Annotated in this window: 53 protein-coding genes and 1 pseudogene (1 of these 54 running past the window's edge); 25 read left to right on the top strand and 29 right to left on the bottom strand. The window is 69.1% G+C overall.

The features are described 5' to 3' along the window. Window positions 1–346, top strand: a 346-nt coding sequence (locus tag BUE48_RS06960) for a tetratricopeptide repeat protein (RefSeq protein ID WP_353745279.1), incomplete at its 5' end; no start/stop codon positions are given. A gap of 267 nt (window positions 347–613) precedes the next feature. On the opposite strand, the gene BUE48_RS06965 is transcribed toward BUE48_RS06960, so the two are convergent. Further along, window positions 614–2713 (bottom strand): N-6 DNA methylase, encoded by a 2100-nt coding sequence (locus BUE48_RS06965; RefSeq protein ID WP_286989384.1) that lies wholly within the window; start codon window positions 2711–2713, stop codon window positions 614–616. A gap of 259 nt (window positions 2714–2972) precedes the next feature. Here BUE48_RS06965 and BUE48_RS06970 point away from each other — a divergent pair, with 259 nt between their 5' ends. The 3 genes from BUE48_RS06970 (at window position 2973) to BUE48_RS06980 (ending at window position 5358) form a co-directional block, all read left to right on the top strand. Further along, window positions 2973–3509: a hypothetical protein gene (locus BUE48_RS06970; RefSeq protein WP_012851774.1), complete on the top strand. Its 537-nt coding sequence runs from the start codon at window positions 2973–2975 to the stop codon at window positions 3507–3509. 158 nt (window positions 3510–3667) lie between these two features. Beyond that, window positions 3668–4147: a PASTA domain-containing protein gene (locus BUE48_RS06975; protein ID WP_041439375.1), complete on the top strand. Its 480-nt coding sequence runs from the start codon at window positions 3668–3670 to the stop codon at window positions 4145–4147. Between the two features lie 623 nt (window positions 4148–4770). After that, window positions 4771–5358 carry a DUF4352 domain-containing protein gene (locus tag BUE48_RS06980; protein WP_012851776.1) on the top strand — a complete coding sequence of 196 codons (588 nt, stop codon included), beginning with the start codon at window positions 4771–4773 and terminating at the stop codon, window positions 5356–5358. Window positions 5359–5875: 517 nt separating this feature from the next. On the opposite strand, the gene BUE48_RS24485 is transcribed toward BUE48_RS06980, so the two are convergent. The 3 genes from BUE48_RS24485 to BUE48_RS06990 all read right to left on the bottom strand — a co-directional run bounded on the left by BUE48_RS24485 (window position 5876) and on the right by BUE48_RS06990 (window position 7261). Continuing rightward, window positions 5876–6004, bottom strand: coding sequence for a DUF397 domain-containing protein (locus tag BUE48_RS24485; RefSeq protein WP_083789794.1), 129 nt, complete (start codon window positions 6002–6004; stop codon window positions 5876–5878). 277 nt (window positions 6005–6281) lie between these two features. Next, window positions 6282–6482 carry a DUF397 domain-containing protein gene (locus BUE48_RS06985; RefSeq protein WP_286989387.1) on the bottom strand — a complete coding sequence of 67 codons (201 nt, stop codon included), beginning with the start codon at window positions 6480–6482 and terminating at the stop codon, window positions 6282–6284. Beyond that, a complete protein-coding gene (locus BUE48_RS06990; RefSeq protein ID WP_286989388.1) occupies window positions 6470–7261 on the bottom strand; it encodes a helix-turn-helix domain-containing protein in 792 nt (263 codons plus the stop codon). Before BUE48_RS06990 ends, BUE48_RS06985 begins: the two co-directional genes overlap by 13 nt. A 340-nt stretch (window positions 7262–7601) precedes the next feature. On the opposite strand from BUE48_RS06990, the gene BUE48_RS06995 reads away from it, so the two are divergent. From BUE48_RS06995 to BUE48_RS24490, 9 genes are all read left to right on the top strand, one after another. Continuing rightward, window positions 7602–7880, top strand: a complete 279-nt coding sequence (locus tag BUE48_RS06995) for a hypothetical protein (RefSeq protein WP_012851779.1) — start codon at window positions 7602–7604, stop codon at window positions 7878–7880. Between the two features lie 61 nt (window positions 7881–7941). After that, a complete protein-coding gene (locus BUE48_RS07000) occupies window positions 7942–8397 on the top strand; it encodes an ATP-binding protein (protein ID WP_012851780.1) in 456 nt (151 codons plus the stop codon). A 117-nt stretch (window positions 8398–8514) separates the two neighbouring features. Continuing rightward, window positions 8515–8712, top strand: coding sequence for a hypothetical protein (locus BUE48_RS07005; RefSeq protein ID WP_041439377.1), 198 nt, complete (start codon window positions 8515–8517; stop codon window positions 8710–8712). Between the two features lie 390 nt (window positions 8713–9102). Beyond that, window positions 9103–9252, top strand: coding sequence for a hypothetical protein (locus tag BUE48_RS07010; RefSeq protein ID WP_169313004.1), 150 nt, complete (start codon window positions 9103–9105; stop codon window positions 9250–9252). A gap of 247 nt (window positions 9253–9499) precedes the next feature. After that, entirely contained in the window at window positions 9500–10174 is a 675-nt protein-coding gene (locus BUE48_RS07015; RefSeq protein WP_169313005.1) for a YbaB/EbfC family nucleoid-associated protein, read from the top strand. 4 nt (window positions 10175–10178) lie between these two features. Beyond that, window positions 10179–10505 carry a hypothetical protein gene (locus tag BUE48_RS07020; RefSeq protein WP_012851784.1) on the top strand — a complete coding sequence of 109 codons (327 nt, stop codon included), beginning with the start codon at window positions 10179–10181 and terminating at the stop codon, window positions 10503–10505. A 14-nt stretch (window positions 10506–10519) separates the two neighbouring features. Then, window positions 10520–11014 (top strand): WXG100-like domain-containing protein, encoded by a 495-nt coding sequence (locus BUE48_RS07025; RefSeq protein WP_012851785.1) that lies wholly within the window; start codon window positions 10520–10522, stop codon window positions 11012–11014. Then, a complete protein-coding gene (locus BUE48_RS07030; protein ID WP_012851786.1) occupies window positions 11004–14597 on the top strand; it encodes a DUF6531 domain-containing protein in 3594 nt (1197 codons plus the stop codon). The genes BUE48_RS07025 and BUE48_RS07030 overlap by 11 nt, the downstream gene beginning before the upstream one ends. After that, a complete protein-coding gene (locus tag BUE48_RS24490) occupies window positions 14594–14806 on the top strand; it encodes a hypothetical protein (protein ID WP_353745281.1) in 213 nt (70 codons plus the stop codon). Before BUE48_RS07030 ends, BUE48_RS24490 begins: the two co-directional genes overlap by 4 nt. 215 nt (window positions 14807–15021) lie before the next feature. Here the strand turns inward: BUE48_RS24490 and BUE48_RS07035 are convergent, their stop codons facing one another. From BUE48_RS07035 to BUE48_RS07045, 3 genes are all read right to left on the bottom strand, one after another. Further along, window positions 15022–16056, bottom strand: coding sequence for a WD40 repeat domain-containing protein (locus tag BUE48_RS07035; protein ID WP_012851787.1), 1035 nt, complete (start codon window positions 16054–16056; stop codon window positions 15022–15024). Between the two features lie 345 nt (window positions 16057–16401). Beyond that, the gene (locus BUE48_RS07040; protein WP_012851788.1) at window positions 16402–17436 is read right to left on the bottom strand and encodes a WD40 repeat domain-containing protein; all 1035 of its coding nucleotides are present in this window, start codon (window positions 17434–17436) and stop codon (window positions 16402–16404) included. 345 nt (window positions 17437–17781) lie between these two features. Further along, on the bottom strand, window positions 17782–17940 hold the full coding sequence (locus BUE48_RS07045) for a WD40 repeat domain-containing protein (RefSeq protein WP_286989389.1): 159 nt from the start codon (window positions 17938–17940) through the stop codon (window positions 17782–17784). Window positions 17941–17972: 32 nt separating this feature from the next. Here BUE48_RS07045 and BUE48_RS07050 point away from each other — a divergent pair, with 32 nt between their 5' ends. The 4 genes from BUE48_RS07050 (at window position 17973) to BUE48_RS07065 (ending at window position 22079) form a co-directional block, all read left to right on the top strand. Next, window positions 17973–18428 carry a transposase gene (locus BUE48_RS07050; RefSeq protein WP_286989390.1) on the top strand — a complete coding sequence of 152 codons (456 nt, stop codon included), beginning with the start codon at window positions 17973–17975 and terminating at the stop codon, window positions 18426–18428. Between the two features lie 371 nt (window positions 18429–18799). Next, window positions 18800–19057, top strand: a complete 258-nt coding sequence (locus tag BUE48_RS07055) for a hypothetical protein (RefSeq protein ID WP_012851790.1) — start codon at window positions 18800–18802, stop codon at window positions 19055–19057. Between the two features lie 827 nt (window positions 19058–19884). Next, the gene (locus tag BUE48_RS07060) at window positions 19885–20373 is read left to right on the top strand and encodes a hypothetical protein (RefSeq protein WP_012851791.1); all 489 of its coding nucleotides are present in this window, start codon (window positions 19885–19887) and stop codon (window positions 20371–20373) included. Between the two features lie 479 nt (window positions 20374–20852). Further along, window positions 20853–22079 carry a HEAT repeat domain-containing protein gene (locus BUE48_RS07065; protein WP_148232949.1) on the top strand — a complete coding sequence of 409 codons (1227 nt, stop codon included), beginning with the start codon at window positions 20853–20855 and terminating at the stop codon, window positions 22077–22079. A gap of 12 nt (window positions 22080–22091) precedes the next feature. On the opposite strand, the gene BUE48_RS07070 is transcribed toward BUE48_RS07065, so the two are convergent. Further along, the gene (locus BUE48_RS07070) at window positions 22092–22700 is read right to left on the bottom strand and encodes a LysE family translocator (protein WP_286989391.1); all 609 of its coding nucleotides are present in this window, start codon (window positions 22698–22700) and stop codon (window positions 22092–22094) included. Window positions 22701–23319: 619 nt separating this feature from the next. On the opposite strand from BUE48_RS07070, the gene BUE48_RS07075 reads away from it, so the two are divergent. Continuing rightward, window positions 23320–23946, top strand: coding sequence for a restriction endonuclease (locus BUE48_RS07075; protein ID WP_012851794.1), 627 nt, complete (start codon window positions 23320–23322; stop codon window positions 23944–23946). A gap of 162 nt (window positions 23947–24108) precedes the next feature. Here BUE48_RS07075 and BUE48_RS07080 read toward each other — a convergent pair whose 3' ends face one another. The 8 genes from BUE48_RS07080 to BUE48_RS07115 form a co-directional block, all read right to left on the bottom strand. After that, on the bottom strand, window positions 24109–25335 hold the full coding sequence (locus tag BUE48_RS07080; RefSeq protein ID WP_286989392.1) for a cytochrome P450 family protein: 1227 nt from the start codon (window positions 25333–25335) through the stop codon (window positions 24109–24111). Continuing rightward, window positions 25332–26606, bottom strand: a complete 1275-nt coding sequence (locus BUE48_RS07085; RefSeq protein WP_286989393.1) for a cytochrome P450 — start codon at window positions 26604–26606, stop codon at window positions 25332–25334. The genes BUE48_RS07080 and BUE48_RS07085 overlap by 4 nt, the downstream gene beginning before the upstream one ends. Further along, window positions 26603–27244: a GTP-binding protein gene (locus tag BUE48_RS07090; protein ID WP_012851797.1), complete on the bottom strand. Its 642-nt coding sequence runs from the start codon at window positions 27242–27244 to the stop codon at window positions 26603–26605. Before BUE48_RS07090 ends, BUE48_RS07085 begins: the two co-directional genes overlap by 4 nt. Further along, a complete protein-coding gene (locus tag BUE48_RS07095; RefSeq protein ID WP_012851798.1) occupies window positions 27225–27611 on the bottom strand; it encodes a DUF742 domain-containing protein in 387 nt (128 codons plus the stop codon). Before BUE48_RS07095 ends, BUE48_RS07090 begins: the two co-directional genes overlap by 20 nt. Further along, on the bottom strand, window positions 27608–28063 hold the full coding sequence (locus BUE48_RS07100; protein ID WP_012851799.1) for a roadblock/LC7 domain-containing protein: 456 nt from the start codon (window positions 28061–28063) through the stop codon (window positions 27608–27610). Before BUE48_RS07100 ends, BUE48_RS07095 begins: the two co-directional genes overlap by 4 nt. Beyond that, window positions 28060–29517 (bottom strand): ATP-binding protein, encoded by a 1458-nt coding sequence (locus BUE48_RS07105; RefSeq protein ID WP_012851800.1) that lies wholly within the window; start codon window positions 29515–29517, stop codon window positions 28060–28062. The genes BUE48_RS07100 and BUE48_RS07105 overlap by 4 nt, the downstream gene beginning before the upstream one ends. Window positions 29518–31940: 2423 nt before the next feature. Beyond that, a complete protein-coding gene (locus BUE48_RS07110) occupies window positions 31941–32774 on the bottom strand; it encodes a response regulator transcription factor (RefSeq protein WP_012851801.1) in 834 nt (277 codons plus the stop codon). 113 nt (window positions 32775–32887) lie between these two features. Then, on the bottom strand, window positions 32888–34267 hold the full coding sequence (locus BUE48_RS07115) for an ATP-binding protein (RefSeq protein ID WP_012851802.1): 1380 nt from the start codon (window positions 34265–34267) through the stop codon (window positions 32888–32890). A gap of 271 nt (window positions 34268–34538) precedes the next feature. Between BUE48_RS07115 and BUE48_RS07120 the strand changes: the two genes are divergently transcribed. Together BUE48_RS07120 and BUE48_RS07125 are read left to right on the top strand one after the other, a co-directional pair. After that, entirely contained in the window at window positions 34539–35885 is a 1347-nt protein-coding gene (locus BUE48_RS07120; protein WP_148232950.1) for a S1 domain-containing protein, read from the top strand. Beyond that, window positions 35882–36451 (top strand): RipA family octameric membrane protein, encoded by a 570-nt coding sequence (locus tag BUE48_RS07125; RefSeq protein WP_012851804.1) that lies wholly within the window; start codon window positions 35882–35884, stop codon window positions 36449–36451. The genes BUE48_RS07120 and BUE48_RS07125 overlap by 4 nt, the downstream gene beginning before the upstream one ends. An 80-nt stretch (window positions 36452–36531) precedes the next feature. Here BUE48_RS07125 and BUE48_RS07130 read toward each other — a convergent pair whose 3' ends face one another. The 5 genes from BUE48_RS07130 to BUE48_RS07150 all read right to left on the bottom strand — a co-directional run bounded on the left by BUE48_RS07130 (window position 36532) and on the right by BUE48_RS07150 (window position 40129). Then, entirely contained in the window at window positions 36532–36789 is a 258-nt protein-coding gene (locus tag BUE48_RS07130; RefSeq protein ID WP_041439383.1) for a hypothetical protein, read from the bottom strand. A 621-nt stretch (window positions 36790–37410) separates the two neighbouring features. Continuing rightward, entirely contained in the window at window positions 37411–37983 is a 573-nt protein-coding gene (locus BUE48_RS07135) for an SMI1/KNR4 family protein (protein ID WP_012851806.1), read from the bottom strand. A 693-nt stretch (window positions 37984–38676) separates the two neighbouring features. Further along, window positions 38677–38895, bottom strand: coding sequence for a DUF397 domain-containing protein (locus BUE48_RS07140; RefSeq protein ID WP_012851807.1), 219 nt, complete (start codon window positions 38893–38895; stop codon window positions 38677–38679). A 191-nt stretch (window positions 38896–39086) separates the two neighbouring features. Next, window positions 39087–39281, bottom strand: a complete 195-nt coding sequence (locus BUE48_RS07145) for a DUF397 domain-containing protein (protein ID WP_012851808.1) — start codon at window positions 39279–39281, stop codon at window positions 39087–39089. Then, window positions 39278–40129: a helix-turn-helix domain-containing protein gene (locus BUE48_RS07150; protein ID WP_041439385.1), complete on the bottom strand. Its 852-nt coding sequence runs from the start codon at window positions 40127–40129 to the stop codon at window positions 39278–39280. Before BUE48_RS07150 ends, BUE48_RS07145 begins: the two co-directional genes overlap by 4 nt. Before the next feature lie 517 nt (window positions 40130–40646). Here BUE48_RS07150 and BUE48_RS07155 point away from each other — a divergent pair. Together BUE48_RS07155 and BUE48_RS07160 are read left to right on the top strand one after the other, a co-directional pair. Continuing rightward, a complete protein-coding gene (locus BUE48_RS07155; protein ID WP_012851810.1) occupies window positions 40647–40883 on the top strand; it encodes a hypothetical protein in 237 nt (78 codons plus the stop codon). A gap of 311 nt (window positions 40884–41194) precedes the next feature. Continuing rightward, a pseudogene (locus BUE48_RS07160) lies at window positions 41195–41530 on the top strand (ATP-binding protein); the annotation flags it as partial. Window positions 41531–42103: 573 nt separating this feature from the next. On the opposite strand, the gene BUE48_RS07165 reads toward BUE48_RS07160, so the two are convergent. The 6 genes from BUE48_RS07165 to BUE48_RS07190 all read right to left on the bottom strand — a co-directional run bounded on the left by BUE48_RS07165 (window position 42104) and on the right by BUE48_RS07190 (window position 50030). Then, a complete protein-coding gene (locus tag BUE48_RS07165) occupies window positions 42104–43306 on the bottom strand; it encodes a S8 family peptidase (RefSeq protein WP_041441174.1) in 1203 nt (400 codons plus the stop codon). Window positions 43307–43946: 640 nt separating this feature from the next. Next, on the bottom strand, window positions 43947–45104 hold the full coding sequence (gene metX / locus BUE48_RS07170; RefSeq protein ID WP_286989572.1) for a homoserine O-acetyltransferase MetX: 1158 nt from the start codon (window positions 45102–45104) through the stop codon (window positions 43947–43949). Further along, the gene (locus tag BUE48_RS07175; protein WP_012851821.1) at window positions 45101–46432 is read right to left on the bottom strand and encodes a bifunctional o-acetylhomoserine/o-acetylserine sulfhydrylase; all 1332 of its coding nucleotides are present in this window, start codon (window positions 46430–46432) and stop codon (window positions 45101–45103) included. The genes metX and BUE48_RS07175 overlap by 4 nt, the downstream gene beginning before the upstream one ends. 396 nt (window positions 46433–46828) lie before the next feature. After that, window positions 46829–48262 carry a B12-binding domain-containing radical SAM protein gene (locus BUE48_RS07180; RefSeq protein ID WP_012851822.1) on the bottom strand — a complete coding sequence of 478 codons (1434 nt, stop codon included), beginning with the start codon at window positions 48260–48262 and terminating at the stop codon, window positions 46829–46831. A 107-nt stretch (window positions 48263–48369) separates the two neighbouring features. Next, window positions 48370–49356: a HAMP domain-containing sensor histidine kinase gene (locus BUE48_RS07185; protein ID WP_012851823.1), complete on the bottom strand. Its 987-nt coding sequence runs from the start codon at window positions 49354–49356 to the stop codon at window positions 48370–48372. After that, window positions 49353–50030 carry a response regulator transcription factor gene (locus BUE48_RS07190; RefSeq protein WP_286989396.1) on the bottom strand — a complete coding sequence of 226 codons (678 nt, stop codon included), beginning with the start codon at window positions 50028–50030 and terminating at the stop codon, window positions 49353–49355. Before BUE48_RS07190 ends, BUE48_RS07185 begins: the two co-directional genes overlap by 4 nt. Before the next feature lie 178 nt (window positions 50031–50208). On the opposite strand from BUE48_RS07190, the gene BUE48_RS07195 reads away from it, so the two are divergent. Further along, the gene (locus BUE48_RS07195; protein ID WP_012851825.1) at window positions 50209–51027 is read left to right on the top strand and encodes an SAM-dependent methyltransferase; all 819 of its coding nucleotides are present in this window, start codon (window positions 50209–50211) and stop codon (window positions 51025–51027) included. Between the two features lie 119 nt (window positions 51028–51146). After that, window positions 51147–52400, top strand: coding sequence for a serpin family protein (locus BUE48_RS07200; RefSeq protein ID WP_286989397.1), 1254 nt, complete (start codon window positions 51147–51149; stop codon window positions 52398–52400). A 91-nt stretch (window positions 52401–52491) separates the two neighbouring features. On the opposite strand, the gene BUE48_RS07205 is transcribed toward BUE48_RS07200, so the two are convergent. Continuing rightward, window positions 52492–53058 carry a hypothetical protein gene (locus BUE48_RS07205; protein WP_286989398.1) on the bottom strand — a complete coding sequence of 189 codons (567 nt, stop codon included), beginning with the start codon at window positions 53056–53058 and terminating at the stop codon, window positions 52492–52494. Beyond that, on the bottom strand, window positions 53055–53651 hold the full coding sequence (locus BUE48_RS07210; protein ID WP_286989399.1) for a hypothetical protein: 597 nt from the start codon (window positions 53649–53651) through the stop codon (window positions 53055–53057). Before BUE48_RS07210 ends, BUE48_RS07205 begins: the two co-directional genes overlap by 4 nt. Before the next feature lie 463 nt (window positions 53652–54114). Here BUE48_RS07210 and BUE48_RS07215 point away from each other — a divergent pair, with 463 nt between their 5' ends. Then, window positions 54115–56675, top strand: the 5' portion of a protein-coding gene (locus BUE48_RS07215) for an Eco57I restriction-modification methylase domain-containing protein (RefSeq protein ID WP_286989401.1). It continues 913 nt past the right edge of the window; only the first 2561 of its 3474 coding nucleotides appear in the window; its start codon is at window positions 54115–54117; its stop codon lies off the right edge, out of view.

Raw genomic sequence — 56675 nt, forward strand, 5'->3', positions numbered from 1 at the left:
GGACGACCTGGCCGCCTACCACGGCCGGGAGTCCGAGCCGGTACTGCGCTGCCGACTGCAAGAGGCCACCTGCCACGCCGTGCTCGGCGAGACCGGGGTGGCGCTGCGGGAGATGGAGTCACTCCTGGCCGACCAGCGCCGCATCCTCGGCGAGGACCACGAACGCACCCTGGACCTGCGCCGCCAGATCGGCATGCTGCACATGGGCGCCGGTGACACCACCCGAGCCCACCGCATCCTCTCGGACCTGCTGGCCGACATCGAGCGCCTGCACGGCCCCAGCCACCCCTTGGCCGAGAGCGTCCGCAACCTCCTCGGCGACCTGCCCGACGACTCCAAGTGGTGACTGGAATGAGTTCGTGCATGCCCCCTGGAGGCAGGTGCTTCGCCTGAAAGGTAGGAATCCATTGCCGCGGGGGAAGGGACACGGCCCGGCCGCCGCAGCCCCATGAACGGCACGATTGCCTTGCGCAGCAGGACTGCTTTGCAGTCGCTGCGCACCGGGCGTGGTCGCCTAACTCTGCGTGCTTGCTGGTGTTCGGGCCCCTCGGCTGGGAGCTGCGGCGGGCAGGGCGGTGGCCGTCAGCCTGGTGGAGGCGCTAGGCGAAAGTGGTTATGCGGGATCGTCACCCGGCGGGAGCAGCGCTCCGGAGGTGAGTCCCTCCGCCAGCAGCTCCGCGGCCTTCTCGGCCGCCTCCTCGGCCCGCCGGGCCGCACTTCGCAGCTCGTGCAGTCGCCGGAAGGCCCGGCCGTAGCGGCGCTGCTCGTCCAGCGGCAGCAGCGGTACCCGCAAGCGGCGGGGGTCCAGTTGCAGGGACGAGCCGCCGGGGGCGACGCGGCCGATGTTGCCGGGGGCGGTGAGGAAACCGGCCAGGAACCACGGGTCCAGCCGGGTGGGGTCCGGGCGGAGCAGGCGGACGGTCAGGCCCAGCAGGCAGCCGGCGTCCTCCTCGTCGGCCACCCGGGCGACCGGTGGGCGGCCCGGTCCGAGCACCCCGGGTAGCAGTACGTCGCCGGCTTCGATCACCGTCGGGTCCAAGGAGTGCAGTTCGGTGGGGTCGCCGCCGGCTCGGCGTCCGGCGAGCAGGTCCGCTCCGGTGAGGACGGCGCGTCCGGCGTGCTCGGCCGGGACGCGGGCGTTCGGGGAGGTGTGGACGGTGCGGTGCAGGGTGAGGGCGCCGCCGCGCCTCAAGTCGGCGATCGTGGCGGTGCGCCAGGTGCGCGCCTGCTCGCCCGCGACCGGCCAATGGCCCAGGGCGCCCGCCTCGGTCAGCGTCCTGGTCGCCTTGGTCAGCTCTGCCAGTGCGCCGGCGGCTCGGCGGGCGGTGGCGGCCGGGTCTGTCTGTGGGACGGTGCGGACGTGGCGGGCGGGGGTGAGGTCCACGAACTCGTCCAGCAGCGCGATGAGGGGCACGGCGCGCGCCCGGCCCGGCTCGGGGGTGAACCCCGCCGGGTCGGCGCAAAACGCCCGCCAAGCCGACAGCACGGCGCCGCTCAGCGCGTCCCAGTCGATGGAGCCGCGCCGTTCCCGGCCGCTTTCCGCCTCGGTCGCCGTGTCGATGAACAGCACCGTCTCCGGTGGTTTGGCCTGCGGGTCGGGGCGCTGCAGCACCCACACGTGCAGGCCGATGTGCAGCGGGACGGCCGCACCGGGCGGCAGCGCGATCACCGCTCGCACTGCGCCGCCGCGCAGCAGCGCCCCCCGCACCCGGCGTCCGGAGGAGCGGGCGGCCACCGCCGGCGGCAGTAGCAGTACCGCCAGGCCGCCGGGCTCCAGGTGCGCCAGGGCGTGCTGCGCCCAGGCCAGTTCGGATTCGGCGCGCGGGGGCAGCCCGTAGGCCCAGCGCGGGTCGTAGGCCAGCTCGTCGTGCCCCCAGTCGCGGTCCCCGTACGGCGGGTTGCACAGCACCCCGTCCACGGTGAGGCCGGGGAAGGCGTCGGCGCGCAGGCTGTCCCCCTCGCGTACCGTGACCTCCGCCTCGGGCGCGGTCAGCAGCAGCCGTACGGTGCTGCGCCGCGCCTGCACCGGCAGGCTGTCTTGACCGGCCAGGAACGCGGCGCCGTGCCGGGCCGCGGCGGCCAGCAGCGTTCCGCCGCCGCAGGCCGGGTCCAGCACGCGCGCCGGGTAGGGGCCGCCGCTCGGCTTGAGAAGGCGGGCCATCAGGTCGGCCAGCTTGGGGGGAGTGCCGTAGGTGCCGCCGGAGGTGCTGTCCTCCAGCTCCCGTTCGGCCAGCACGTCCAAGGCTGTCTGCGCGCCTTCGTCCCGCACGCACTGCAGCAGCGCGCGCAGGACGTCTGCCTCTTCGGTGCGGTAGCCGATCTCCTCCGCACCGGACAGCGCTCCCGCCAGCCGGTGCACCGCGTCCGTCACCTGGGAGGCCATGTCCGCATCGGGCAGCCCGCCCAGCTCTGTGAGGTCGCCGTCCGCAAGCCGGGCGGCGGCGAGCACCAGCGGCAGCAGCCGTGCCGTGTCACCGCCGTGCGCGCGCAGCGTGGTGCGCAGCTCCTCGATGGGACTGGCCGCGGACGCATGGCCGCGCGCCTTCAACCAGGCCCGCACGGCGTCCAGGTCGTACAGCGGGCTGGCCTCGGTACCGCCGACCGGGGCCGGGAAGTCGGCATGCCGGCGACGCCAGTTGCTGACCGTGGCGCGCGTGACCCCGGCGATCCGGGAGATCTCGGCGGCGGTCACCTGGGCGGGTGGCTTCGACATGACCTTCCTGACCTCGGGAGTGGGGCTGCCTGGAGGGCACTATACACCGCTGTCAACGACAGTGAGCATCATGAATTGATTTGACAGTGCTTTCATGAGAATGTCAGCCTGATGGGGCTTCCAGCATCGGGGGCTTGCCGGGGCGGGACGACACCCGGAGCCGGTCCCTCGGACGTGAAAGGCGATTGACGGGCCGAGACCCGCCCTCGACAAGGCAGAAGCCATCACCGAACGGCGAGCATGAGTGGGAGAGCCGACCATGAACTCCGACATCGCCGAGCGGCGCGCCCGTCCCGGCGGAAAGCCGGCCCGCAAGCCGTGGTGGCGCTACCGGCGGGTCCTGGTGTCAGGGGGCCTGGGTCTGATCCTGTTCGGCGTCCTGGTGGTTGACGAGGTGCGCAACTCCACCCCGCAGCCGATCCCCCTCACCGGCACGCTCACTCTGAAGGGAGGAAGCAAAGCCTTCTCGGGGGCGCGGGACTCCTTCTCTTCCTCCTGCGAGGGCATCGGGGGATATGCCGACATCACGAGGGGCGCCCAGGTCGTCGTGCGCGATCCCGAGGGGAGGACCATCGCCGTCGGCGCTCTCGGCCCCGGTAAGACACAGGACGTCACTGAGTACAAGCAGTACAACGGCGGCACGGTCCGGTACGCCTGGAGCTGCGTCTTCCCCTTCGAGATTCCCGAGGTTCCCTGGCACGACTTCTACAGCGTCGAGGTCACCCACCGCGGCCAGGTCACGTTCACCCAGGCCCAGGTGCTGCTCGGCGAAGTGCATCTGAGCCTCGGCAACTAGGACCGGCGCATCTCGGGCGGCATCCCATCGCCGGTCGCGACGTCCTCGCAGGTCCGTTCACTGATCCAGCAGAACTTCGGAGTGTCGTCATGCACGCGCAGCCTCCTTCGTCCACTCCCCGACCGCCGCTGGGACAGCCCGGATACCCGCAGCTCGGGGTGCCGCCCAAGCGCTCGGCGACGATCACGGTGCGGCGCGGCGTCGCCGTCTTCGCTCTCGGCCTGACCGCCTTCGTCTCCTGCGGGATCGGCGGTGCCGTCACTGCCGGTGACACCCAGCAGGCAGGTTCGGCGTCCGGGGCGAGCGCCGAGCCGAAGCCCCGCGTCACCGTCACGGTCACGAAGACCGTCACCGCCGCGCCCCAGAAGGACGGCGCAGGCTCCGCCCGGCCCGCCGCCGGCGATGAGGATGACAGGGTCGAGCTGCCCGATGTCGTCGGCAAGAACGGCGCCATCGCCCGCGACATCCTCGAGCGGGCCGGGTTCAAGAACATCGACTATTCCTCGGCCGACCCGAACGGCGCCAGCGTGGTGCTTCTGCCGGTGAACTGGCGGGTCGTCAAGCAGGAGCCCGCCGCGGGCAAGAAGGTGGACCCCACGGCCCTGGTCGTGCTGACCGTGGTCAAGGCGTCGAGCTGACGGCGACCAGCGCCGAGGGCCTTCCTGCCTGCCGGACGAGGGGAGATGCCGGCGAAGGCGGCTCGTCCGGCGACCGCTTCAAGGAAGACGGGCAAGGCGTGAGTGACGAGCTGCCCGCTTGCCACCGGGAGGGGAGAGACGCCGCCCGGCGGAGCGGCGGACATGACCTGTCCGGCGGCCGTCTCAGGGAGGTCGCGAGTGACAAGCCATCTCCCTTGTCAATAGAAGAAAAGGCTATGAAGTGATTTGACAGTGCTTTCATTGCTATGTCACTCTTGTTGTGCTTCCAGTGCTGGAAGCCTGTCGGGCGGGACGATTCCCGGCGCCGGTCCCTCGGGTGGGAGGTGAGGGCAGGGCCGTGGTCCCGCCCTTCGCGACGCGGCGGAAGCCGTCACCGGGTGGTGAGAACAGACAGGAGATGACCATGAGCGCCGCCCCGCCCCAGCGGGGAGCCGGCCCGCGGGCACGGTGACGGGTTCTGGTCTTCCGAGGGCCTGGACCTGAGTTCGGCCGGTGTCTTGCCAGGCGGCACCGGCCACCTGTGCGGCCTCGTCCGCCTCCGCGTCGAGAACGTCCGCGATCTGGTCGCCGAGTCCGGTTGATGTAGTGGGGGGATTCAGTTCATGCCTGAAGTGAGTGAACGCCTGCTCCGCCGTGCGGTGAAGTGCGTCGTCGCCGGGGCGGCCGTGGTGCTGGTCGCCGCCTGCGGGTCACAGGAGGAGGCGAGGCGGGCGGCCCCCGCTCCGGCCAGACCGATCCAGGAGATCGGCGGAGTCTACGACGCCTCCCCGACCCCCGCCCCCTTCCCGAACCCCACGCTCCCGCAAGTACAGGTCGGGGAGACGGGACGAGCAGGGGACCTGGAACTCTCAGTAGAGGAGGCCAAGGCCGCGACCACGGCGCGGAAGCTGTTCAGCGGCGTGCACCGCGCCCAGGGCAGGTTCGTGATCGTCCCGGTGACGATGAAGAACCTCGGCAAGGAGCCCTTCTCCATGCTGGAGTTCATGGAGGCGACGCTGACGGACGTCTCCGGGGCGACCTACAACCAGGCCCGGGAGGTGGCGAGCGACCAGAGCATCCGCGGCACCTCCAACTTCAACTGGGAGATCAACCCCTCCAGTAAGGGCAAGGTCGTGCTCGTCTTCGACCTGCCGAAGGAGGTTCAGCCGAGCTTCATCACCGTCGAGGGCATCGCCACCATTCGTTTCTGAGGACCCGGCCGCCGAAGCAGCGGCGTCGCTTCCGGAGGAGTCGGCCCTTGGGAAAGAGGCGGCGCCCACCGCCGAACGCCTGCCGTCGAGGCGGCAGGTTCGGAAGGCGCGGGGAGGAGCCTCCGGTCTGGTGAAACCCTCGCGCTCTCATCCTGGCCGTCCGCTGCGGCAGGGGAACTTTCGGGTCAGGCCCGAAGGCAACGCCAGGTCGTTTCGGCGGTCCGGCCGAGGTGGGGTGTCCTGCCGAAGACGGTGAGCGCGATGTGCTTGCGGGCCTGCTCGCCGATGGGTCGGCGCTGGGAATGTTCGTCTCTTCTGAGGCCTCTGTGACCGCCATCGGGACGAGGCGGCCGGGAGCGCCTGAGGGGCGCGGCCTTGGCCGGCTCCGGGTGAGGGCGCTCGGGACGCGAACGCCCCCCGGCAGGGGTGCCGGGGGGCGTTCCGTCACAGCGATCAGCACTCTGTTTGCCGGACGTGATGCCGGCCGACAGAGTGCTGAACGCCTCGAGCGAGATCTTCAGGATTCCGCCGTCCGGGTTCTGGAGTCTCGCACGGCCACCTTGTGTGCGGTGCGTGCCGGCTCAAGGCACACTCCGCCGTTAGTAGCGCTGTGAGCAGACTTACGCCACTTCAGCCCATGGGCCATCGCCCTCCCGTTCTCTAGGCGGACGTTATCGGCGTTCGCTCGGCGCAGTGGCTGTACTTGCTGGACTTGGGTATCCGTCAACAGCGCGCAGGGGCGTCGTAGGTAAGCCGCAGTGCTTCTCTGCTCCCGGGGGCGAAGTCTCGAAGAGCTGCTTTGGGTAGGGCGTATGCCGGTTCAACACGGGTTTCTCCGCTGTGGCTGTGCTTCCGCTGAACCGGTTAAACGCTTAGTGCTCTTCGGAGCCCTTCGAGGGTACCGCCGGCGGTTGTTCTCTTAGTCAGTGGCGGTGGTCGTACTTGCCGGACTTGATGTCCGACAGGAAAGCGCCGAACGCCTCCGGGGAGAACTTGAGGATCGCGCCGTGAGGGTTCTTGGAGTCCCGGGCGGCCACTTCGCGGGGGGTGCGGGCCAGCTCGACACAGGTTGCTCCGCCGTTGCCACTGTGGCTGGACTTACGCCAGTGCATCACGTTGCCCATCTCTCAACCGCCTTTGCCAGTAGCGCAACCGATTGCTTCACTGGGAGGGCTTCCGCGCGGAGTGTTTCCCAGATGCGCTTTATGGTAGCCACGTCCTCTGGGTGTTCCAGTACGTCGCCGCTGAATGCGTCGTCCACGTAGGCGTACTCGTTGCCGTTCATCGCGGCGATGGCGAAGCCTCCGGCCAGGCCGGGGTACGCTCCGACCTCTTGTGAGACGATCTGGATCCTCACATTGGGCTGCTCGCTGCGCTCCAGCACCTTGACGAGCTGATCGTGCATCGTCTTGGCGCCGCCTATCGGGCGGTACAGAAGCGTCTCGTCGAGGATGGCGACGAACATGAGGGAGTGCTCAGGGGTGAGGACCTTCTGCCGATCCAGACGCACCTGCACCTGCTCTTCCACGTCGCCGGTCTGCCTGCCGGAGTTGGTGAAGACGGCGCGGGCGTACTCCTCGGTCTGGAGCAGGCCGGGGATGAGGAGCGGCTCGTACCACAGCATTGACGTCGCTCCTTCTTCGATCTCCCGCCAGCGCCCCATGTACTCCGGGAGCGGCTCGTTCTGAACGAGATCTTCCCGCATCCGGGTGAAGAGACCGCCGGTCCCCAGGATGCCCTCGACCCTCGTCAGGTGGTCGGGGTGCGGAATGCGCCGTCCCGACTCCCAGGCGCGCACCAGCGATTCAGAAACGAATACAGATTGTGCAAGTTCGACCCTGCTTATCCCTTTTGCCTCGCGTGCCCGTCTTATCTCTCGGGCGAGGAACAGCCGGGGCGTCATGCGGCTCGTTGCCATTGAACGCACTCCCTCGTACACATCGATCGGGGGGCTCATCGTTGCGGGGTGCAGGTGTTTCGCGCCCCCAAGAATAGGTCGCATCGCCACTCTTGACGAGCAGGATTTCAAAGCTCGTGACGAGAAGTCAGAGGAAATGATCATTTCTGGCGATGCGACGCGCTCTCACTGCACTCGCCGGTGCCCGAACCGGACCATTCCGGCCGCCTATCCCGCGCACCTCGCCCACCCATTCGGCCCTGCTGTCCGGCCTGCACCCCACCGGCCGCAGCCCCTGACAGCGCCTCTCGCCCCTTCACCGGAAAACCCGCCTTGCCCAGACGCTTTGCCTGCTCTCCGCCCGGCCCCCGCTCCGTCTCGCCCGCCGTTCCTCCCGGCTCACCCGACCCCGGCCCCACCCGACACCGGCGACCACGCCGCCGAACGCGCCGTCTTCGTCCGCTATTTGAAAGCCGTCATCAACGTCTACGCCCCCTGGACCACCTCTCCGGTGGTCAACGACCGGGAACGCCGCTTCGCCCACGCCCGCATCACCAAGGCCCAAGACCTCCTGAACCGTCTCCCCGACCGGCACCCATCCGACGGCCCCCGGCCTCCCCGCTGATCACAAGCCCGTGCCGCCGCGGCCTCCCACGGCCTGATCCGCCCATCCGGAAAGGAGTCCCATGCCACTGCCCGCCGTCCTCCCCGTCCCCGTCGAGCCCATCCCGTCCATGTACTGGCGGCGCTCCTTCCCCGGCCGGGCCGGTCAGGTCCGCGCCGCCAGAGCCTTCGCCGCCTGCCTGCTGGCCGACTTCCCACCCCTGGACGACGTCCTGCTGGTGCTGGACGAACTGGCCGTCAACGCGTTGCGCCACACCCGCTCCGGCCTGCCCGGCGGCCGCTTCATCGTGGAAGTCCGCCGCGACTGCACCGGCGTGACCGTCTCCGTCACCGACCAAGGCGGCCCCACCGACCCGCGCGTCCGCCGCGTCACCGACGCCTCCGACCCGTCCTCCCTGGCCGAGTCCGGCCGCGGCCTCCTCACCGTCGAGGCCTTGGCCACCGCTTGGTCCTGGACCGGCACCCGCGCCTCCCGCACCGTCCACGCCGCCTTCGCCGCCCCGGACGCCCGCTGCTGAGAACATGCGGCGGCGCCGCGGGACCTGGGACGATCCCTGCCCGCTGCCGGCACGGTCCCTGCGGCACCGAATTCCGCCCCGCCCCGCCGGATCCTCGCCACTGCCAGCGAAGAGGGAATGGTGTGGCTGTGGGACATCGAGGCCCGTCAGGCCGTCGCCGCTCTCACCCACCGAGGCGGACTGGGGAGATGGATCAGAAAACGCTTCCACGACTTCTTCCTCCCGAGCACCTCGGTGGTGTTCAGCCCGGACGGCCGGCTGCTGGCCACCGCGAGCCAGAACCGCATTGTGCGGATATGGCAGATCGAAGTCTGAAGGCCGGCGAACCGGGGCGGGGAAGCCTTGGATGGTCGTCTGATGTGGGACTCGCGGCCTGGGGCCTGAACCGGCGTGAGATCCGCGGAGGGGGACGAGCCTGCCGCCGGCAGGTGGCGCTGGTGCTGCAGGCGGGGTGCCGACGGGGTTGAGGGCGACCGCGGTCACGACGCCCGTCCCGTGCGGGGCGAGCTCAGGCAACGAGGTGGGCGAAGCGCCTCCGGGAGAACCCCGCTTCGGTCTTTTCGTCCTGAGCCGCTTTCGGAGGGGGGCGGTCTGGGCGGCGAGGCGTTCGGAGGGGAGGGGGAGGGTTTGCGGGCCAAGGGAGTGAGTCTGCTGCGGGAGGCCGCGCAGCGGGCATGGGCGGCCGGTGACGCGAAGGAAAGGAACTTGGTACTCGAGGACGTCGCCAAGGTCATGGCGCTTTATGACGCCGCCGAGGCCGCCCACCACCACCTGGCCGCGGCCGAACGGATGGCCCGCAGCATCACCGAGCGCCCAGATCAGGCCACGCACTCGTCCCGGGCCGTCCTTTTCTGACTATGACCTGATCTGAAAAGTGCCGATGCGCAACGAATAAGGGGCGGATGTGCGGACGGTGCACTCCACCGAGATATGGACGTCCGAAATTCATTTCCGCCGTCATAACCCTGTCTGAGCCACCCACTAAGGTTTTTAGGCGGATATGCCAGGAAAGGGGGATTGGGTTGTGGTCGCGGATGCGTCGTCCGCTGGAGAAGCCCCCCGGCAGGGGCACGGCGCTGATCCTGAGGGCAGGGTGCGCGCGGTGGCGGAGCAGGCCCGGGTGAAGACGCTGCGGATTCAGCCGCGGGCGATGGCGCTGCCTCCCGATGAGCTGGCCGAATGCGCCCGGACGGCGGTGAACGAGGCGTTGGCGGACCTGCGCTCTGCGATGCCTTCGGATGCCGGCCCGGGGGTGGATCCGGCCGCGGCGCTCGAGTACCTGAACCAGGTCCAAGTGGAGGGCCTGCGGACCCTGGAGCTGGTGACCGGGGCGTTGGAGCAGGCCATGGCCCAGATCCGGCAGACCGCCGCGGCACACGGCACCCCTGCACCCCACGGCCTGCACAGGATCGTGGAGGAGGTCCAGCAGACGCTGGCGGCGGTGTCCCGTCCTCCCCAAGAAGCCCCCGACGACCTGGAGGGGACGGCAGAGGCCGCGCAAGGCCGGGTGCGAGCGGTGGCCGAACCCGGCGGCCGAATCCGGTCACTGACCGTGCAGGCGCGGGCAATGCGCTCGCCGTCCCAGGAATTGGCCGAACACATCGTCACCGCGGTCAATAACGCACTGGACGACCTGCAGGCCAAAACCCGACGCGAAACCGAAATCGTGGAAATCGACCAGCGGCGGCTGGATGAACTGCGCGAGTCGGCCATGCGTCAGAGCGCCGAGTTCATGCGTTCGGTCAGCGACATGATCAACTCGATTCAGCCGAGGTGAGACCGTGGGGCGGGAACTGCAGACGCGCACCGGCACGCTGCGAAGCGCCGGCGAGCAGCTCCGCCAGGCCGGGCAACAACTCGACGCCGACTACAAGGCGCTGCTCGCCCAAGTGCAAGGGCTGGGCGGGGTGTTCGGCGAAGACATGATCAGCGCCCTGATCAAAGCCTCCTATGAGTCGGCCGTGGACGTGGCCACCGACTGCTTCACCTCAGCCGCCGAAGGCTATGCCGACTTCGGCGCCGGACTGCTGAAGATGGCCGGCCACCTGGACGACACCGAGGCCGAAAACGTCTCCGGCATCAATCGGCTCGGCAACCAGGCGCTCTGAGAGGACGACGGCAAGTGGGGCTGGTACTTCCCGCACAGCTCGCCGGGCTGCTGGAGGAGCTCGGCTACATGTGGCCCAACACCGATGAGGTCAAGCTGTTCCAGATGGGCCAGGCCTGGATGGAGCACGGCGGCAAGGTCTCCACCGTCGTCCAGCAGGCCGACCAGGCCGTGCAGACCGCGCTGTCGGCCAACCGGGGCCAGGGCGTGGAGGCGTTCCAGGCCAAATGGAACGCCGAAGACTCCGCCCACCAGGTCGCCCAGGACGGCGTCACCGGCGCCCGCGTGATCGGCGCGGCGCTGTTGGCCTGCGCAGCGATCGTCATCGCCTTGAAGATCACAGTGATCATCCAGCTGACGATCCTGCTGATCCAGATCATCCAGGCCATCGCCGCCTCGGTGGCCACCTTCGGCGCCTCCCTGGCCTGGATCCCGGTGGCCAAGAAGCTGGCCGACATGGCCATCAACTTCGCCATCAGCCGGGCGATGGAGGCCATCCTTGGCTCCTAAGGGCGGCGGGGCGGCGGCCCGGGCGGTCACCGGCATCGTCGGCAAGGCCGCCGCCCGGGTCATGTCCCGCATCGCCGGCAAAGCCACCCGCGCCGGTGTCCGCCGGAGCGGCCGGCAGAGCGCCCGCCAGGCGAGCCGACTCGGAAACCGCCTCCGCAACCTGCGCAACCGCCTCACCGGGCGCCGCAACGCTGCGGGTGGCGACACCACCAAACCCCTCGACGGCCGCCACGCGACCAAGGACCCGATCGACGTCGCCAGCGGTGAGGTCTTCCTCAACCAGATCGATCTCGAACTGCCGGGTGTGCTGCCGCTGGTGCTGGAGCGCACCCATGTCTCCTCGTTCCGGACGGGCCGGTGGTTCGGGCCGGGCTGGTCCTCCACGCTCGATCAGCGGCTGGAGGTGGACAATCTCGGGGTCTGCCTGGTCACCACCGAGGGCCGGATCCTGACCTATCCGATCGGGGTGTACGGGCAGCCGGTCTGGCCGCTGAAAGGCGAGCGCTGGCCGCTGATCATCGACGGCGACTCCTACACCGTCCACCAGCCGCAGACCGGCACCACGTTGCACTTCGCCCCCCAGCCGAACGCCGGCATCCCGGGCGAGGCGGTCGCCGTGCTGCCGATCAAGGCGATCAGCGACCGCAACGGCAACCGCATCGACTTCGACTACGACGGCCAGGGCGCCTTGGTGCGCATCCGCCACTCCGGCGGTTATGTCATCGACGTCGATACCGACGACGGTCTCATCACCGCTTTGCGGATGGGGGAGACCGCCCTCAAGACGTTCGACTACGACGAGGCGGCCAACCTCACCGAGGTGGCCGGTCCCACGGGAGCGCCGACCCGGTTCGACTACGACGAGGCCGGCCGCCTGACCCGCTGGACCGACACCAACGGCAACTGGTACGCCTACACCTACGACGAGCGGGGCCGTGCCATACGGGGCACCGGCTCGGGCGGCTACCTCAACGTCGCCCTCGAATACCACGACGACCGCACGGTTTTGACCGACTCCCTCGGTCACCGCACCGTCTACCACTTCAACGAACGGCGCCAGCTCGTCGCCGAGACCAACCCCCTTGGGGCGGTCACCCGCTATGAATGGGACGACAACGATCGGCTGCTGACGGTCACCGACCCGCTGGGACGCACCGTCCGCTACACCTACGACGAATTCAGCAACATCACCTCCATCACCCGTCCTGACGGTGCCGTCACCACCATCACCTACAACGATCAGTGCCGCCCGACACAGATCGTCGAATTCGACGGCGCCATCTGGAACTCCACCTACGACGAGCGAGGAAATCTCCTCACCCAAACCGATCCCACTGGCGCCGTCATTCGCTGCACCTACGATGAGCGGGGCGCGCTGACCTCTGTCACCGATCCCGCCGGTGGCACCACCCGTATCGAGTGCAATCCGGCTGGCCTGCCCATCGCCGTCACCAACTCACGCGGTGGCGTAACCCGCTACCGGTACAACCCACTCGGCCGGATCACTGAGCTGGTCGATCCCATCGGCGGTGTTTCCACCTTCACGTGGACACCCGACGGCAGGCTCACTTCCCGCACTACCCCTGATGGGGCGAGCGAACACTGGTCTTATGACCATGAGGGAAACCTGGTCGAGTACACCCGGCCCACCGGGCAGACCACCCGGTGGGAAATCGGCCCCTTTGATCAGCCGATCGCCTGGATCGGACCGGACGGGGGCCGTCTGGAATTTGCGTACGACACCGAGCTCCGGCTGACCTCCGTCACCAATCCCCAGGGGTTGGTGTGGCGCTACGCCTACGACGTCGCCGGCAACCTCATCTCCGAGACCGACTTCAACGGCCGCGTCGTACATTACGCCTACGACGCAGCCGGCCAGCTCACCACCTATACCAACGGTGCGGGGCAAGTCACCGCCTTCACCCGTGATGTCCTGGGCGCCATCGTCCGCAAGGACGCCGGCGGCGAGATCACTACCTTCACCTATGACCGTGCCGGACGGCTGGTACGGGCCGTTAACACCCACGCCGACCTGCGCCTGGAACGCGATCTGCTGGGCCGGGTCACCGCCGAGATCTGCAACGGCCGCGTTCTGAGGTGGACTTATGACGAGGTGGGGAACCGGGTTCGCCGCCGCACTCCCTCCGGAGCCGAGAGCGTCTGGACCTACGACCCGGCGGGCCTGCCGCTCAGCCTGACCACCGCCGGCCAGGTCATCACCTTCGAACATGACGCGGCAGGCCGCGAAGTCCGCCGCCGGATCGGCACCGGGGTCATCCTCGACCAACAGTGGGACGCCGTCCACCGCCTGACCTCCCAAGCCCTCTGGGGCGCCCCCGCCTCCCCAACGGCTCAGCCCAGGCTGCTGCAGCACCGCACCTACTCCTACCGGCCCGACGATTACCCGATCGCCATCACCGATCGACTGTCGGGACATCGCGCTTTTGAACTGGACGCTGTCGGACGCATCACCGCCGTTCAGGGGCAGGGAGGGAACGAGCGGTACACCTACGACAGCGCGGGCAACATCATCCACGCCCTCTGGCCCACCGACGGCGACCCTTCTGCTCTTTCAGCCGATGCCGCCGGTGAACGCAGCTATACAGGGGTCCGCATTCGCCGTGCCGGTCGCATTCACTATGAATACGACGCCCAGGGCAGAGTGGTGCTGCGCCGCCACGCCCGCCTGTCTTCAAAGCCGCTGATCTGGCGCTTTTACTGGAACGCCGAGGACCGGCTCACCTCTGTCCAGACACCCGACGGGCACTGGTGGCGCTATCTTTACGACCCTCTCGGCCGGCGTATCGCCAAACAGCATCTCGCTCCCGACGGGAAGACCCTCCTGGAACAGATCGACTTCATCTGGGAGGGGCCCTCGATCGCCGAACAGATCCATTACGCATGGTCGGCGGGGCAACTCTCTGCAGACCATGTCACCACCTGGGACTATGAGCCCGGGACTTTCCAGCCTCTTACTCAAAGTGAGCACATCACCTCCGGTGCTTCCCAGCACGGAAGGGCGGTTCGCCGTTTCCATGCGATCATTGCAGATCTCGTCGGAACTCCCGTCGAACTGGTCGCTCCCGACGGGAGCATTTCCTGGCGATCCCACGCCGCCGTATGGGGGGCTCCTTACGTTTCCCGGGCGGATCAGATCAGCTGTCCTCTTGGTTTCCCAGGGCAGTACTATGATTCTGAGACCGGCCTTTACTTCAACTATTTCCGTTACTATTCTCCCTTTGATGGCCGGTATCTCAGCCCGGATCCCTTGGGGCTGAGCCCTCAGCCCAACCCTTATATCTATGTCATTAATCCGTTTGTCTGGGCGGATCCTTTCGGGCTCTATCCTCACCGGCAAGGAAAGGAGCCTCGTTATGGCTCACACGAGCTGAGTCGAAAAGTTATAGATTACCGTGTTGAAAACCCAAATGTATTGCCGAAGCAAAATGTTGCTCTCTATCGGGTTGAGGTGCCAGGTGAGAGGCCGGGTGAGACGATTGTGCGGGATCTTTTTTTGCGAATGAGCGGCGGGGGAAGCATTCCGAGAAAATTGCTGATGAATATCTTACTGCGCATGGTATAGACCCTAGTTGGGTAAAGGCGATCTACTCGGAGAGAAATTTTTGTACTACCCCAGGCCATGAATGTGCAGGACTTGTGAGGAAGTATGCTAATGCCGAACTTTACTGGACTTTCGACCGTTATGAGGAAGGGTATGCGCCAAGTATTATCCGCAAGGCGGTAACTGATGCTTTTATGAGTAGGAAGCGGGTATCGTCTAACTTCAGCTAAGGATTTCTCTGTCAGTCGATTTCACCGAGATGGTTAATGGCCTGAGAGAGGAAAAAATCCTAGTAGGAACGTGGGTGGGATAGCAGTAGGACGACATACAGGACTGATGCCGTCTTTACCTGGTGTGAGGGTATCAGTTGTGGCCTGCTGGGTGCACTGCCCCTTAGTAAGAAGTGGGGCGATGTGGAAGTGTGCTCCTTAGCAGCGAGAGAATCTTAGTCTCCTACCTGCCATATCTTCGCGGTGCTGTCGTCGCTTGCGGTGGCGAGGGTGGTGCCGTCCGGGCTGAATGCCACAGATCCGACTGTGTGCTCATGTTCGGTGAGTGTGGTGATGAGGTGGCCGGTCTTGGCATCCCACAGCTTCACGGTCGCGTCGAAGCTTGTGGTGGCAAGGACGGTGCCGTCCGGGCTGAATGCCACGGATCCGATTATGTGTCTGTGTCCGGTGAGTGTGGTGATGAGGTGGCCGGTTTTGACATCCCACAGCTTCACAGTCTTATCCTCGCTTGCGGTGGCGAGGGTGGTGCCGTCTGGGCTGAAGGCCAAGGCGCCAAAGCTAAAATCTTCGTCCCCGGTGAGTGTGGTGATGAGGCGGCCGCTCTCGACCTGCCACAGCTTGACGGTCTCGTCGTGACTTGATGTGGCGAGAAGGGAGCCGTCCGGGCTGAAGGCCACCTCTACGACGAGGTCCTCGTGCCCGTCGAGTGTGGTGATGAGCTGGCCGGTCTTGGCTTCCCACAGCTCTACGACGCCGTCGGCGGTCGCCGTGGCGAGGATGGTGCCGTCCGGGCTGAAGACCACCCAGAAGACCGCCCAGTCATGTTCGCGGAGTGTGGTGATGAGGTGGCCGGTTTTGGCCTGCCACAGCTTCGCAGTGCCGTCGCCCCCGGCAGAGGCGAGAACGGCACCATCCGGGCTGAAGGCCACCGAGCGAACCCACCCCTGGTGCTCGGTGAGTGTGGTGATGAGGTGGCCGGTTTTGACATCCCATAGCTTCACAGTCTCGTCGCGGCTTGCGGTGGCGAGGGTGGTGCCATCTGGGCTGAAGGCCACCGAGAAGACACAGCCCCTGTGTCCGGTGAGTGTGGTGATGAGCTGGCCGGTCTCGACCTGCCACAACTTCACAGTCTCGTCCTCGCCCGCGGTGGCGAGAATGGTGCCGTCTGGGCTGAAGGCTATCGGGCCGACCCAGCCTCTGTGCCCGGTGAGGGTGGCGTGGAGACGGAGCTTGCCGTAGTCGATACCCATCCGATTCCCCAATGCATCGGATCAGACGATGGTAGTGAGTTGCCCCGGCGAAAGGGGAACGCATTTCTATCATGGCGCCTTCGGGCGGCAGGGTGACACCGCCGAGCCGAACCAGGAAGCGTCTTCCCTAGCCTATGAGGCCTTCGGTGACTGTTGCGCTCACCGCCGGCCTTGGGGCCCGCCCCATGCATTGACCGGGATTCACTTCCTGGCATGAAGGTAGAGACAGGACCAGCACCCTCCTTACCAGGCGTAAGGATATCGGCCAGGATTCGCCGGGGTCGTCTCCTCCTTTGATGAGAAGCAGGGTGGCCTGAAGGAGAGCTGCTTTCCACTGGGAGAACCTCAGTCTCCTACCCGCCATATCTTCGCGGTGCCGTCGTCGCTTGCGGTGGCGAGGGTGGTGCCGTCCGGGCTGAAGGCCACGGATCCGACTGTGTGCTTGTGTTCGGTGAGTGTGGTGATGAGCCGGCCGGTCTCGACCTGCCACAGCTTCACGGTCGCATCGTCGCTTGTGGTGGCGAGGGTGGTGCCGTCCGGGCTGAATGCCACGGATCCGATTATGTGTCTGTGTCCGGTGAGTGTGGTGATGAGGTGGCCGGTTTTGACATCCCACAGCTTCACGGTCTTGTCGTGATTTGCGGTGGCGAGGGTGGTGCCGTCTGGGCTGAAGGCCAAGGCGCCAAAGCTAAAATCTTCGTCCCCGGTGAGTGTGGTGATGAGGTGGCCGGTTTTGACCTGCCACAGCTTGACGGTCTTGTCGTGACTTGATGTGGCGAGAAGGGAGCCGTCCGGGCTGAAGGCCACATCCGTGACGAGGTCTTCGTGCCCGTCGAGTGTGGTGATGAGCTGGCCGGTCTTGGCCTGCCACAGCTCCAGGACGCCGTCGGCGGTCGCTGTGGCGAGGGTGGTGCCGTCCGGGCTGAAGACCACCCAGAAGACCGCCCAGCCATGTTCGCGGAGTGTGGTGATGAGCCGGCCGGTTTTGGCCTGCCACAGCTTCGCAGTGCCGCCACCCCCGGCAGAGGCGAGAACGGCACCATCCGGGCTGAAGGCCACCGAGCGAACCCACCCCTGGTGCTCGGTGAGTGTGGTGATGAGTTGGCCGGTTTTGACATCCCACAGCTTCACAGTCTCGTCGCGGCTGGCGGTGGCGAGGGTGGTGCCGTCTGGGCTGAAGGCCACCGAGAAGACGTAGTCTCTGTGTCCGGTGAGTGTGGTGATGAGCCGGCCGGTCTCAACCTGCCACAACTTCACAGTGCCGTCCTCGCCCGCGGTGGCGAGAATGGTGCCGTCCGGGCTGAAGACCACCGAGTCGATCCAGCCCCCGTGCCCGGTGAGGGTGGCGTGGAGACGGAGCTTGCCGTAGTCGATACCCATCCGATTCCCCAATGCATCGGATCAGACGATGGTAGTGAGTTGCCCCGGCGAAAGGGGAACGCGTTCCTATCATGGCGCCTTCGGGCGGCAGGGTGACACCGCCGAGCCGAACCAGGAAGCGTCTTCCCTAGCCTATGAGGCCTTCGGTGACTGTTGCGCTCACCGCCGGCCTTGGGGCCCGCCCCATGCATTGACCGGGATTCACTTCCTGGCATGAAGGTAGAGACAGGACCAGCACCCTCCTTACCAGGCGTAAGGATATCGGCCAGGATTCGCCGGGGTCGTCTCCTCCTTTGATGAGAAGCAGGGTGGCCTGAAGGAGAGCTGCTTTCCACTGGGAGAACCTCAGTCTCCTACCCGCCATATCTTCGCGGTGCTGTCGTCGCTTGCGGTGGCGAGGGTGGTGCCGTCCGGGCTGAAGGCCACAGACCCGACTGTGTGCTCATGTTCGGTGAGTGTGGTGATGAGGTGGCCGGTCTCGAACTGCCCACGACGGAGAATCACAAGACCCGTATTTATCGAAAGACATGCACGCCATGACCTACCGGGTTCCTTTCGAGACGATTCTGCAAGGGCTGCGCGAGCGCCTGGATGAGGAAGACCTCGCCGAGGTGTGCGACCTGCTCATCTGGCGGACCCCGGACAACGGAGCGGAGCTGCTCGACGTCTGCGAAAAGTGGCTGCGGCATGGGACGGCCGAGGAGGTGTCAGCCGCCCTTGCCGTCAACGGAGGGATCCACTTCCAGACAAGGGACGAGCGGGAGCGAGAAATGCGAGCAGTTGCCGAGCGTTTTCCGCAGTTCCGGGAACGTGTTGAGCGAATCCTCCGTGACTGGGACGAGAAGCAGAAGCCACGTGCGGTACGCGAGGTCCTCCAGGACGGTTCCCCGCCATCGCGCGTGGCCTACAGATACCGCATTACCGAGGAAAGGCTTCGTGCCTGGATCGACGAATATCTTCGGGAGAATCCCGCATCGGACGCACCGTCATGAGCTGCTTTCGGGTAGGTCCTGGATGATGACGTGTTCAGAAAGCAGGAAGGGGCGCTTGCGCTCGAGAGAGTTGGGCCTGCTGAAAGAGACTGAGCAGGTCGCGTGGGTTATTGGCGATGCAGAGGAGCGGGCGGGTGCGTTAGAGAGCGTCGTTAAGGGCATGGCGCTTCATGAAGTCGCCGCGGCTGAGCGCATTGCTCGGAGTGTTCCTGAGAAGGGTCGAGCAGGGGCGTTGCTGAGGGGCATCGAGGGCGCAGTTGGACATGACCTGGATGGGGCTGAACGGTTCGCCCGAGCCATGCCTGTGGGCAAACAACAGGTGCTGGCCTTATGGTGGGTCGGTCGCTCATGAGCTCGGTACCGGAGAGCCTGTGCGGGCGTTGCGTCTGTTGGAGGAGGCCCGGCACGTTGCCCGTTCTCTGCGTGATGACAGGGAACGGAAGGATGCGCTGTATGAGATCGCCAGGGTGCTGGTGCGGTATACCCCCGATGACGTCGTCGAGCTCGCCAAGAGCATCACCCGTCCCGGCAACCGGAGCTTGGCGCTGCGGGACGTCGCCGAGGCGGTGACGGAGCAGATCCGGCAGCGGCCGAACGTATCGTGCACGACCTCACCGAAGGGGCCATGAAGAGAACCGGCGACTGATGTTGCAACGGGTCGCCGAAACGATGGCTGACCTGCATGATGTGTCCGAGGGAGCGCATCTTGCGAACGCCATCGAGGATGAAGAGAAAAGGCCGCGGGGCCGGCGTAGGTCGTCAGGCTGGCCGCTTCTTGGGATCCGGACGCATCGCATGCACCATTCCCGTCCAGAAGGAACAGGCCTACGCGCTGTGGTTTGTGTTGGATGTTCCGACCAAGCGGGATGCCTCTGAGGCCGGGCCTGTCGCCAGAGCGTCCCGGATGACGATCCGGAACAAAGGCTGTGGCGGGTCGCTCTCGTCCTGGCCCGACATGACCAGGCGAAGGCCGGACGGCGGGCCCGTATGTTGTGCGATGGCATCCATCGGTCCTCGGCGTTTCGCGCCATCGCCGAGACGGTGCTCGAACGCGACCAGGCGCTGGACTGTCCGTCTGCTGGCCGAGGCCGAACGGATCGCCTGCGGCATCACCGAGCACCTTGAGGTGATGGTCTGGGCCTGGCGGACATCGCCGAAGTACTGCTCCAAGGGACGGACGCCTGACGGCCGGCCCAGCCTTTGTGCCCGGTGAGGGTGGTACGGAGACGGAGCTTGCTGTAGTCGATGCCCATCTGATCCTCCAGTGCACCGGATCAAACGATGACGGTGAGGATTCTTCAGCGAAAGGAGGGCGCGTCCCATCATGGCGCCCGCTGCCCGGAAGGCTGGTGCAGCCGGCCCGAGTCCTGGAGGGCATCTGCCCGCACCGGTGGAAGCGCCTTCGGATCCGCTTGCCGACCGGTAGGGTCTGTTGCTTGTCGAAAGTGCGTACACCATGGCCTACCAAGTTCCTTTTGAGACGGTTCTGCGGGGTCTGCGTGAGCGTCTGGATGAGGAGGACCTCGCCGAAGTGTGCGATCTGCTCATGTGGAGAACCCCGGACAACGGGGCGGAGCTGCGCGACGTCTGCAAGAACTGGCTGCGGCACGGAACGGCCGAGGAGGTGTCGGCCGCCCTCACCATCAATGGCGGGACTTACTTCCGGACGAGGGACGAGTGGGAGGCCGAGCTGCGCGCGGTCGTCGATCGTTTCCCACAGTTCCGGGAACGTGTGGAGCGGATCCTCCGTGATTGGGACGACAGGCACAAGACTCGGGCGGCGCGCGAGGCCCTTCAGGGCGGCGCCTCACTGTCGTTCGTGGCCGATGCTTATGGCATCACCGAAGAAAGACTCCCGCCTGGATCGACGAATACCTTCGCGAGAACCCCGCTCCGGACTCTCAGTCATGAGCCGCTTCCCAAGCCGCGCCTGAGCAGGACTTGAAGCTTGGCCTGCGGGGTCAGGATGGAAGGCCCGCATCGTCCCAGGGGAGCGGCGGTATTGCGGTGACCTGGTCACTTCATCGAGAATTTCGGTGGAGTTCATCTTGCGCCGGTGCCGATGGGGCAGTTCCGAAGGATCAGCATGCCCTCCACGGCTCCATGCCCTGGTTCCCGTCCCAGGCACTTGAGACCGCGCTTTGAAAGATGCTCTCGCATCGGGCCGGAAGCCACCACCCGGCGCCAGGGGCGCGGAGAGCGACAGGCTCTTCTGCGGCTTTCAATGCCCGAGACGGGGGGTACGAAGTCTCGGCTGGTGTCGGGGCCGTTGGCGTCCGGAGAACTTTCGCGCAGGTCGTGGAGCGGGCTGGAGCGTGGGCGTGGCCTCTCGGTTCCGGGACGTTCCCGCTGAGGCCGAGTGCTCGAGGCCGGTTCCTCCCTTCGGCGCGAGAAATGCCGGTGGCGGTTGCCATACTGCGCGCCATGGATGATCGTGATGCGCTGGCCGGGCTGGATGAGGTCCCTTGGGGGGAGCTGGAGCACGCCTACGGTTCCGCGGAGGATGTGCCGGGACAGTTGCGGGCGTTGCGGTCCCCGGCGTCCGGCGAGCGGGGGCAGGCCCTCAACGAGCTGTACGGCAACATCTTCCACCAGGGCAGCCGGTATGAGGCCAGCGCGTATGCCGTCCCGTTCCTGGCGCGGCTGGCCTGTGAGCCGGGCACGCCGCAGCGGGACGAGATCGTGCTGCTGCTGTGCGGGCTGGCGATCGGATACGACGACACCCTGCTGCCGGAGGGTTTGAACGTCGCCGCGTGGCGGGCCGAGGTCGAGAAGGCCTGCGCCACCAGCCCGGCTGAGGCGCTGCGGGAGCTGGACCGGTGGGTGGAGGCCGCCGAGGACCGGGGCGAGCGCGGGGTCCGGGAGTTTCAGCGGTCCATATACGACCACGAGCAGACGATCCGCTGTATGCGGGCAGAACTGGCCGCCTATGACGCGGTGCGGGCCGAGCTGCCCCGGCTGCGCCCCCTGCTGACCGCGGACGATCCCCGCCTGCGGGCCGCCACCGCGTACTTGCTGGGCTGGTTCCCGGAGGAGGCCGCCGCGTCGCTGGCGGCGCTGGAGGAGATGGCGGCCTCCGAGACCGTGCCCGCCGTCTTGGCCAACGCGTTCGTCTCGGCGGGGCTGCTGTCGGGCACGTCCTTGATCCCGCGGCTGCGGGAGGGCTTGGACCACCCTGATCCGCTGTCGCGCTGGGGCGCCGCGGTGGCCCTGGCCCGCCTGGGGCAGGACGACCCGCGAGTGGTCGCCGTGCTCACCGCCGCGCTCGTGGACCTGCCGCCCAACGCGCCTAAGGAGGTGCATTTCCTGGACGGCGACACCCGTTCTCATGCCGCTTTGACCTTGGCCCGGCTGTCCGGCCGGCTGTCCCCGCAGGCCGTGGACGCCGTGCTGGACTCCATGGAGCGGTCCTCCCTGCCGCTGACCAACGAGATGATTCAAGCGACGTGCCGCCTGGTCTTCCCCGATGGCCCGCTCCGCCCGCTGCCTCCATTCCCGGAGCTGACCGGGCAGCAGCAGCGCCTAGTGCGGTTCCTGGCCGATCGGGACCCGGAGAGCTGGCGCTGGTACTCGTTCGTCCAGATCCTGCGCGCCTGGAACCTGCCCGACGGTCGCACCGGATGCCGCGCCTACGCGGGCCTGCCGTCGTGATTTCCGCCGGGCTCACCGGCCGGGCCAGGGGAGGAACTCGGCCAGCAGGCCCGCGGCGGCGCCCAGGAGCAACACCCCTGAAAACCCCAGTAGGCGCCGGTACCACCGGCGGTTCAGCCGTTGCCGTACCGAGCCCAGTAGCAGCGCCAGCACGACCTTGCTGCCCACCAGCATGAGGTAGAAGCCGACCAGGAAGACCGCTCCGGTTGCCGGCTCGCGCTGCCAGGCGGTGGTCAGGATCGGGCCGCCGATGCTCATCCAAAACAGCCATGGGTGCGGGCTGAGCAGGTTGACGATCACCCCGTGCCACAACGCTGCCGAGGGCGGCGGCTCGTCTTTTCCGGACGGTTGGGGAAGGTCGGTGCTGCGGGCCTCCTGCAAAGTGGAGGCCCCCAGTTTCAACACGAACAACCCGCCGGCCACGCCCGCCGCCGACAGTACCCACCCGGGCGCCAAGCTGAGCACCGTCACCGCCAGCACGATCACCGGCAGGTCGGTGACCAGCGGTGAGGCCGCCACCCGCACTCCACCGGCCGGGCCGCTGCGCACTGTCGTGGAGATCACCAGCGCCAGCAGCGGCCCCGGGCTCACCCCTGCGCTCAGCCCGAGCGTCAGCCCCAAGACCAATTCCCGCACTGCAATCCGTCCTTGCCCGTGTTTCGGCCTCGCCCCGTATCCGCTGTCGATGGGGCATGGGGCCTTGCCGGGCTGCTGTGATCGTATGAGACCTCGGATGTGTCCTTCGGCGAGGGAAAGCGGTGGGTCTAACGCGCCGATGAGGGGCATGGTGGACGCGCATCTTGACACGTCCGCGACGGCCATGCCCTTGCACCGGCGGAGCAGCCGGGGCGGCCTTGGAGCCACCGCCCCTCGAACGGGCATTCGCTGGACCGGCGCCGTGGGGTCGTTCGTCGTCTGGGCACCTGGCACCAGGGCGAGAAGCGGCCGTCAAACGACACTGAAGTAAGTAATTAGTGGCTCGGTGGAAAGCTCACTCGACGGGGCCGTCGTGCCGCTCGAAAAATCGGCTTTCGCGACCCGCGTGAGCGGCCATTTCAGCAGGTCCAACGGGGTGAGGAACGGATGAATCGGCAGGCGTCCACCTGTTGATCCAGCGCCTTTCCTCAGGAGGCCGGACAGGATTTCCGGGAATGGCGAGTGACCGGGGCGATGGGATCGCAGGATTGTCGGGGGTGCATGTCAGTCTTCGGGTTGTGCCCTGAGCTTCCTGGAGAATCCCATGGACATCTCATCGCTGGACGATGCCGTGTTCCGCAGGCTGCGTCCGGCTGTGGTCGCCGTTCTCTCGTTGGCCGCCGGGGTGGTCGTCCCGATCCTGCTCTTTTCAGTCGTCCGGCTCGTGATCGACCACTGGCGGTTGCTGCTCTCCCTCCTGGCGGTGGGAGCGCTCGCAGCCGCCGCGGCAGGCGGGGTCGTGATCCGCCGGCGCCAGATCGAACGAGAACGGCAATGGCGTCTCCGGGAGATCGCACATCTGGATCGGGTCGATGTGATGACCGGCGATGAGTTCGAAGAATTGACCGCCGAACTGCTGCGCCGGGACGGTTTCCGCGGCGTCCAGGTCGTCGGCCGGGCCGGGGACCGCGGCGTGGACGTCCTGGCCACCAGCCCGGGCGGACGCCGGATCGCCGTCCAGTGCAAACGGCAAAAAGGCAAGGTCACCGCCGACCGGGTGCGCAACCTGGTCGGCGCACTCAACGTCACCTACCCCGGCCGCCTCGGCGTGCTCGTCACCAACAACACCTTCACGGCCCAGGCCGCCGAGGAGGCCGCCGCCGGCGGGCTGCTCCTGGTCGACCGCGACCTACTGGCCCGCTGGATGGACGGTGATCCCCTCCCAGTGTGAACGGGACGCACCTGATCCTCGTCCGTCCTGCGCACTTGCCGGACAGGACCCGCACCGGTGGAACCCAGCCGCGGAACCCGCGACGCCTCCCGCCGCAGCGGAGGTGCGGCCGGTCGTCCTGCGCGCGCCGGGCACGCGCAGGACGACCGGAAGAAGGCCGCATCAGCGTTCCAGGCGCACCGGCAGCACCCGGGCGCTGTTGGTGAACAGCGACGGCACCGGCTCCACCTTCCGGTCCTCGGCCAGGTGCAGTTCGGGGTAGCGGGTGAACAGGGCCTGCAGGGCCATGGGCGCCTCGACCGTGGCCAGCGGGGCACCCAGGCAGTAGTGGGGGCCGCCGCCGAAGGACAGGTGCGGGCTGCGGTCGGCGGTGATGTCGAAGCGGTCGGCGGTGGGGCCGTACTCGGCCGGGTCGCGTCCGGCGGCGGTGTAGGAGGCCAGCAGCGCGTCCCCGGTGGGGATGGTGACGTCGCCGATGGTCAGCGGGCGGGTCGGGTAGCCGCAGGACAGGTTGGTGATGGGCGGGTCCCACCGCAGGGTCTCGTTGACCACCGCCGACCAGGTGTCCGCGTCGCCCCGCACCGCGATCTCCTTTTGGTCGGGGTGGGTGAGCAGGGCGTGGACGGCGTTGGCGAGCAGGCCCAGCGTGGTCTCGTGCCCGGCGGTGCACAGCAGCCACAGCGTGTCGGTGAGCTCCTCGTGGCTGAGGGCGTCGGGGGTGTTGCGGCGGGCCTCCAGCAGCGCCGTGGTCAGGTCCTCGGCCGGCTCCTTGGTGCGCAGCTCCAGCAGCTCGGCCAGCATCTGGTGCCGCCGCTGCTGGGTGCGGACGGCCTCCTCGGGCGTGGTGTCGGTGCGGAACAGGCTGTCGACCAGCTCCCGCAGCTCGGGCCGCCAATCCGCGGGCACCCCCAGCAACTCGCAGACCACCTGCATGGGGATCGGGTAGGCGAAATGCTGCCGCAGATCCACCACCCCGTCGGCGTCGGCGTGCTCGGGCAGCGCCGCGAGCACCTCCTCGATGATCTCCTGAATGCGCGGCCGCAGCGCCTCCACCCGGCCACGGGTGAACACCCCGCTGATCAGCCCGCGCAGCCGCCGGTGCTCGGCGCCGTCGGCGGTGAACATGTTGTCCACGGCGAACATGCCCAGCAGCGGCCAGTCCGCGGGAATCCGGCCTTGTTGGTGGGCGGCCCAGTTCCGCCAGTTCTTGCTGACCGCCGGGTTGCGGAACACGCCGTGCAGCGCCTCATAGCGGGTGATCACCCAGGCGGTCACCTCGTCGGGCAGACCGGGCAGCCCCACGGGGACGGCGGCGCCGGCCTCGCGGAGCCGCGCGGCCTCACCATGGTGGTCACTGCCGAAGGGGTCCAGGCGGAACTGAACGCTCATCGAATTCCTCCAACGGTTTTAGGAGCGGACGAGGCCGTCGGGAAGCGCACGTGCAGGCAGGCGGGCAGGCGGGTCCACGGCGAGGGCACCAGCGGGATCGGCGCGTCCGGGTCGGCCAGGGTCACGCCGGGCAGCTCGTGCAGCGCGGTCTCCACGGCGATCCGGGCGATCGTGCGGGCCGCGCTCTTGGCCGGGCAGGTGTGCGGCCCGGCGCTCCACCCCAGGTGGGCCCGGTTGTCGATCTCCTGCCACCAGTTGGCCCGGTCGGACGGGTGGATGCGCGGGTCGGAGCCGGCCGCGGCCAGGCCGAGGATCAGCGCGTCCCCCCGGGCGATCTGCCGCCCGCCGATCCGGCAGTCCATGACCGGGAACCGGGCGGGCATGTGGGTCATCGGCGGGTCCCGCCACAGCACCTCGTCCAGCGCCTCGTTCACCCCGAGGGTGCCGCCGCGGATCCGGCCGGAGAAACGCCGATCGCTGAGCATCAGCAGCAGGGCCCGGGCGATCCAGATGGTGGTGGTCTCATAGCCGGCCGAGATCATCAGCAGCATCTCCTGCATGACCTCGGTGTCGTCGCGCAGGTTCGGGTGCCGCAGGAACGCGGTGGTCATGTCGGCGGCGGGCGCTTTTTTGCGGGCGGCGATGACGTCGGTGAGGATCCGCTGGACGTCCAGGTAGCCGTCCTGGGAGTCGGCACCGGACCCGAACAGGGCCAGCAGCCCCTCATGGAGCCGGCGGCTGTGCTCCATGTCGATGCCGAACATGGTGTTGGCCACGGTGACCATCGGGATGTGCGCGGCGTACTCGGCGACCAGGTCCGCATGCCCGCGTCCGACGAAGTCGCCGGTCAGCTCGGTGCAGATGGCGCGGATCCGCCGGGCCATCGCGTGCTGGTCCAGCTCCAGCAGGCCCTGGTCGAGGGGGGCGCGCAGCCGCTGGTGGGTCTCCCCGTCGGCGAAGTAGGCGTTGGGACGGGGGAACATCATCGGCGCCAGCCCGGAGTCCGGGTCGACCCGGCCTTCGACGTAGTCGCGCCAGTGCAGCTCGGGGTTGCGGGCGAAGCGCCGCTCGTCCTGGACGACGTCCAGGATCTCCCGGTACCCCAGCAGCAGCCAGCCGTTGATCGGGTGGCGGCGGCCCTGCTCCAGCAGCACCGGGACGACATAGCCCCACTGCTCCCGCAGCCGCGCATAAGTGCCGTGCAGGTCGGGGCTGGCGGCGATCTCGGTCAGCGGGGTCAGCCCCGTCATGTCCGCCAGGCGCTCGGTCATGAGGCCCTGCCTTCCAGGCTGCGGGCCAGCGCGTGCTCCACCAGCGTGATCAGCGCGTCGCGGGCCGACTCGCGGCGGGTGGCCACGCACGAGGTGATGGGGGTCTGCGGCAGCAGGTCCAGCTTGCGGTGCACGATCTCCAGCGGGTGGTGCGGCGAGTCGGGGAAGACGTTGACCGCCACGGCGATCGGCAGGTCGGGCACCCGGGTCTCCAGCTGGTCCAGCACTTCGAAGCTGTCCTCCAGGCGGCGGGTGTCCACCAGCACCAGCGCCCCCGCGGCCCCGGAGGCCAGGCCGTGCCCCTCCCAGACGTTCCAGAAACGCTGCTGGCCCGGCGTGCCGAACAGGTACAGCACGATCGGGGCGGAGTCCTGCGGCAGCAGTGTGATGCGGCCGAAGTCCATGGCCACCGTGGTGGTGCGCTTGTCCTCCAGGCCGTCCAGGCGGTCGGTGCCGATGCTGAGGGTGGTCATCGGGGCCTCGGTGCACAGCGGCCGGATCTCGCTCACCGAGGAGATGAACGTCGTCTTGCCCACCCCGAACGCGCCGGCGATCAGCAGCTTCGCCGACTGGGTGACCGCGGCGTCGACGTAGACCGGCCGGCGGGGGGAGGGGGCGTCAGAGGCGGCGGAGACCATCGAGAAGCGCTCGCAGAAGTGTGGGGTCCGATGCTGCGGACGGCGGGTTGGAACGGATCGTCAGATGCCCGGCGTCGACCAGGTCGCTGGCCACCACCGCGGCCACGCTGATCGGCAGGCCCAGCGCCTCGGCGGCCTCGCTGAGCGACAGCAGCCCCCGGCAGACCTCCAGGAAGCGGCGCTGCTCCAAGGTGGCCGACGGCGGCAGCCGCCGGTCGGGGTCGGTGGCGATCAGCAACGTCTCGGGACGGAAGGTGTTGCGGGTGGGCTGCGACCGCCCCCGGGTGATCACATAGGGGCGCACCGGGCGGCGGCGGGCCTCCTCGGCCGGGTCGCCCGTCCCGAGCGGGCCGTGACGGTCGGTCATGACCCCGGCACGCGGGCCGCGGCGTTCATCCCACGGCCGATCTTGTCGACCTGCTTTTGCATCTGCCGGGCGACCAGGGCCGGGTCGATGCTGCGTTCGGCCAGCACCGCCAGCGCGGTGTTGCGGGCGGCGCCCCGCACGAACAGGATCCCGCCGTCGTATTTGATGATGACCTCCTGGGGCAGGCCCATCGGCGGGGCGTCGGCGGGGGAGGAGGCGTCGATGGAGTCGGCCAGCCCCTGGCCCAGCGTCGCCAGCCCCGCGCAGGCCGCCGACAGGCGCTCGGCGTCCTCCCGGGGTGTGGAGGCCGGGTGCGCCAGCGGCAGCCCGTCGCGCGAGCACACCACGGCGTGCCGGATGCCCGGCAGCGCCAGCTCCTCCAGCATCCAGCCGTTGTCCGCGGGGTCGTCGCTGACGAGGACTCCCGGCCGCCGGCTGCTGTGTTCGCTCATCGTCGCTCCTCGGTGTCGGATGTGTCGGCGGGGTCCGGCCGGTCACTGCCGTCGGCGGCTCCGAAGTAGGCCTTGGCCCATGCGGCGGCCTCCTCGGGGGTCTCCCGGGACACGCCGTCGGCTGGGTCGGGCGCGGCGGCGGGCCGGGCGGGGGCCTGGCCGCGCCGCGAGCGCCGCTGCGGCAGTTCCTCGGGCTTGGCCGGAGGGGGAACGGCGGACTGCTGTGCCGCCTGGGGCGGGGCGGCGGCCTCCGCCACCGGGACGGGGGGTTCCAGGGCGGGATCGGCGATGGGATCGACGATCACGGTCAGCTCGGCGGGCACCCACACCACCGCCTGGATCCCGCGGTACATCGACTCGCGCAGCTCCACCCCGAAGCCGTAGCGGCGGGCGTACTCGCCCACCACGGCCAGGCCCAGCTGCGGCGTCGGCCCCAGGTCGGCCAGGCCGACCGGGGTGCGCCCGGAGGCGATCTCGCGCTGCCGGGCCAGCGTCTGCGGGTCCATCCCCAGCCCGCAGTCGTCGATCTCGATCACCGCGCCGTCGCGCAGCGGCCGCACCCGCACCTCCACCGGGTCGACCGGGGTGGAGCTTTGGGTGGCGTTGGCCAGCAGCTCGGCCACCAGGTGGATCAGCGGCTCGGCGGCCACCGCGGCCACCCCGAGCGTGCCGTCGCCGGCGACCTGCACCCGGTCGAACGCCACGATGCGGCCCTGGGCGGCCCGCACCACCTCCACCAGCGGCAGGTCCGGCCACTGCTGCCCGGGGTGCTGCCCGGCCAGCACCACCAGGCTCTGGGCGCGGCGCTGCAGCTGCGCGGCGGCGTGGTCGACGCGGTTGCCGACCTCCAGCACGTCCGGGTCGGCCGAGTGCCGCTGCAGCATGGCGGCGGCCTCCTGCTGCACCCGCAGCGCCGCGGCCATGAAGTCCTGCCCGGTGGCCACCACCGCGCCGATCACCGAGTCCACCCGGTCCCGTTCCACGCGGCACCGCTCGGCGATCTTGGCGGCCGCCTGCAGCACCTGTTCCATGTGCTCGGCCATCTGCGGCTCGAGCTCGGTGCGCGGCGGCGGCGCCGGACGTCCCTGCGCGACGGCCTCCATGCGCGGCCCGGCCAGCTCCCGCAGCGCCGCGGCCACCGCCTCCATGCGCTCCACGTGGAAGGAGCGCCACCGGGCGTCCTGCTCGCTGATCGCGGCGTCCTTGGCGGCCTGCAGGGCGGCGACGGCCCGCCGGTGGCGCCGGGTCAGCCAGCGGATCCACGCCAGGGCGGCGGCGGCGGTCACCGCGACCGCCGCCGCCGTCATCACCCGGTCCGGCTCCCGGTACAGGGCCGCCGCCAGCACCAGCAGGGCCACCGCGCCGCCGGCCGCCGCGCCTATCGGCCGAGGGGCGGGTGTGTCGGCCGCGGGCTGGGCGGCGGCCGTGGAGGAAGCCGGAGAAGAAGAAGTCATCGTCGCCTTCACGGATGGCTCTGGCACGGTCCATTACGGCGGCGTCCCGTCTGCGGGCTCGCCGCGTCGGCCACTGGGGTGCGCACGGTGCCGCGTTCCCGGTGGGGCGACGGCCGGATCGCCGTGCGCCCGGAGCCGTGCGGCGGCGCGGAACGGCCGCCGCGGGCACCTGCGGGCGGCGTCACCGGCCGCCCCGGCGGGACGGTGCTTGCGTGATGTGACGGGAGGCGGTTGCGGAAGCGTCGATCCGGATGCCGGACCGACGAGGAACGGATGATCTCGTCGTGCGTGACATCAAAGCCTTCCGCAATCGTCGTGCCGTATTTTCGGTGACCTTCGAGCCCTTGACTCGCCGCATATCTTGCACCGGTCTCGCAGAAAGCGGACAAGAGCGGTCAAAAGGTCCCCGGTGTGGCGATCCTTGCCTATTCCGAATCTTTGTCGCTGCCGTGCATTGCGGCCCCAAGAACACCGCCGATGGCCACTTGCGGCCAATCCCTGCGAAAGTGCGGTGATTTGCGCTAAGGGGCGGGCTTCGCCGTGGCCGGCGGAGTCTCTCCGCGGGGCCTGCGGGTGCGCGGCCGGTGCCGCCGGCGAGCGGTAAAAGCCCTGATCAAGGCGGCTTTGTGGAGAAGGTGAGGAGGGCCGGGGTGGGTGATGGCCGTGCCGCCGGCCGTAGCGGGCGTGAGGAGGGTCGTCCGGGGCTGTGCTGCCACATGTTCCGCTCTACGGACGTTTTGGGTCGGGAAATACGGGCGTCCGAATTGCGTTCGGGGCGGGAAGCTGCTATAGGGCTGCGTTTTGTTCGGATATGCCGGTAAAGAGAAATTTAACTTTTGATTACTTTTGCGTTGCTCGACGAGGGGGCGAGTAGGCCATCGGCTTGAGCGTGAGGAGCTCTTTCCGGCTCGGCTTGCGAATCTGGCGGGATCGGCAGAGCACCCTCCAGCCGTTTGTGGGGGAAATCACATAGGGCGACGGAGGTGAGGCGGCTCGCAGTCCTGAACCGGGGCGGCGGGCCGACGTCCATCGCGGCGGAGCGACGTTCGCCTCCAGAGCGCCGCCGACCGGAGCCGATGCAGTGAACCTTGCCGGCCTGGTCTGTTCGCAGGCAGGACGAGAGCCTTGCAATCAGGGGCGAAGCGGTGACCTGGACGGCTCTCCAGCCGCCCGGTGGGCGACGGAAGCAGGCGGCCGACGTGCTGTCAACGGTCTGACGTCCTTGTCACGCACCAGATTTCCGCATGTATGCCTGGGAGCACGCGGCTCCGGACACTGCCGGGGCTCCCGCTGCGGCCCGAGACTGCGCATTGAGCCTTTCGACGAGCCGTTCCCGCAGGTCGCATGTGGGGGGACGGCGCAGTTGGAGACGATGCCGTGACCTGCAACGCCATGACCTCGGCTGGCGTCGGGGTCCCTAGTCCTCCGGGACCACACCCTGAGGAAGGCCCGCCGGCAAGGCCGGCGCTGCTCACAGGGCTCGCATCGCAGGCGTTCGGCACCGCCACCGAGACGATGACCGGACGGTCGCCGCGACGGCCGCCATGGCCGGGTGCGGTCCAAAGGCATCGGGCACAGACGACCGGCCACGGGGCGAGCCACTGGCCTCCATCGCGTCCAGGGCGACGGGAAAGCCGCCCAGCCAGGGCTCGGCGAGCCCACGTCGGCCGATTCCCGCCCGATCGGGCTGGGACCACCGCTCTCTGCAAAGGCCGCAGACGGCGCACCGTCGGCTCCTGCGACAGGGCAGGCGGGTGAGAACTTCGACGCGCTTCACCCTGCGGTCATGGTCATGCCTTGAGGCCTGCGGCGGCCTCACCCGAGGTCGGCTTGGGGACGACCGCGCGCCGTGCGTCCGGTTTGCGGTGCGCACGGCGCGCGGTGGCGTCCTGGGGTTTCGGCTCAGAACCAGCAGGTGCCGGTTCTCCACATGTTGATCCACTCCTTGGGCTTTGAAGAGATGGACCCGGCAGCTGAGGTTGCCCCACAGGAAGTAGGGGCCATACCCGTCCCAGCCGAAGGGGAGCTCGCCGGACACATCGACCGTCGCGGTGGGGGAGGGCTGTGCGGCGGTCGTGGTCTCGGCGGAGGCCATGCTCGGTGTGAACGCACCGATGGCGATGAGCGCCGCGGCGGTTCCATACGGTGCTGGGGCCTGTCCGTAGCGCCGGGCGGGGCGGCCCTCTCTTAGCGCGTCCATGGGCCGCCGCAGTCGGTGTTCTGAGGACGAGGCCGGTGCGGACGGCGGCATGGTCGCTTCCGGCGGCGCAGGATTGGCTCCTGGGAAGCAGGCGCCGCGGAGCCGTTCGCCGGGTTCCAAGGGGATACGCGCCTGCCCTGCGGTACCGCCCTTGCGCGCCATGGCCGAGAGCACCGGTACGAACGGCGGGCCTGGTCTGCGCCGCCAGACGGCCGGTGCGGAGTCAGCGGGAGACCAGCCTCTCCAGCTCCGGGTCGCTGAAGAACGCGCGGTTGGCGTAGGCGAACCGCACGGCCAGCGCCAGGTTCGCCGACCGGCCGTTCGAACCGGGTGCCTGCGCGCCCTCCGGAGGCACCAGCGGCGGCATGCAATCGAGGATGAACTCCCGCACATTGGCCACGAACTTGTCCAACGTGCTGGGGCTCACGCCGGCCTGCCGGGCGATCTGGGTGCGGCTGTCCAACCCCAGGGCCAGGGCCTGCCAGATCCGCAACTGCGTCCGCGTCCCGCAGACCGACCGCAGCCGCAGGTGCTCCGGCCGGGTCAGGTACGGGCGCAGATGCCCCATGGGCACGTCACGTCCCTCGAGGAGAGCGCAGATCATCTCGGCCTGGCCGTCCGCCGGTGAGGCCTTGCTGATCCACGTCTGCGGCTGCTGGAGCGGGAAGAGCTCGAAGGCCGCCCGGAGCATCAGCTCACGATTTCCTTCGACGTCCGCTGTGTACAGAGCGATTTTGGTATCCGGGGTGTGCTGGGACAGCAGCCGCAGCGCGGTCAGCCCGTGGCTTTGCGAGCCGCCGACCCGGCGCGCTCCGAAATCGAGGTCGACGAGCGCGAGATCGTATGTGGTTCCCGTTTCGCGGGCCCGTTCGACGGCGGCGGGGATGTCGTCGGGGTCGGTCACCTGGTCGGCCGTGATGGCCAGGCGCCCCGACTTCACATCGGCATGCCTGCTGAGCAGGCCCTCGATGGTGTACTGGACCGTGCCCAGGTCGTCGACGATCAGCAGGTACCGGGTGAGGGAGTTTTCCGTCGGTCGCTGGAGGGCTTCGGCCAAGGAACCGCCTCCAATCGGCGATGCGGTGTCAGAAGCGTCAGGATAATGAACAAAATATTCTGACAAATGTCGGATGTGTTGTCATCAGATTTGTGATGGCGTGCGGTCGGCGCTCACAGGGCGAGCCAGGTGGCCTGCACCCGGGTGCCGGCGGGCGTGCGGTCGATCGTGATCCCACCGCCGAGCCTTTTCAGCCTGTGGTTCAGTATGGCGAGGCTGGATTCCGGGCGATTCATGATCGAATCGCCGTCAAATCCGTCCCCTTCGTCCTCGACCGTCACTATCAGTCTGCGGCGTCGCTCCTCTTCGACGGCCCGGATGAAGATCCAGATCCGGAAGGAAGATCGCCTGAGACGATTGGCTTCGCGCACGCTATTGGCGCACAGGTCGCTGAGGACGATCTGCAGCAGGTTGAGATCGGTGGCGCGCAACGGCATCACGTCCACGCCCGTGCTCTCGACAGACAGGTCGATGGCCGCACTGTCGGCCGCATGAGCGTAGGCGGTGGATCTGACATCTTCGATGATCTCGCCGATGTCGGTGCCGTCGCCTTCCCGGAACGGATGGCGACGCAAGGACTCGACCTGATGCACCAGGCTGTGCCAGCTCGCCTGCACCCACGAGGGCCGGGACTCCAGTTCCAGATTCGGGCCGAGCACCCGCAGCTCATTTTTGATCTTGCTGTGCACAACGGTCGATACGGCCTCGGCGAGCTCCTCGCGCTGGTCGCGCAGGGCGTCCGGTAGCGCGCCCAGCAGGGCGTTGACCAGGCTCACGTCCACGTAGAGACGGAACATCAGGCCGGCGATCACGATCGCGCCGTCGGGTCCGGAGGCCGACGCGGGCGCACATGCCCGGTACACCGCGATCCCGGTCACGGCGAGGACGAGGGGAATGGCGAAGCGGAACCATGCGTAACCGGCTCGCCGGGCAAGGCCGGGCTGATACCAGGCCGGATCGATGACGTACTGGGAGAACGGGAAGTACAGCAGAAGGAACGTGAACGCGGCCGACCAGAGAACCGACGCTCCCTGCTGGGCGGGAGGAGCGGTCCAGGCGGTGCAGGCGGCCATGGCCAGCACGCTCGCCCCCTCTATCAGGCCGGGTATGTCCGCACTGACCCGCCTTTCCCTGGCCGTTCTCCGCAGATAGTCGGAGATGCGGTTCAGGACGCGCCTGCCGCTCATCCAATCCTGCACGCCTTCATGGTGGTGACTCCACGCCGCGACCGCGCCCACGGTGGCCAGCGCCCCGGTCGCGAGAGTCAGCGCGACAACGGAATGCACACCGGTCTGGAACCGTCCGGGAGGGCCGAGGAGCGCATCGGTGATCAACGCGCCCTCCCACAGTTGAACGGCGATGAGCCTGCACAGCGCCATGCGCCGGTAGAAACCGTGCAGGGCGCGCATGATCATGACCGCATGCTGGGGGGTGTGGAGTTCGGGGTGGTGACCGGGGGCCAAAGAGTCCTTGCCGAACAGCCGGTCGCGCATCGACGGCTCCGCTGCCTCGGTATGCATGGCCATGATTATCGCCGAGCGTTCCGGTGAGCGGCGGGAGAAAAGTTCGTACGTCCGGCTGCAAAACTTTGCAGCGCACCCGGCAATGTGTTTCTTGTTGTTCCGCCCACCTTTTTCTGAGTATGGAATTCAGACTCGCCTTCATGCTCCCCGAGCCGGAGTGGTGTCGGCCGCGACAACAAGATCACCCCAAGGGAGGAGAAGCGGAGTGGAACTCACCGAAATGTTGACCCGGAGCCCCTCGGTGGACGATGAACTCGTCTTCTTCGCCATGCCGTACGGAAAGCGCACGCTGCCCAACGGCGCGGAGGTGGACTTCGATGTGCTCTACCAGCAGTACTTCGCCGTGACGGTGCGGCTGATGGGGCTGCGCCCCGAGCGCGCGGACTGCATCCCGGGAACGATGGAGAGCCCGTTGTCGGCCGCCTGGAACGGCGTCGACCGGGCCGGCACGGTGGTCATCGACCTGTCCTTGCCCTCCACCTCGGTCGCCATGGAGCTGGGCTGGGCGATGTGCCTGCACAAGCGGGCGGTCGTCATCCACCACGAGGGCGCCGAACTGCCCACGAACATCGTGGGCCAGGTGCGGGCCATCAAGTACCGCTGTGACATGGGCGGGCTGCCCGAGCTGCAGGAGGCGCTGCGGCTGGCGATCGAGGACGCCCGCAAGCGGGGCATGCCCGAGATGGACCTGCGCCCCCGTACCGGCGTCCGCGACGTGGAGGCCATCGCCGAGGTGGTGCTGACGGCGACCGACCACATCTTCGTCCGGGACATCCAGAACGAGCTGCGCACCGGGGTCATGCGGCGTACCGACATGGACTACCTGGAGACCCTTCCGGACGACATGTCCAAGCGGTTCCGGATCGGCGCCAGGCTCAACGGCGTCTTCGTCACCGACGAGAACGGGACCCGTTTCTCGCAGCGGCACGGGAAGACCAACCCCTGGCCGGCCCTGGAGGCGAAGTACCGGCGCGGCACTCTGGTGCGGGCCGAGGTCGTCCAGATCAACCGGGGCGGCTACTTCGTGGCCCTGCAGGACGGCGGGAAGTCCAGGATCCCCACCCACATGGCCGAGGCGGCCGGCCTCGAACAGGGGTCTGAGGTGCTGGTGCGGGTGCTGCGGGTCGACCCGGTGCGGCAGCGCATCGACGTGGTGCTCGCCGATCACGCGCCGACGGCCGACCGGCGGCCCGGGCAGGCGCCTGTCTCCGGGACGCCCGGAGCACGCCCCGGTCCGGTCCTCCCGCGGCAGGGCGAGCGGTGCACGGGAACGGTCACCAGGCCGTTCAGGGAGCGGGGGTTCGTCTTGGTGACCCTGGACGGCTGGACCGAACTGGGGCAGCCCGCCATTTTGCACATCTTCCAGATGACCCCCCGGACGCGGGAACGGTTCAGCGCCGGAGAACTCGATAAGGGGGACCGGCTGCACGTCGAGGTGGTCTCGGCGGCGCCGTCCGCCCGTGACCCGGAGCGGGCCGAGATCCGGCTGCGGGAGGTTCCCGCCGAGGCGGAACCGGCCGCCGAGGAGGGCGCCGAGCCGGAGAGGGCCACGGGCGGCGAGCACATCTCCGAAGAGAGGACGGCATGACCGCCGTACATGACGACACCGTGGGACGGGACGCCCTCCCGGCGTCCCGTCCCCGCGGGGAAGACCTCGATACGGCCCTGTGGAACTCCGCCGTGACCGCCGACGCGTTCACCGACGAGGCCGTCTACCGCTACCACATGGCCGTGATGGAGCAGTACCGGGTGTACGTGGAGTCGGCGGATCGGGTGAGCGCCCGGAGGAACACCGCCAACGCCTTCTTCCTCTCCGGCAATACTGCCCTGCTCACCTTGCTCGGAGCCGCCACCACGGTGGAGACGCACCGGATCCCGGTGGCGGTCATCGTGTGCGTCCTGGCGGCGGCGCTCTGCCAGTGCCTGATATGGGGCATACAGGCGCGTTCGTACCGTGTGCTCAGCTCCGCCAAATGGGCGGTCGTCGCCGAGCTGGAACGTCGGCTGCCCGCCCTGGCGTACTCCTCGGCCGAATGGGTGACGGCGCTGCCGAGCCGCCGCTACAGACCGCTCACCCGGATCGAACGGTGGATCCCGGCTCTGTTCGCCGCCCTCCACCTCGGAATGGGGATCGCCGTTCTGCTGTCCGGCTGAGCGTCCCCGCGCCCGAGGATCCGGCGGCCGACCGGTTCCCGCACCGGTCGGCCGCCGGTTCGCGCGCTTGAAGAGACGGCTCAGAACCAGCAGGGGCCGGTGCCCCACATGTGGCGCCACTCCCAGGGCTTGAAGAGGTGGATCCGGCACTTGAGGGTGCCCCACAGGAAGTAGGGGCCGTACTTGTCCCAGCCGAAGGGGAGCTCGCCGGATACATCGACCGTCGCGGTGGGGGAGGGCTGCGCGGCGGTCGTGGTCTCAGCGGAGGCCATGCTCGGCGTTAGCGCACCGAGGGCGATGAGCGTTGCGGCGATGGCGATTCCTCTACGAACGCGCATGCCCTGATTCTGAACCGTCTCGCAGCGTGATTCTTGTCACAAAGTTCAACAAAATGCTTCTTGATGCGTGACCCCGCATAGGGCGCCGAGGCTTTGCCGGTCGTCTTTGCTGCAAAGTGGTCCGCTGCTCTTGCCGCGGGTCGGGCGGGACGCGGTTGCATGCGTGACCGTGCCCCGGGCCTGCGCTTTTCGCGTCCGATCATGATCGCCGGTCGGCCGTCGGTGGGAAGTGTGAGGGAACGGCGCATCGACAGGGCGGCTGGGAGTGGGCCGGACGCTTTTTCCAACATGCCGCCTCGAGGGCCGGAGGCGGCGTTCCCGGCGGTGTCGTTGCAGGTCACGACGTTTTCTCTGCTTGTGGCCTCCCCGTCTCGAGCTGCGGAGACGGCCTTTGGGGAAAGGGTCGATGAGGAGTGCCGCTGAAACGGCGGGTGGGGCCGGAAGAAAGGCCGGTGGCGCGGTGCGGAGCCGGTCGGCCGTGCCGATGTTCTGGCTGGTGTGAGGTGTGATCCGGCCTGTATGCCGGTTGCCGGGACAGGGGGCCGGCTGATCGGCGATCATGGCTTTTGCGCCGGCGAGGACGGGAGGCCGGGTGGAGCCTGGGGAAGAGATCGCGGGCCGCTATCGGCTGGAGCGTCGACTGGGCCGGGGCGGCTTCGGCGAGGTGTGGGCGGCCGTGGACCTGTTGCGGGACCGGCCGGTGGCGGCCAGGTTCTTATAGACGGCGATCTCCTTTTCTCGGGCTTCGGCTATGGACAGCAGGAACCGGCGGAAGGACGGCCACTGACGTCGCGGTTGTCCTTGCTCCTCGTAGAGCCAGACTTCCGGATCGTCGGGGGCCAGTTCGGCCTGGGGGATGTAGAGCACGATGTATCCCTGGTGCATGGCCATCACCAGGGCGTCTTCGAGGATGGCCGGGTCGGCTCCATCTTCGCGCAGCAGCTCTTGAGCGGCGTCTTTGATTTCCAGGAGGTCGTGCAGCGACCAGTCGGTTCCGGTCATCAGCGGGTAAGGGCTCTTGCCCATGACCTTCAGGAAGTCGCGGTACAGGGCGGGGAGGCGGGTGAGCCGCTGGGCCCGCATGACCTGCTCGATCTCCGCATCGGTGCACCCTGCCTGGTCGCGTCGTCTGATCAGGCGTCGTTCCAGCAGGTGGTTGCGGTATTCCGGGAGGGAGAAGCGGTTGGGGTCCATGGCGGGTGAAGTCACGGTGCACGGCGGGAAAGCCGCCGGCGGTGGGGTGGGGAGTGCGCTCCTCTGAGCGCGGGCGTGGGGGAGGCGATGCCGGCTTGAAGACCGCAGGCTCGCCGGGATGACGGCGGGTCCGGGAGTGTCAGGTTCCCAGGGTTGTGGCGCAGGACAAGCAGTGGGCCTTGGCCGCCCGGGAAGTGTCGCCTCCGGTGGCCTGCGCGGGGTGGGTGGGGCCGATGTGGTGCCACAGGCCGGGGCGGGGTTGGTGATCCAGCCCCAGCCGTTGTCGGGGCCGTGGACGTGTTCTTCGGTCATGTGGCCGCAGGCGCCGGGGATGTGGGCCACGTTCTGGCGGGAGATCAAGATGGTGCCGGGGGCGAAGCTCGACCAGCCGCCGCTCTTTTCGTAGGGACGGCGGGACGAGGAGGAGACGAGGTCGCAGGCACAGCCGAGCCCGACGATGAGCCCGCACTTTTCGCACTCGGTCATGATCGCCGAGCCTAGTCCTCCGGCCGAGGAGAGGGCGGGGGAATGACGTATCGATGAGGGAGGCGGGTACGCCGACTGGACGGGCATATGACATGGCCCACCCCAGGAGGCGGAACCGGTGTCGCGATCTTGGTCGGGCACTTGATCCGGTCGCTGAACGAGGACACCGGTTCCGCAGGACGCTCACACGGGAGTCCTGGCTGTTCGTCAGCGTTCGTCTGCGCTCACTGGACGGGACGAACGGACGGCGCGCAGAAACGTGCTCCACGCATGGGGAGTGAGGTAGAGGATGGGGCCGTCGTCGGTGTTCTTGCTGTCGCGGACGGCGATGGTGCCGTGGGGAGAGCGAGCGACCTCGACACAGGCTCCGTTGGCCTCGCTACGGCTGGACTTGCGCCAGCGTTCGTGTTGCGTTGATCGGGTCATTGGCTGAAGTCGGTCGAGCGGAAGGGCTGCGGGAGTGCGCTCCGGCTGTGGGGGTGAGATGGGCCATCGGGGTGTTCTTGCTGTCACGGATGGCGACGGTGTCATGGGCGGAGCGGGAAACTTCAGCACGGGCTTCGCTGATTGTGCTGTTACAGGATTACGTCAGTGCTCGTGCTGGAGAGGTTGTGGTTCTAGTTTGTGCTGGTTGAGCGAAGGGTGTGGAGGAAAGCCGCCCACTGGTGAGGGGTGAACTCCAGGACGGGCCCAGGGGTGTTCTTGCTGTCGCGGATGGCGATGGTGCCGTGGGCGGAGCGGGCGACTTCGATGCAGTTTTCGCCGGCTGCGCTGTGACGAGACTTGCGCCAAGGAGAGTACTGCGTGGTCATGCGGAGAGTCCGATCTTTTTCTTGAGATCTTCGGCCGCCTCGGTCAGCAGGCTGATCGTGGCGGCCCCTGAAAGGCTGACCTGTAGGAGGTGTTCGTATCCCTGGGTATATCTCATGACCTCTCTCTGATCAATATGCACGACATCAGAGATCATCGTGTCATCGACTGCGATGGGTGGATCGTCCGGGTCTGGGAATGTGTAGAGGGAGAAGGCTGACTTCGGTAGCTGCCGAGGGGCAAAGTCCACTTGCACTGGAAGGATGTGGATTGTAACGCGAGGGTGCTTGAGAGCCTTCTCGATCAGGCTCTGGAGCTGGTCGGACATGACCTGGGGCGGCACGGAAGGGCGCCGGATGACTACTTCATCGATGATGACCTCATAGCGTGGTCCTTTCGGGCCCAGCACGTGAGACTGGCGATGAAGCCGGGCGTTTAGCATGTGCTCGGGGTGGAAGTTGATCTTCCCTTCTGCCTTGGCCAGTTCGATCATGCACCGGATGAAGTCCGGGGTCTGAAGAAGCCCTGGGATGGTGAACTGGTTGTACTCGCGGATGGTCTTTGCGTCTGACTCGATGTCGGCATACATGCGCTGGCGGCGGCCCATGGCGTCGCCGTACTCGTCCCACCAGCCTCGTTCGGCTCCCTCGCGGGCTATCTGGACGAGTTGCTGGTACTTCTCGCCGGTGACCCCCAGGTGATCCAGGATCTTCATGATCTCCACGAGGTTGGGACGGTTGTGGCCGTTCTCGATTCGGGAGATCTTCATTCGGGAGTAGCACAGCACGCGGGCCATGTCGTCTGCGGTCAGGCCGCGCTGTTCGCGCAATGCGCGCAGTTCGGCGCCCAGTCGGCGGCGCCGAACGAAGGGACTGGTCGTGGGTGACCTCCCGGGTTCGGGTTGGAATTGGCGGGGGCGTCAAGGGGGAGACGCCGACATTTCCACTCTGTGTTACCACGTGGCGTCAGAGAGTTTCCGCTGGAATCGGTGGATTCGTTGGCCGAAATGTGCCATCCGGCTAACGCTGGAATAGCGTTCCGGAAGTGAGCGTCTGAACGGCGTGCGTTCGGCTCGCGAACGCACGCTCCGCGTGCGTCCCTTGTGTGGGCGTGCCATTGCCTCTTGCCGCCGGAACGTCGGTTGATTCTCCGTACCGGTGCGGCCACCTGGGGTGACGATGAGGGGCGTCCATTCCGATGACCCGCATCCGGCGAGGTGAACGATGCCGCCCATCCGATCAGCCGGTCTCCGGTCGCTTTCCGGTAGGAACGGCCCCGTTGCGGTCCTGTCTCTGTGTGGGGAGGGCCGGCGTCCGTCTCCTCCGTGCCGCCGGTCCGCTCGGCCCCGGTGAACCTGGGCTTTTGCGGTGACCGCCCCGCATGATCCCGTCCCGGAGCGCCGCACCGACCAGGCCGCTGAACGCGCCGTCTTCGTCCGCTACCTGCAGGCCGTCATCAACGTCTACGGTCCTTGGCTCGACTCCGACGTCATCACCGGCCGTGAACTGCGCATCGCCCGCGACCGCGTCGCCAAGGCCCGGGACCTCCTGGCCAGGTTCACCGGCCCTGGAGCCGTTCCGAACCATGGACGCGACCGGCGATGACGGCTCGCCCGTCTCCGCGGACCCGTCTTGGCGGAACGTCCCTGAGCGGCCGTCGGAGGCCGGTTCGTGCTGTCTCACCGAAACGTGGTCGGAGCGGGCGGAGGGAGAGCTCACCCCGCATCGGCGGGGCATTGGTTCCCTGCGTCTTTTCATCGAGGCGACCCCGGCCGCCTGCCGGTCATCAGTGACCCTGCCTGCCGCTTTTACTCGTACACCGTTTTGAGCGCCCTTCCCTGCTCGTCCGCCGTCCGGAAAGGAAGCAGATGCCGCTGCCCACCCCCGCCCCCCTTCCCGTCGAACCCGCCCCGTCCATGTATTGGCGGCGCGTCTTTCCCGGCCAGGCCGCCCAGGTGCGCGCCGTCAGGGCTTTCGCCGCCTGCCTGCTGGCCGACTTCCCGGCCGTGGAGGATGTGCTGTTGGTGTTGGACGAGCTGGCCGTCAACGCGTTGCGGCACACCCGTTCCGGCCGTCCCGGCGGCCGCTTCGGTGTCGAGGTCCGCTGCAACCTCGCCGGCGTGACCGTCTCCGTCACCGACCAGGGCGGCCCCACCGAGCCGCGCCTCGGCCCCCTCACCGACCCGGGCGACCTGGCCGAGTCCGGCCGCGGCCTGCTGACCGTCGCGGCGTTGGCCACGTCCTGGTCCTGGAGCGGCACTCCTTGTTCCCGGACCGTCCATGCCACTTTCGCCCAGCGGCTTCCTTTTGTTGCTCAAAGTGATCGCTTGGGTTTTCGGCGGTCACTGGGCAGGAGTGGCTCACCGGGCCGTGTCTTCGTCTCTTCATTGGCTCGGGTGCTTTGGCCGAGTTCGGTCGGGGCCTGCCGGTCGTTGCGGCGCTGGCCGCCTTCCGAACCTGGATCGGCATCGCTTGCTCTCGGGCCGTCCATGTCGCCCTCGCCCAGCGGTCCCTTGCGAAGGCCAAGGCGCCGACCTGCTTGGGTGATCTGCGGACAAGCTCTGATGGCCCGGGTCGCTGGTCAAGGGCGGTCTCACCAAGTCGTGTCCTCGTCGGCTTGGATGATTTGGCAGGGTCCGGCCGTGATCTGCCGGTCGTCGCGGTGCCGGCTGCTTGCCGAGCCTGGACCGGCATCGCCTGTTCCCGGGTTGTCCGCGCAGCCTTCGGTCAGGACGGTCGCTGGAGATCGGCGTGTCGGCGGGAACGACGGCGGTGGCCCGGGCGCCAGGGCCCGGGCCACCGGTCACGGGGTCAGGTCACGACGGTCAGAAGGTGGAGACGTTGAGGAGCTTCTCCTGGATGCCGTCGGGGTCCTGGCTCGGCCAGATCCAGCCGTAGTTGCCGGCCGACTGCAGGGCGGCCTTCACGGCGGCGGGGGAGGCGCTCGGGTGGGTGGCCTTGTAGAGGGCGGCGGCTCCGGCGACGTGCGGGGAGGCCATGGAGGTGCCCGACAGGGTCGCATACGAGCTGCCGATGTAGGTGGAGTAGATGCACACGCCGGGGGCGATCAGGTCCACGTCGGAGCCGTAGTTGGAGAAGTCGGCGAAGGTGTCGTCCTGGTCGCTGCGGCAGGTGGGCGAGGCCCCGCCGCCCGGCGCGCCGTTGAAGTCGGCCAGCGCGCTGACAGTGATGACCTCCGGGTAGGTGGCCGGGACGAAGCCGTTGGCGTTGGCGTAGGAATTGCCGGCCGCGACCACGTAGGTGACGCCGGCGTTGACGGAGTTGCAGATGGCCTGGCGCAGGCTGCTGGAGCTGCAGCTGGTGCCCTCGGTGCCGGTGCCGCCCAGGCTCATGTTCGCCACCTCGATCTCGTTGGCGTGGGCGGTCACGTAGTCCACGCCGCAGATGATCTGCGACCAGGTGCCGTTGCCGGAGTTGTTGAGCACCCGCACCGGCCACAGCCGGGCGCCGGGGGCGACGCCGACCACGCCGATGTTGTTGTCGAGTGCGCCGATGGTGCCGGCCACGTGGGTGCCGTGGCCGTTGCCGTCGTTGGCGCTGCTGCCGGTGCTGCAGTTGCGGGCGCCGGCGGTGTAGACGTTCAGGTCCGGGTGGTTGAGCTGGATGCCGGTGTCGATGACCGCCACGTCCACGTCGACCCGCTCGTCGATGCCGTTGATCTTGGCGGTGGGGCTCAGCTCGGCGTCGATGCGGTTGATGCCGGTGGGCAGGGTCTGGGCGGTGATGGACACCTCCCGGTCGGGCTCGACCGACTGCACCCGCGGGTCTTTGGCCAGCCGGGCCGCCGCGGCGGCGGTCAGCCGGGCGGAGTAGCCCTTGAGGGCGCTGCGGTAGACGTGCCGCAGCGTGCCGCCGCGGGCCTTGGTCTGCTCGGCCGCCACCGACGACGGTTCGGCGCCGTCCTTGAGCACGACGATGTAGCCGCCGGTCTGCGCGGCGGCCGAGGCGGACGGGGCGGCGGTCAGGAAGGGGACCAGGGCGAGGGATGCGGATGCGAAGACGGCCATGAGCCGCTTTCTGCGCATGCGCGGATTTCCTTTCCGGGAGTCCTGCGGGGATCGAGAGGGGACAGGGGGTCAGGCGTGCGCGGGGATGCACGCGGCCGGCGGATTGCTCCAGTCGCAGGTCCGTAACAAGCCCGTAATTTTCCTTTACTGTTGATGCCTGTAAGGCCTGCGGTTAGAAGATTGACCGGTCTGTCCCGTTTGATCCATAGGGGCGAACAAAGTCGTTATTGAACGTATATATGACGGTTTGATCTCGGTTCTGTCAGTGTCCGACGGAAAGGGGTCGAACTGCGTTGATGCCCCTTGGGCGAGCTTGGGGACGACGCGGGAGAGGGCTGGTGATCTTGGGCGTCTCCCTGGCGTCGATCCCGGTGAGCCGCACCGAATGCGACCTTCGCCCCTCGGTGATGTGCTCGCGGCCCGGCGTTCCGGTGAGGACGCCACGGCGGGCCGTCCCGGCGGCTTGCGCTCGGGGACGGCGTTTTCAGCGGCGGGCGGCCGAGCCTCATCGGGCCGCGGCCGCCCGCCGGAGCTCACAAAAGGAAATTCCGGCCGGTGCGGAACCCGGCCGGTGGCTTTTCCTTTGAAAATTCTCTGAACGGCGCTTTTGAGCCGGCGGGGATTCCCCGCGGCCGGCCGCTCAGCCCTTCAGCAGTTCCTCGATGAGCGCGCCGACCTGCTCGATCTCGATGAGGAAGCCGTCATGGCCGGCGGGGGACTCGATCACCCGCAGCCGGTCGGCGCCCGGGATGCCCGCCGCCAGCTCCTGCTGCTGGTACAGCGGGTACAGCCGGTCGGAGTCCACGCCCGCCACCAGGGTGCGGGCCGTCACCCGGCGCAGCGCGGCGGCCATCCCGCCCCGGCCGCGCCCGACGTCGTGCCCGTTCATCGTCTCGGTCAGCACGATGTAGCTGTTGGCGTCAAAGCGCCGCACCAGCTTGTCGGCGTGGTGATCCAGGTAGGACTCCACGGCGAAACGCCCGCCGCGGAAAGGGTCCTCATCGCCCTGCGGACGGCGGCCGAACCGCACCCGCAGCTCCGGCTCGCTCCGGTACGTCACATGCGCGATCTTGCGGGCGATGCCCAGCCCGGTGTGCGGGCCCTGGCCCGGCGCGGCGTCGTAGTAGTCCCCGCCGCGGAACCCCGGGTCGCTGCGGATCGCCTGGATCTGCGCGTTCGCCCAGGCGATCTGCTCGGCGCTGGCCGCCCCCGTGGTGGCCAGCAACAGCAGCGCCGCAACCCGGTCGGGCTGGCAGACCGCCCACTCCAGCGCCCGCATCCCGCCCATGGACCCGCCGACCACCAGCGCCCAGCGGTCGATGCCCAGCGCATCGGCCAACTGCACCTCGGCGGCCACCTGGTCCCGCTGGGTGATGTAGGGGAACGACCCGCCCCAGGGCCGCCGCCCGTCCGGACGCAGCGAAGCCGGGCCGGTGCTGCCCTGGCAGCCGCCCAGCACGTTCGGCACCACCACGAAGTACCGGTCGGTGTCCAGCGGACGGCCCGGCCCGATCAGCCCGTCCCACCAGCCGGGGGTCGGGTGGCCGGGCTCGGCCGGGCCGGCGGCGTGGCTGTCACCGGTCAGCGCGTGCAGCACCAGCACCGCGTTCGAGCCGTCCGGCGCCGGCGTGCCCCAGGTCTCATAGGCCAGCCGCACCCCCGGCAGCGTGCCCCCGGTCTCCAGCGGCAGCGGGCGCTCCAGGGTCACCCACTGCCGCCGTCCAGGCGGATCCCCCTCCCGCCAGGCCCCGGTGACCGGCGGGAGGGGGACCGGTGCGGTCTGGGCTGCGGCGCTCAGGACGCGCCCTTCGCCGCGCGGAACCCGGCCTCCAGGTCGGCCTTGAGGTCGTCGACGTTCTCGATGCCGACCGACAGCCGCACCAGGCCGGGGGTGACGCCGGTGGAGGCCAGCTCCTCCTCGGAGAGCTGGCTGTGGGTGGTGGACGCCGGGTGGATGATCAGGCTGCGCACGTCCCCGATGTTGGCCAGGTGGCTGAACAGCTGCACCCCCTCCACGAACCGGCGGCCGGCCTCGATGCCGCCGCGCAGCTCGAAGGAGACGATCGCGCCCGCCCCGCGCGGCAGGTACTTTTGCGCCGCCCCGTACCAGCGGCTGGACTCCAGGCCCGGGTAGTGCACCGCGGCGACCTCATCGCGCTGCTCCAGCCACTTGGCCAGCTCCAGCGCGTTCGCCGAGTGCCGCTCCATCCGCAGGCTGAGCGTCTCCACGCCCTGCAGCAGCAGGAACGCCGAGAACGGCGCGATCGCCGGGCCGATGTCGCGCAGCAGTTGCACCCGCAGCTTGATGCCGTAGGACAGGTTGCCCAGGGCCTCCCAGTAGCGCAGGCCGTGGTAGCTGGGGTCGGGCTCGACGAAGTCGGGGAACCGGTCGCCGTGGGCCCCGAAGTCGAAGGACCCGCCGTCCACCACCACGCCCGCGACCGTGGTGCCGTGCCCGCCGAGGAACTTGGTGGCCGAGTGCACCACGATGTCGGCGCCGTGCTCAAAGGGCCGCAGCAGGTAGGGGGTGGGGACGGTGTTGTCCACGATCAGCGGCACGCCCACCTCGTGGGCCACGCCGGCCACGCCCTCGATGTCCAGCACGTTGCCGCGCGGGTTGCCGATGCTCTCCCCGAAGAACGCCTTGGTGTTGGGACGCACCGCCGCCCGCCAGGCGTCCAGGTCGTCGGGGTCCTCGACGAAGGACACCTCGATGCCGAGCTTGGGCAGCGTGTGCCGGAACAGGTTGTAGGTCCCCCCGTACAGCGAGGCGCTGGAGACCACGTGGTCGCCCGAGCGGGCCAGGTTCAAGATCGCCATGGTCTCGGCGGCCTGCCCCGACGCCAGCGCCACCGCGCCGACCCCGCCCTCCAGCGCGGCGATCCGCTGCTCGAAGGCGTCCTGGGTCGGGTTCATGATCCGGGTGTAGATGTTGCCGGTCTCCGCCAGCGAGAACAGGTTGGCGGCGTGCTGGGTGTCCCGGAACACATACGAGGTGGTCTGGTAGATCGGCACCGCCCGCGCCCCGGTGGCGGGGTCGGGCTGGGTGCCGGCGTGCACCTGCTTGGTCTCGAACGACCAGCCGTCGGTGGCGGGGGCCTCGGAGGCGTCGGGGGACTGGCTCATCGTGCTCCTCGAACTGACGATGACGCGGCGCCGCGCCGCGGAGAGGTACGGGGATTCAGCGAAGTCCGACCCGCGACCGGGGTGGCGGGCGAGGGCGAGACGGAAAGACGGTGAGCGGGGCGGGGGTCAGCGCGCAGCCGGACAGCGGCTGCTGGCCACCCGCAGGTAATCGACGTAACGCCTGCTCACCAGCATGATCACCCGGTCATCATATCGTCACACGCCCGCTTATCCGAGTGCCTTTCATCACATTCCCTCGTGATTCTCCCCGGTGGGGACGGCGATCGGCGCTCTGGCTCGTTCCATCCCCTCGGAGCGCTCACGCCTTCCCGGCGCCTTCGCCGGGGGAGGAACGTGTGCGGCTTCTCACAGGGCTCGGGCGGCGTCCATCGGCGCTCAAAGACGGGAGCCGGAAAGAGACGGGGTGACTCCTCGCCCATCGCCGGACCGGTTCCCGCCGCCGGGACGGGACGGGAGGCCGCCGGCCAGCACCGTCTCCAAAAAGGGCAGGGCGCGGCCGACCTGCTTGGCCCTGATGACCAGGTCCCACAGCGGTTCGAACTTCTTCCAGCCGGCCGCGTAGGCGGCATGGCGCAGCCTGCCCGCCACGGTGGGCTTGGTGGCCGCGCCGCGCAGGATCGACCCCCAGCGGTAGAAGTCGCGGTAGGCCCGCCAATAGCCGTCCTCCAACTGCCGGGCGGTCATCCGGGACGGTTCGAAGACCACATGGCGGGTGTCGTAGAGATCCCAGTCCGAGTGCAGCAGCCGGCCGGCCTTGGCCATCCGCTCATACAGGCGGGTGCCGGGATAGGGCGTGAGGATGTGGAAGGTGGCGGTCTCGATGCCCTGGCCGATCGCCCACTCGACGGTGCGGTCGAACACGGACGCGTCGTCGTGGTCCATGCCGAAGACGAAACTGCCGTTGACCATCACCCCGTGCTCGTGCAGCCGCCGGATCGCCGCGCCGTAGTCCCGGTCGATGTTCTGCCACTTGCGCTGCTCGGCCAGGTTGGCGGCGTTGACGGTCTCAAAGCCGACGAACAGGCTGCGCAGCCCCGCCTCCACGGCCTTCTCCAGCAGCCCCGGGCGCAGCACCGCCTGCACCGTCCCGGCCGCCTGCCACAGCCGTCCCATCCCGCGCATCCCCTCGAACAGGGCGGTGGCGAACCGGGCGTTGCCGAACAGGTGGTCGTCCAGGAAGTACAGGTGCCGTCCGGGCAGCCGGTCGATCTCGGCGAGCGCCGCGTCCACGGCCTGGGTGTAGAACGACTTGCCGCCGGCGAAGAACGCCTCCTTGTAGCAGAAGTCGCACACGTGCGGGCAGCCGCGGGAGACCACGATCGAGTTCGGCACCAGGTACCGGCTGCGGTCGATCAGGTCGCGGCGGACCGGCGGCAGGCCGGCCAGGGTGCGCTCGGTGGAGTCATAGCGGCGGGCCGGACGCCCGGCGCGCAGGTCGGCCAGGAAACGCGGCCAGGTGTCCTCGCCCGGCCCGCAGAAGATCGTGTCGGCGTGCCGGGCGGCCTCCTGCGGCAGCGACGTCACGTGCAGGCCGCCCAGGCAGACGTGGGCGCCGCGGGCCCGGTACAGGTCGGCCAGCTCATAGGCCCGGCGCGCGGAGGTGATGTAGACCTGGATGACCACCAGGTCCGGCTCATCGGAGGTGTCGATCTTCTGGACGTGCTCGTCGACGATGGTCACCTCGTCGTCGGGGTCCAGGTAACCGGCCAGCGTGGCCAGCCCCAGCGGCGGGAACAGCGCGTACTTGATCGGGCGGAACAGCGGCGAGGTCGCCTCGGTCAGCGCGGGCAGGATCATCTTCACTCGCACGGGGGGCTCCTTCGGGTCGGTCACCGACCTGGATACCGCCCCGCCGATCACCGCGGGTGAGGGCCGTGTGCGGGTTCTGTGCAGAAATTGTGAAGACCGCCCGCGGGTCAGATCGCGTTCGGGATCACGGCGCGGATGCGGCAGCCGCGGGAGGAGTCGGCCACCTCGATGCGGCCGTCGTGCAGTTCCACCGCCCAGCGGGCGATGGCCAGGCCGAGGCCGGTGCCGCCGTCGGAGCCGTAGCGGGCGCCGCGGGAGAAACGTTCGAATACCCGCTCGCGCTGCTGCGGCGGGATGCCCGGCCCGTCGTCGGCGACCTCCAGCACCAGGGCCGTGCGCAGGGGACGGGCGGTGACGGTGACGTTGTCCCCGCCGTGGCGGGCGGCGTTGTCCAGCAGGTTGGCCACCACCTGGTGCAGGCGGTCCCGGTCGGCCCGCACCATCAGGCCGGGGTCCGCCTCGGCGGTGAAACGCACCCGCGGGTGCGCGATGCGGGCCTGCTCGACGGCCTCCTCCAGGAACGGGCGGACGGCGAAACGGGTGCGCTCCAGGAACCGCCCGCCCTCGTCCAGGCGGGACAGGTCCAGCAGCTGCGCCACCAGCCGCTCCAGCCGCTGGGTCTGCTCCAGCGCCGCCCGCAGCGTCTGCGGGCGGGCCGGGGTGATGCCGTCGGCGATGTTCTCCAGCTGGGCGTGCAGGGCGCTGATCGGCGTCCGCAGCTCGTGGGAGACGTTGGCGATGAACTCGCGCCGCCGCCGGTCCACCTCGGCCAGGTCGTCGGCCATGCTGTTGAAGGCGCGGGCCAGCTCGCCGACCTCGTCGCGGGAACTGGCCCGCACCCGCCGGTCGTAGCGTCCCTTGGCCATCGCCCGGGCCACCGCGGTCATCTCCCGCAGCGGGGACGTCATGCCGTGCGCCAGGAACTGGGTGACCGCCAGCGAGACCAGCACGGCGACCGGCAGGGCGTAGCGGCCCCGCACGCCCGCCTCCAGCGCCTCCTTCAGCACCAGCGCGGTGGCGCAGGTGCTGGCCGCCACCAGCAGGCCCAGCTTGAGCTTGATGGAACGCAGCGGGTCGAGCGGACGGGGGATCACCGCGGGGGCTCCAGCGCGTACCCCACGCCGTGCGCGGTGCGGATGATCTCGTCGCCGAGCTTGCGGCGCAGCGCCCGCACGTGGCTGTCGACCGTGCGCGTCCCGGCGCCCGCCGTCCAGCCCCAGACCCGTTCCAGCAGCTCGGCCCGGGAGAACACGGTGCCGGGGGCGCCGGCCAGGAAGGCCAGCAGCTCGAACTCCGTCGGCGTCAGGTGCACCTGGGCGCCCCGCAGGCGGACCCGGCGCGCCGCCCGGTCCACCTCCAGGCCGCCCAGCCGCACCACCGGGTGCGTCCCAGAGCGCGCCCGTTCGATGCGGCGCAGCAGCGCCCGCACCCGCGCCACCAGCACCCGCATGCTGAACGGCTTGGTCAGATAGTCGTCGGCGCCCACACCCAGCCCGATCAGCTGGTCGGTCTCCTCGCCGCGGGCGGTGAGCATCAGCACCGGCACCGGCCGTTCGGCCTGCAGCCGCCGGCAGACCTCCAGCCCGTCCAGGCCGGGCAGCATCAGGTCCAGCACCACCAGGTCCGGTGCGCTGCGGCGGAAGCGCTCGACGGCATCCAGGCCGTCCCGGGCGATCACGGCCGTAAAGCCCTCGGCCCGCAGCCGCTCGGCCACCGCCTCGGCGATGGCCGGTTCGTCCTCCACGACCAGGATGCGGTGACTCGGCACGGCGCCCACTCTAAGCGGAGCTCCGCCGGGCCGCCCACGCCCGGGACGGACCCAGGCGGCCCGGCCCCGCCGGCGAAGGCGCGCCATTTGATGGCGGGAAACGCGGATTTCCCCATTGCCGCGGCGGTGTCCCTCTAGGCTCCAGGAAGCAGCCGTCAGGTAGGGAGGAATGGGTTCGATGACGGAGAAGGCGGAGGAGACGGGCGGCAAGGGGCCGGCCTCGCTCGACCTCCAGATGGACCGCGCGCATCCGGCCCGGGTGTACGACTACTTCCTGGGCGGCAAGGACAACTTCCCCGCCGACCGGGAGCTCGGCGACCTGATCGCCGCCGTCACCCCGGAGATGCGCGACACCGCCCACATCAACCGCAGCTTCATGGTCCGGGCCGTCAAATACGTGGCCGAATGCGGGGTGGACCAGTTCCTCGACCTGGGCACCGGCATCCCCACCAGCCCCAACACCCACGAGGTGGCCCAGTCGGTGATCCCCGGCGCCCACGTCGTCTACGTCGACAACGACCCGATCGTCTCCGTCCACGGGCGGGCGCTGCTGGCCACCGACTCCACCACGGCGCTCGTCCAGGCCGACATCCGCGACATCGACCGGCTGCTGGAGGAGCCCAAGCTGCGCCAGCTGATCGACTTCAGCCGCCCGGTCGCCATCATGCTGGTCGCGGTGCTGCACTACGTCACCGACGAGGACGATCCCGGCCGCATCGTCTCCCGGCTGCTGCAGGAGGCGGCGCCCGGCAGCTACCTGATCCTGTCGCATTTTTCCGCCGACATGAGCCCCCGGGCGCACCAGGTGGTGGAGCTGGCCGCCCGGGACGGGGTGGCCATGCGGGCCCGCAGCCGGGAGGAGATCGCCGAGTTCTTCACCGGGCTGGAGATGGTCGAGCCCGGGCTGGTGCTGCCGCCGCTGTGGCGGCCCGACGGCCCCGTCCCCTCGGATTTGAGCAACGCCTGGGGTTACGCCGGGGTGGCCCGCAAGAACTGAAAACGGCCCGGGCCGGACGTGCACACGATCCGGCCCGCGCCCGTAGGACCGGTGAGCGGCCGATCGCAACCGCCCCGCCTGGTGGAACGGGGCGCACGGGAGCCTGTGGAGGAGGGCGCATGGCGCGCGGCGGACCACTGATCGATGCGGCCAACGCGCTGACCGTGCGGTGGGCCGCGGCGGTCTGCTCGCCGGCGCAGTCGACGGTCCTGTCCGGGGCCGGGGTGTGGCCGCTGCTGGGCTTGCTGGCCGCGGGCGCCGCCGGCCCGGGGGAACGGGAGCTGCGGCAGGCCATCGGGGTGACAAGCGGCGACCCCATCGACGCCGCCGAAAGCCTGCTGGAGGAGATGGCCTCCGCACCGGCCGTCCAGTCCGCGCTGGGCCTGTGGACCGCACGAGGGCTGCGGCTGAACCCGCAATGGGCCGGGCGGCTGCCGGCAGGCACCCGTGGCGAGCTGACCGGCGACCCCGGCCGCGATCAGGAGCTGCTGAACGCCTGGGCCAGGGAACGGACCGATGGGCTCATCCCCGCCATGCCGGTGGAGGTCGATGCGGCCACCCGGCTGGTGCTGGCCGGGGCCCTCGCCATCCGCACCACCTGGGACGAGCCGTTCTCCGAGTTCCCCACGCCGCTGACGGACGGCCCCTGGGGCGGGCGGTGGATCGTCGCGCTGTCGCGCACCGTCAGGACGATGCACGACCTTCAGGTGGCCGACACCCCGGGCGGCCCGCTGACCATGCTGCGCGTGACCGGCTCAGGGGACCTCGACGTCCACTTGCTGCTCGGCGGCCCCGCCCGCATGCCCGGGGACGTGCTCGCCGCAGGCGTCGCCGCACTGGCGGGCCGCTGCTCCCTCACCGGCGGGGACGCCCTGCCGGAGGGAGAACCCGCCCCCGGTGTCGTCGTCCGGACGATGGAGAGCGCCGTCCTCGGCGATGTGATGAACCAGATGGTGCCGCGTTTCACCGTCACCTCCTCCCACGATCTGCTCGCCACGCCCCAGGTGTTCGGCCTGCAGAGCGTGATGGACACCGCGCGGGGCCACTTCCCCGGCATCAGCGCCGAACCGCTGGCCATCGACCAGGCCCGCCAGAACGTCCGCGCCTCCTTCCAGGCCCGGGGCTTTGAGGCCGCCGCGGTCACCGCCTTCGCCGCCACGGTCGGATCGGCGCCCCCCGCGGCCACCGTGAAGGTCAAGTACGTGCAGGTCTGTTTCGACCGTCCCTTCGCCTTCCTGGCCGTCCACCGCACCAGCGGCCTGATCCTGGTCGCCGGGTGGGTCGCCGAGGCCGACGAGGCCGCGGTGCCCGGGCTCCCCTCGCCGCGGCCCGCCCGGCCCGGGCGGCCCTTCGGGAGGTGGGGCGGCTCCTGACGGGAAGATCCCCGGGACGAGCCGGGAGGTGCGCGGAAGCCCGCGCACGGCCGGAGGTCTGGTGAGCCGTTCGCCGCCTCCGGCCTTGAGGTCAGGACTCCAGCCGGCCGGCGACGCGGCGGGCGGCCTCGATGGCGTCGCGTTCCGTGGCGGCGGCGTCCTTGGCCTGTGTGGCGTAGCGGACGGTGATCCGCACCCCTCCCACGTGGGCCAGGACGGTGGAGACGCGCAGCAGCCCGTCCTCGGTCGCCGCGCAGGCCGCATCCCCCACTCCGGGCGGGCGGTGGACGGCCCCCAGCCCGGCCAGCGCGGCGCAGCCCCGCTCGTGCTCGGCCGCCGCCCTGTCCTCGGGACCGGCCTTCTCGACCCTGAGGTCGAAGTGGATGTACTCGGCGGAGCCGAGGTCGCCGCCGGCCGTGCAGGAGGCGCTGCGCAGCCCGCCGCCGCCGCGCCGCCAGGACGCCTCGGGGACCAGGCCGGCCACGTCCGCCGCGGCGCAGGGGTCGGCGAGCTCGGACCGTCCCGGCGGCAGGACCCCGAAGGAGAATCCCAGGACGACCGCCGCGGCGGCGACGGCGGCGCCGCCGAAGAAGGTCAGGACGAGCGTGGTGAGGAGACCGCCGAGGGAGCCCGCCGCGGCCGCGGAACGTTCGCTCATGCTCTCTCCAGTGCCGTGGCGGTCAGCCGGTGCAGCCGCCTCTCCCGGCCGGGGACGGGCGAGTCGGCCCGCACCACCACGACGGTCTGCCGGGCACGGGCCACCACCAGGTAGGACGGCTCATCCCGGCGTGTGCCGGCGCAGGCCGCCGCCTGCTCGCCCACCCCGGAGACCGGCTGCGGCCGGCAGGCGATCTCCGGGTGTTCGACCTTGGACCGGAAGGACTCCTCGGCCGCCTTCACGGCCGTGACGGTGATGGTCTCATGGCTGCGGCGGCGGCGTATCTCCATGTGGCCATAGCGGTGCACGTCCACCGACAGGTACCGCCGGCCGCCGGAGGAGAAGGTGCACCCGCTGCTGATCCACCCTTCGGAGCCCGCCTCGTCCGGCGGGCGTTCGGAGAGGATCTGGGCGTCCGGCACGATCTCCTGCAGCAGTGCCCGGTCGACCAGGTTGCACGGGGAGGGCACCACGGGCACCGGCTCGTTCTCCTCCGCGGGGGAGGACCACAGCCCCCACGCCAGCCCTCCGCCGAGCAGCGCGCCCATGAGGGCGGACCAGACCGACAGGAACGCCTTCGTGCGAATGTCCATGACCGGACGATTATCGCCGCTGCCGATCAATGGGCCTTTTCAACCCGTGGCCCAAGGAGCCGTGGACAGCGGCCTTGATGATGCCCGGTGCTGCGGCGTTCCAGGTCACGGCCTTGTCCCTGGGGGCGTCGTCCCGTTTCAGCCTGTGAAGGCGGCGTGGTGAAAAAGCTCAACGCGCAGGAACCGGTGCGGTCCGCATGGCCGGGTGCCCGGTTCCTTGTGGTGCGTAATCCGCAGGCCGGGGCGTGAGGGAGGGCGCCGGTCGGCTTCCTGGGAGAGCGGTTGCTCGGGGACTCCGTTGAAGCACCTGCCGCGATAAGGGATGATTCGGGCAAGTGGTGCTCGTGTGTTATTTCGGTATTCGTGGTTCCCGAGGGGAAGAAGTGGACGTCTTCGGCAGGTGCGGCCGTCCCGCCGCCGGGCACCGGACGTCCATTCCCGGCGCGGGCGGAGAGACGGCCCCATGAGCCGCGATGCCCCGCCCGCGGGCGTCGCCTCCGAAAAGGGCCGGTCGCCGGGAAAGACGCCGCGGCCTGCCCCCACCGGCACCGAGCCCGCCCGCTGTGACCTGCACGGGGATGAGACCGCCACCGGCCTTCGGGAGAGCGCCGATGCCGGTGTCCGCACGCTGGACCGCGCCGCGGTCAGGGAGGCCATCACGACCCTGGGCACCGGTTTCCTCCGGCACCCCGATAACGACGCCCTCCGCAAGGCCCTGGAAGACCAGGGCGAGGTCACCCCCCGGAGGTTGCACCGGGCTTTGCTGCGCACCGTCTATCGGCTGCTGTTTTTGTTCATCGCCGAAGACCGCGGAATTCTGCTCGACCCGCACGCCTCCCAGCAGGCCCGCGACCGTTACACCCGCTTCTTCTCCACCGCGCGGCTGCGCCGCATCGCCGCCCTTCCCGGGCCCGACCCGTCCGAAGACCGAAGCCGCGGCCGGCGGCGTGCGTCCGTCCCCGGCGGGCTTCCCGAACGAGGCCCGCCCGGCCGTTCCCGAAACCAATGGCGGACCCTCGTTTCCGTGCTGGACGGCCTGGGGCGTGAAGGCGGAGTTCCCGAACTGGCTCTGCCCGCCCTGGGCGGGCTTTTCGAACAAACCGGCATCGACGCCCTCTTGCACGAGTGCTCCCTGGATGATGAGCACTTGCTGGAGGCCATCCGCTCGCTGTCACAGGTGCGCGACCACAAAACCCACCGCACTCTTTGGGTGGACTTCGCGCGCATGGACGTCGAAGAGCTGGGTTCGCTGTATGAGTCGCTGCTGGAGCATGTGCCCGGCTATGACCCGGCCGAGCGTGCGTTCGTGCTGCGCAGGCTCGGCGGCAATGAACGCAAGATCAGCGGCTCGTACTACACGCCCCCCTCGCTGGTCGAGGCGCTGCTGGACGCGGCGCTGGACCCGGTGATCGACGACGCCCTCGAATCCGGCCGGACCGCCGCCGAACGGGAAAGGGCGCTGCTGTCGCTGACCGTCTGCGACCCGGCCTGCGGCCCGGGGCGTTTCCTGGTGGCGGCGGCCCGCCGCATCGCCGGGCGGCTGGCCTTCGTCCGCACCGGCGACCCCCGGCCCCCGGCCCGGCAGGTGCGGCGGGCGCTGCGCGAGGTCATCGCCGGCTGCGTCTACGGCGTGGACCTCAACCCGATGGCGATCGAGCTGGCCAAGGTGTCGCTGTGGCTGGAGGCCGGGGAGCCGGGCAGGCCGCTGAGCTTCCTGAACGCCCATCTGAAGGTCGGCAACGCCCTGCTGGGCGCCACCCCGGCCCTGCTGGCCGGCGGACTGCCCGACGAGGCGTTCACCCCCATCGAAGGCGACGACAGGAACTGGGTGCAAACCCTCAAAAAACGCAACAGAGCCGAACGCGAGGCGCTGAAGGGTCACCAGAGCATCCGGCCGTCCCACCGCGGAGAGGAGACCGGCCCGGCGGGCAAGGAGCTCGCCGACGCCTGGTGCGCGGCGTTCTGCTGGGTCAAAACGCCCCGGGCCGCGCCCCCCGTCACCACCCGCACCCTGCTGGACCTGGCACGCGACCCGGACTCGGTCGCCCCGGAGACCCGGGCCGAGATCGCGCGCCTGGCGGAGCGGTACCGCTTCTTCCACTGGCACCTGGAGTTCCCCGGCGTCTTCGGCGGGCGGGGCGGCGCACCCGATGAGCGCACCGGCTGGAGCGGCGGCTTCTCGTGCGTCCTGGGCAATCCGCCGTGGGAGCGCATCAAGCTCCACGACCGGGAGTTCTTCGCCACCCGGGACGAGCGCATCGCCGCCGCCCCCACCAAGGCCGCCCGCGACCGCCTCATCCGGGCGCTCGCGGAGGAGAACCCCGCGCTGCACGCCGAGTACACCGCCGCCCGCCGGCGGGCCGAGGCCACCGGGCATTTCCTGCGCAGGTCCGGCCGCTACCCGCACACCGGGCGCGGCGACATCAACACCTACGCGGTGTTCGCCGAAAGCGGCCGGGCGATCGTCGGCCCGCACGGACGGGTCGGCCTGATCGTCCCCACCGGCATCGCCACCGACGCCACCACCCGGCACTTCTTCCGGGACGTGGTGGCCTCCGGCCGCCTGGCGTCGCTGCACGACTTCGAAAACACCGCGCCGCTGTTCTCCGGCGTGCACCGGTCCTTCAAGTTCGCGCTGCTCACGCTCACCGGGCGGGCCGAACGCAAGGCGAGCGCCGACTTCGCCTTCTACCTGCACGACCCGGCCGAGCTGCGGGCGCCCGCCCGGCGCTTCAGGCTGAGCCCGCGGGAGATCGCCCTGCTCAACCCCAACACCGGCACCTGCCCGGTCTTCCGCAGCCGCCGCGACGCCGAGATCACGCTGGGCATCTACCGGCGCGTGCCCGTGCTGCTGCGCCGCGGCGAGCCCGACGGCAACCCGTGGGGCGTTTCGTTCCTGCGGATGTTCGACATGTCGGCCGACTCCCACCTGTTCCGCACCCGGCGAAGGCTGGAGGCCGAGGGCTGGCGGCTGGAGGGCAACGTCTTCACCCGCGACGGGCGGCGCTACCTGCCGCTGTATGA

The organism is Thermomonospora sp. CIF 1 (assembly GCF_001896795.1).
Taxonomy (GTDB): Bacteria; Actinomycetota; Actinomycetes; order Streptosporangiales; family Streptosporangiaceae; genus Thermomonospora; species Thermomonospora curvata.

Excerpts from the sequence above, each read along its gene's own strand:
- BUE48_RS06965 (WP_286989384.1), bottom strand. The coding sequence starts at position 2,713 with ATGTCGAAGCCACCCGCCCAGGTGACCGCCGCCGAGATCTCCCGGATC.
- BUE48_RS06970 (WP_012851774.1), top strand. The coding sequence starts at position 2,973 with ATGAACTCCGACATCGCCGAGCGGCGCGCCCGTCCCGGCGGAAAGCCG.
- BUE48_RS06980 (WP_012851776.1), top strand. The coding sequence starts at position 4,771 with ATGCCTGAAGTGAGTGAACGCCTGCTCCGCCGTGCGGTGAAGTGCGTC.
- BUE48_RS24485 (WP_083789794.1), bottom strand. The coding sequence starts at position 6,004 with ATGGCCCATGGGCTGAAGTGGCGTAAGTCTGCTCACAGCGCTACTAAC.
- BUE48_RS06985 (WP_286989387.1), bottom strand. The coding sequence starts at position 6,482 with ATGGGCAACGTGATGCACTGGCGTAAGTCCAGCCACAGTGGCAACGGC.
- BUE48_RS06990 (WP_286989388.1), bottom strand. The coding sequence starts at position 7,261 with ATGACGCCCCGGCTGTTCCTCGCCCGAGAGATAAGACGGGCACGCGAG.
- BUE48_RS07000 (WP_012851780.1), top strand. The coding sequence starts at position 7,942 with ATGCCACTGCCCGCCGTCCTCCCCGTCCCCGTCGAGCCCATCCCGTCC.
- BUE48_RS07005 (WP_041439377.1), top strand. The coding sequence starts at position 8,515 with ATGGTGTGGCTGTGGGACATCGAGGCCCGTCAGGCCGTCGCCGCTCTC.
- BUE48_RS07035 (WP_012851787.1), bottom strand. The coding sequence starts at position 16,056 with ATGGGTATCGACTACGGCAAGCTCCGTCTCCACGCCACCCTCACCGGG.
- BUE48_RS07040 (WP_012851788.1), bottom strand. The coding sequence starts at position 17,436 with ATGGGTATCGACTACGGCAAGCTCCGTCTCCACGCCACCCTCACCGGG.
- BUE48_RS07050 (WP_286989390.1), top strand. The coding sequence starts at position 17,973 with ATGACCTACCGGGTTCCTTTCGAGACGATTCTGCAAGGGCTGCGCGAG.
- BUE48_RS07060 (WP_012851791.1), top strand. The coding sequence starts at position 19,885 with ATGGCCTACCAAGTTCCTTTTGAGACGGTTCTGCGGGGTCTGCGTGAG.
- BUE48_RS07065 (WP_148232949.1), top strand. The coding sequence starts at position 20,853 with ATGGATGATCGTGATGCGCTGGCCGGGCTGGATGAGGTCCCTTGGGGG.
- BUE48_RS07075 (WP_012851794.1), top strand. The coding sequence starts at position 23,320 with ATGGACATCTCATCGCTGGACGATGCCGTGTTCCGCAGGCTGCGTCCG.
- BUE48_RS07080 (WP_286989392.1), bottom strand. The coding sequence starts at position 25,335 with ATGAGCGTTCAGTTCCGCCTGGACCCCTTCGGCAGTGACCACCATGGT.
- BUE48_RS07085 (WP_286989393.1), bottom strand. The coding sequence starts at position 26,606 with ATGACCGAGCGCCTGGCGGACATGACGGGGCTGACCCCGCTGACCGAG.
- BUE48_RS07090 (WP_012851797.1), bottom strand. The coding sequence starts at position 27,244 with ATGGTCTCCGCCGCCTCTGACGCCCCCTCCCCCCGCCGGCCGGTCTAC.
- BUE48_RS07095 (WP_012851798.1), bottom strand. The coding sequence starts at position 27,611 with ATGACCGACCGTCACGGCCCGCTCGGGACGGGCGACCCGGCCGAGGAG.
- BUE48_RS07100 (WP_012851799.1), bottom strand. The coding sequence starts at position 28,063 with ATGAGCGAACACAGCAGCCGGCGGCCGGGAGTCCTCGTCAGCGACGAC.
- BUE48_RS07105 (WP_012851800.1), bottom strand. The coding sequence starts at position 29,517 with ATGACTTCTTCTTCTCCGGCTTCCTCCACGGCCGCCGCCCAGCCCGCG.
- BUE48_RS07115 (WP_012851802.1), bottom strand. The coding sequence starts at position 34,267 with ATGCGCGACCGGCTGTTCGGCAAGGACTCTTTGGCCCCCGGTCACCAC.
- BUE48_RS07125 (WP_012851804.1), top strand. The coding sequence starts at position 35,882 with ATGACCGCCGTACATGACGACACCGTGGGACGGGACGCCCTCCCGGCG.
- BUE48_RS07130 (WP_041439383.1), bottom strand. The coding sequence starts at position 36,789 with ATGCGCGTTCGTAGAGGAATCGCCATCGCCGCAACGCTCATCGCCCTC.
- BUE48_RS07135 (WP_012851806.1), bottom strand. The coding sequence starts at position 37,983 with ATGGACCCCAACCGCTTCTCCCTCCCGGAATACCGCAACCACCTGCTG.
- BUE48_RS07140 (WP_012851807.1), bottom strand. The coding sequence starts at position 38,895 with ATGACCCGATCAACGCAACACGAACGCTGGCGCAAGTCCAGCCGTAGC.
- BUE48_RS07145 (WP_012851808.1), bottom strand. The coding sequence starts at position 39,281 with ATGACCACGCAGTACTCTCCTTGGCGCAAGTCTCGTCACAGCGCAGCC.
- BUE48_RS07165 (WP_041441174.1), bottom strand. The coding sequence starts at position 43,306 with ATGGCCGTCTTCGCATCCGCATCCCTCGCCCTGGTCCCCTTCCTGACC.
- BUE48_RS07175 (WP_012851821.1), bottom strand. The coding sequence starts at position 46,432 with ATGAGCCAGTCCCCCGACGCCTCCGAGGCCCCCGCCACCGACGGCTGG.
- BUE48_RS07195 (WP_012851825.1), top strand. The coding sequence starts at position 50,209 with ATGACGGAGAAGGCGGAGGAGACGGGCGGCAAGGGGCCGGCCTCGCTC.
- BUE48_RS07200 (WP_286989397.1), top strand. The coding sequence starts at position 51,147 with ATGGCGCGCGGCGGACCACTGATCGATGCGGCCAACGCGCTGACCGTG.
- BUE48_RS07205 (WP_286989398.1), bottom strand. The coding sequence starts at position 53,058 with ATGAGCGAACGTTCCGCGGCCGCGGCGGGCTCCCTCGGCGGTCTCCTC.
- BUE48_RS07210 (WP_286989399.1), bottom strand. The coding sequence starts at position 53,651 with ATGGACATTCGCACGAAGGCGTTCCTGTCGGTCTGGTCCGCCCTCATG.